The 56,877-nt window shown below is 66.5% G+C and carries 50 protein-coding genes, 1 pseudogene and 1 riboswitch (1 of these 52 only partly in view); of the genes and pseudogenes, 22 read left to right on the top strand and 29 right to left on the bottom strand.

Going from position 1 to position 56,877, the window contains the following annotated elements; genetic code table 11:
* The 6 genes from V5F77_RS14825 to V5F77_RS14800 all read right to left on the bottom strand — a co-directional run.
* Positions 1-105 carry the 5' portion of a XapX domain-containing protein gene (locus tag V5F77_RS14825; protein WP_429006128.1) on the bottom strand. Its footprint begins 174 nt before the window's first position, so 105 of the gene's 279 nt are visible here — the first part of the coding sequence; the start codon lies at positions 103-105; the stop codon falls past the left edge of the window.
* 286 nt (positions 106-391) lie between these two features.
* Positions 392-1,228 (bottom strand): alpha/beta fold hydrolase, encoded by an 837-nt coding sequence (locus V5F77_RS14820; RefSeq protein ID WP_429006127.1) that lies wholly within the window; start codon positions 1,226-1,228, stop codon positions 392-394.
* 197 nt (positions 1,229-1,425) lie between these two features.
* On the bottom strand, positions 1,426-2,079 hold the full coding sequence (locus tag V5F77_RS14815) for a hydrolase (protein ID WP_429006126.1): 654 nt from the start codon (positions 2,077-2,079) through the stop codon (positions 1,426-1,428).
* Between the two features lie 135 nt (positions 2,080-2,214).
* Positions 2,215-2,580, bottom strand: coding sequence for a response regulator (locus V5F77_RS14810; RefSeq protein ID WP_429006125.1), 366 nt, complete (start codon positions 2,578-2,580; stop codon positions 2,215-2,217).
* Between the two features lie 101 nt (positions 2,581-2,681).
* On the bottom strand, positions 2,682-3,305 hold the full coding sequence (locus V5F77_RS14805; RefSeq protein WP_429006124.1) for a response regulator transcription factor: 624 nt from the start codon (positions 3,303-3,305) through the stop codon (positions 2,682-2,684).
* Positions 3,302-4,855 (bottom strand): ATP-binding protein, encoded by a 1,554-nt coding sequence (locus V5F77_RS14800; RefSeq protein WP_429006123.1) that lies wholly within the window; start codon positions 4,853-4,855, stop codon positions 3,302-3,304. Before V5F77_RS14800 ends, V5F77_RS14805 begins: the two co-directional genes overlap by 4 nt.
* Before the next feature lie 238 nt (positions 4,856-5,093).
* On the opposite strand from V5F77_RS14800, the gene V5F77_RS14795 reads away from it, so the two are divergent.
* Positions 5,094-5,495 (top strand): VOC family protein, encoded by a 402-nt coding sequence (locus V5F77_RS14795; protein WP_429006122.1) that lies wholly within the window; start codon positions 5,094-5,096, stop codon positions 5,493-5,495.
* A gap of 75 nt (positions 5,496-5,570) precedes the next feature.
* Here the strand turns inward: V5F77_RS14795 and V5F77_RS14790 are convergent, their stop codons facing one another.
* The 8 genes from V5F77_RS14790 to V5F77_RS14755 form a co-directional block, all read right to left on the bottom strand.
* The gene (locus tag V5F77_RS14790; RefSeq protein ID WP_429006121.1) at positions 5,571-6,299 is read right to left on the bottom strand and encodes a DUF6925 family protein; all 729 of its coding nucleotides are present in this window, start codon (positions 6,297-6,299) and stop codon (positions 5,571-5,573) included.
* Positions 6,296-7,081 (bottom strand): ABC transporter ATP-binding protein, encoded by a 786-nt coding sequence (locus V5F77_RS14785; RefSeq protein ID WP_429006120.1) that lies wholly within the window; start codon positions 7,079-7,081, stop codon positions 6,296-6,298. Before V5F77_RS14785 ends, V5F77_RS14790 begins: the two co-directional genes overlap by 4 nt.
* Positions 7,078-8,085, bottom strand: coding sequence for a FecCD family ABC transporter permease (locus V5F77_RS14780; RefSeq protein WP_429006119.1), 1,008 nt, complete (start codon positions 8,083-8,085; stop codon positions 7,078-7,080). Before V5F77_RS14780 ends, V5F77_RS14785 begins: the two co-directional genes overlap by 4 nt.
* On the bottom strand, positions 8,082-8,927 hold the full coding sequence (locus tag V5F77_RS14775; protein WP_429006118.1) for an ABC transporter substrate-binding protein: 846 nt from the start codon (positions 8,925-8,927) through the stop codon (positions 8,082-8,084). Before V5F77_RS14775 ends, V5F77_RS14780 begins: the two co-directional genes overlap by 4 nt.
* A 10-nt stretch (positions 8,928-8,937) precedes the next feature.
* Positions 8,938-10,941, bottom strand: a complete 2,004-nt coding sequence (locus tag V5F77_RS14770) for a TonB-dependent receptor plug domain-containing protein (RefSeq protein WP_429006117.1) — start codon at positions 10,939-10,941, stop codon at positions 8,938-8,940.
* Positions 10,942-11,048: 107 nt separating this feature from the next.
* Positions 11,049-11,256, bottom strand: a riboswitch (cobalamin riboswitch).
* 180 nt (positions 11,257-11,436) lie between these two features.
* The gene (gene cydB / locus V5F77_RS14765) at positions 11,437-12,486 is read right to left on the bottom strand and encodes a cytochrome d ubiquinol oxidase subunit II (RefSeq protein ID WP_429006116.1); all 1,050 of its coding nucleotides are present in this window, start codon (positions 12,484-12,486) and stop codon (positions 11,437-11,439) included.
* A 4-nt stretch (positions 12,487-12,490) separates the two neighbouring features.
* Positions 12,491-13,930, bottom strand: a complete 1,440-nt coding sequence (locus V5F77_RS14760; protein WP_429006115.1) for a cytochrome ubiquinol oxidase subunit I — start codon at positions 13,928-13,930, stop codon at positions 12,491-12,493.
* A gap of 2 nt (positions 13,931-13,932) precedes the next feature.
* Complete coding sequence (locus V5F77_RS14755) at positions 13,933-16,233, bottom strand: FdhF/YdeP family oxidoreductase (protein ID WP_429006114.1); 2,301 nt, start codon at positions 16,231-16,233, stop codon at positions 13,933-13,935.
* 231 nt (positions 16,234-16,464) lie between these two features.
* Between V5F77_RS14755 and V5F77_RS14750 the strand changes: the two genes are divergently transcribed.
* Positions 16,465-16,683, top strand: coding sequence for a hypothetical protein (locus V5F77_RS14750; protein ID WP_429006113.1), 219 nt, complete (start codon positions 16,465-16,467; stop codon positions 16,681-16,683).
* A gap of 34 nt (positions 16,684-16,717) precedes the next feature.
* Here the strand turns inward: V5F77_RS14750 and V5F77_RS14745 are convergent, their stop codons facing one another.
* A complete protein-coding gene (locus V5F77_RS14745) occupies positions 16,718-17,506 on the bottom strand; it encodes an IclR family transcriptional regulator (protein WP_429006112.1) in 789 nt (262 codons plus the stop codon).
* A 211-nt stretch (positions 17,507-17,717) separates the two neighbouring features.
* Here V5F77_RS14745 and V5F77_RS14740 point away from each other — a divergent pair, with 211 nt between their 5' ends.
* From V5F77_RS14740 to pta, 4 genes are all read left to right on the top strand, one after another.
* Positions 17,718-19,424 (top strand): GMC family oxidoreductase, encoded by a 1,707-nt coding sequence (locus V5F77_RS14740; protein WP_429006111.1) that lies wholly within the window; start codon positions 17,718-17,720, stop codon positions 19,422-19,424.
* On the top strand, positions 19,388-20,716 hold the full coding sequence (locus V5F77_RS14735) for an MFS transporter (RefSeq protein ID WP_429006110.1): 1,329 nt from the start codon (positions 19,388-19,390) through the stop codon (positions 20,714-20,716). The genes V5F77_RS14740 and V5F77_RS14735 overlap by 37 nt, the downstream gene beginning before the upstream one ends.
* A 67-nt stretch (positions 20,717-20,783) precedes the next feature.
* Positions 20,784-22,559 (top strand): sulfoacetaldehyde acetyltransferase, encoded by a 1,776-nt coding sequence (gene xsc / locus V5F77_RS14730; RefSeq protein ID WP_429006109.1) that lies wholly within the window; start codon positions 20,784-20,786, stop codon positions 22,557-22,559.
* A 70-nt stretch (positions 22,560-22,629) separates the two neighbouring features.
* Entirely contained in the window at positions 22,630-23,688 is a 1,059-nt protein-coding gene (gene pta, locus V5F77_RS14725; protein WP_429006108.1) for a phosphate acetyltransferase, read from the top strand.
* On the opposite strand, the gene V5F77_RS14720 is transcribed toward pta, so the two are convergent.
* Positions 23,676-24,350: a DUF2161 domain-containing phosphodiesterase gene (locus tag V5F77_RS14720; protein WP_429006175.1), complete on the bottom strand. Its 675-nt coding sequence runs from the start codon at positions 24,348-24,350 to the stop codon at positions 23,676-23,678. The two genes, pta and V5F77_RS14720, sit on opposite strands and share 13 nt — an antisense overlap.
* Positions 24,351-24,920: 570 nt before the next feature.
* Between V5F77_RS14720 and V5F77_RS14715 the strand changes: the two genes are divergently transcribed.
* Positions 24,921-25,940 carry a TRAP transporter substrate-binding protein gene (locus tag V5F77_RS14715; protein WP_429006107.1) on the top strand — a complete coding sequence of 340 codons (1,020 nt, stop codon included), beginning with the start codon at positions 24,921-24,923 and terminating at the stop codon, positions 25,938-25,940.
* A gap of 5 nt (positions 25,941-25,945) precedes the next feature.
* Complete coding sequence (locus V5F77_RS14710) at positions 25,946-27,841, top strand: TRAP transporter large permease (protein ID WP_429006106.1); 1,896 nt, start codon at positions 25,946-25,948, stop codon at positions 27,839-27,841.
* A 28-nt stretch (positions 27,842-27,869) separates the two neighbouring features.
* Here V5F77_RS14710 and V5F77_RS14705 read toward each other — a convergent pair whose 3' ends face one another.
* From V5F77_RS14705 to V5F77_RS14695, 3 genes are all read right to left on the bottom strand, one after another.
* On the bottom strand, positions 27,870-28,430 hold the full coding sequence (locus V5F77_RS14705) for a GNAT family N-acetyltransferase (RefSeq protein ID WP_429006105.1): 561 nt from the start codon (positions 28,428-28,430) through the stop codon (positions 27,870-27,872).
* A 24-nt stretch (positions 28,431-28,454) separates the two neighbouring features.
* On the bottom strand, positions 28,455-30,812 hold the full coding sequence (locus tag V5F77_RS14700; protein WP_429006104.1) for an Orn/Lys/Arg family decarboxylase: 2,358 nt from the start codon (positions 30,810-30,812) through the stop codon (positions 28,455-28,457).
* Positions 30,813-30,887: 75 nt separating this feature from the next.
* Complete coding sequence (locus tag V5F77_RS14695) at positions 30,888-31,784, bottom strand: LysR family transcriptional regulator (protein WP_429006103.1); 897 nt, start codon at positions 31,782-31,784, stop codon at positions 30,888-30,890.
* An 82-nt stretch (positions 31,785-31,866) separates the two neighbouring features.
* Here V5F77_RS14695 and V5F77_RS14690 point away from each other — a divergent pair, with 82 nt between their 5' ends.
* A complete protein-coding gene (locus V5F77_RS14690) occupies positions 31,867-32,850 on the top strand; it encodes an NAD-dependent epimerase/dehydratase family protein (RefSeq protein ID WP_429006102.1) in 984 nt (327 codons plus the stop codon).
* A gap of 114 nt (positions 32,851-32,964) precedes the next feature.
* Positions 32,965-34,854, top strand: coding sequence for a molecular chaperone HtpG (gene htpG / locus V5F77_RS14685; protein ID WP_429006101.1), 1,890 nt, complete (start codon positions 32,965-32,967; stop codon positions 34,852-34,854).
* A gap of 87 nt (positions 34,855-34,941) precedes the next feature.
* Here htpG and V5F77_RS14680 read toward each other — a convergent pair whose 3' ends face one another.
* The 6 genes from V5F77_RS14680 to V5F77_RS14655 are packed head-to-tail and all read right to left on the bottom strand — an operon-like array spanning position 34,942 to position 40,347.
* The gene (locus V5F77_RS14680) at positions 34,942-36,186 is read right to left on the bottom strand and encodes a M20/M25/M40 family metallo-hydrolase (protein WP_429006100.1); all 1,245 of its coding nucleotides are present in this window, start codon (positions 36,184-36,186) and stop codon (positions 34,942-34,944) included.
* Entirely contained in the window at positions 36,183-37,442 is a 1,260-nt protein-coding gene (locus V5F77_RS14675; protein WP_429006099.1) for an allantoate amidohydrolase, read from the bottom strand. Before V5F77_RS14675 ends, V5F77_RS14680 begins: the two co-directional genes overlap by 4 nt.
* Positions 37,443-37,486: 44 nt before the next feature.
* Positions 37,487-38,215 (bottom strand): amino acid ABC transporter ATP-binding protein, encoded by a 729-nt coding sequence (locus V5F77_RS14670; protein WP_429006098.1) that lies wholly within the window; start codon positions 38,213-38,215, stop codon positions 37,487-37,489.
* Positions 38,202-38,852 (bottom strand): amino acid ABC transporter permease, encoded by a 651-nt coding sequence (locus V5F77_RS14665; protein WP_429006097.1) that lies wholly within the window; start codon positions 38,850-38,852, stop codon positions 38,202-38,204. Before V5F77_RS14665 ends, V5F77_RS14670 begins: the two co-directional genes overlap by 14 nt.
* Positions 38,853-38,855: 3 nt before the next feature.
* On the bottom strand, positions 38,856-39,518 hold the full coding sequence (locus V5F77_RS14660) for an amino acid ABC transporter permease (RefSeq protein WP_429006096.1): 663 nt from the start codon (positions 39,516-39,518) through the stop codon (positions 38,856-38,858).
* Between the two features lie 37 nt (positions 39,519-39,555).
* Positions 39,556-40,347 carry a transporter substrate-binding domain-containing protein gene (locus tag V5F77_RS14655; RefSeq protein ID WP_429006174.1) on the bottom strand — a complete coding sequence of 264 codons (792 nt, stop codon included), beginning with the start codon at positions 40,345-40,347 and terminating at the stop codon, positions 39,556-39,558.
* A 138-nt stretch (positions 40,348-40,485) separates the two neighbouring features.
* Between V5F77_RS14655 and V5F77_RS14650 the strand changes: the two genes are divergently transcribed.
* Entirely contained in the window at positions 40,486-41,376 is an 891-nt protein-coding gene (locus V5F77_RS14650; RefSeq protein ID WP_429006173.1) for a LysR substrate-binding domain-containing protein, read from the top strand.
* 29 nt (positions 41,377-41,405) lie between these two features.
* On the opposite strand, the gene glk is transcribed toward V5F77_RS14650, so the two are convergent.
* The 4 genes from glk to V5F77_RS14630 form a co-directional block, all read right to left on the bottom strand.
* Positions 41,406-42,356: a glucokinase gene (glk, locus tag V5F77_RS14645; RefSeq protein WP_429006095.1), complete on the bottom strand. Its 951-nt coding sequence runs from the start codon at positions 42,354-42,356 to the stop codon at positions 41,406-41,408.
* A 155-nt stretch (positions 42,357-42,511) separates the two neighbouring features.
* On the bottom strand, positions 42,512-44,008 hold the full coding sequence (locus V5F77_RS14640; protein WP_429006094.1) for a tripartite tricarboxylate transporter permease: 1,497 nt from the start codon (positions 44,006-44,008) through the stop codon (positions 42,512-42,514).
* A complete protein-coding gene (locus V5F77_RS14635; RefSeq protein WP_429006093.1) occupies positions 44,008-44,472 on the bottom strand; it encodes a tripartite tricarboxylate transporter TctB family protein in 465 nt (154 codons plus the stop codon). Before V5F77_RS14635 ends, V5F77_RS14640 begins: the two co-directional genes overlap by 1 nt.
* Before the next feature lie 250 nt (positions 44,473-44,722).
* A complete protein-coding gene (locus tag V5F77_RS14630) occupies positions 44,723-45,691 on the bottom strand; it encodes a Bug family tripartite tricarboxylate transporter substrate binding protein (protein WP_429006092.1) in 969 nt (322 codons plus the stop codon).
* 456 nt (positions 45,692-46,147) lie between these two features.
* Here V5F77_RS14630 and V5F77_RS14625 point away from each other — a divergent pair, with 456 nt between their 5' ends.
* From V5F77_RS14625 to V5F77_RS14575, 11 genes and pseudogenes are all read left to right on the top strand, one after another.
* Positions 46,148-46,858, top strand: a complete 711-nt coding sequence (locus V5F77_RS14625; RefSeq protein WP_429006091.1) for a Tim44/TimA family putative adaptor protein — start codon at positions 46,148-46,150, stop codon at positions 46,856-46,858.
* Between the two features lie 287 nt (positions 46,859-47,145).
* The gene (gene mltA, locus V5F77_RS14620; RefSeq protein WP_429006090.1) at positions 47,146-48,339 is read left to right on the top strand and encodes a murein transglycosylase A; all 1,194 of its coding nucleotides are present in this window, start codon (positions 47,146-47,148) and stop codon (positions 48,337-48,339) included.
* A complete protein-coding gene (locus tag V5F77_RS14615) occupies positions 48,336-48,968 on the top strand; it encodes a Smr/MutS family protein (RefSeq protein ID WP_429006089.1) in 633 nt (210 codons plus the stop codon). The genes mltA and V5F77_RS14615 overlap by 4 nt, the downstream gene beginning before the upstream one ends.
* A gap of 10 nt (positions 48,969-48,978) precedes the next feature.
* Positions 48,979-49,344, top strand: a complete 366-nt coding sequence (locus V5F77_RS14610; RefSeq protein ID WP_429006088.1) for a helix-turn-helix domain-containing protein — start codon at positions 48,979-48,981, stop codon at positions 49,342-49,344.
* Positions 49,345-49,542: 198 nt separating this feature from the next.
* Positions 49,543-50,781, top strand: a pseudogene (locus V5F77_RS14605) (imelysin family protein); the annotation flags it as partial.
* Positions 50,782-51,008: 227 nt separating this feature from the next.
* On the top strand, positions 51,009-52,238 hold the full coding sequence (locus V5F77_RS14600) for a multicopper oxidase family protein (protein ID WP_429006087.1): 1,230 nt from the start codon (positions 51,009-51,011) through the stop codon (positions 52,236-52,238).
* Positions 52,238-53,461 carry a di-heme oxidoredictase family protein gene (locus V5F77_RS14595; protein WP_429006086.1) on the top strand — a complete coding sequence of 408 codons (1,224 nt, stop codon included), beginning with the start codon at positions 52,238-52,240 and terminating at the stop codon, positions 53,459-53,461. Before V5F77_RS14600 ends, V5F77_RS14595 begins: the two co-directional genes overlap by 1 nt.
* Before the next feature lie 55 nt (positions 53,462-53,516).
* Complete coding sequence (locus V5F77_RS14590) at positions 53,517-54,593, top strand: imelysin family protein (protein WP_429006085.1); 1,077 nt, start codon at positions 53,517-53,519, stop codon at positions 54,591-54,593.
* 3 nt (positions 54,594-54,596) lie between these two features.
* Positions 54,597-55,703: a DUF1513 domain-containing protein gene (locus tag V5F77_RS14585; RefSeq protein WP_429006084.1), complete on the top strand. Its 1,107-nt coding sequence runs from the start codon at positions 54,597-54,599 to the stop codon at positions 55,701-55,703.
* A 92-nt stretch (positions 55,704-55,795) separates the two neighbouring features.
* On the top strand, positions 55,796-56,176 hold the full coding sequence (locus V5F77_RS14580; protein WP_429006083.1) for a PRC-barrel domain-containing protein: 381 nt from the start codon (positions 55,796-55,798) through the stop codon (positions 56,174-56,176).
* Between the two features lie 136 nt (positions 56,177-56,312).
* Positions 56,313-56,678 (top strand): PRC-barrel domain-containing protein, encoded by a 366-nt coding sequence (locus V5F77_RS14575; RefSeq protein ID WP_429006082.1) that lies wholly within the window; start codon positions 56,313-56,315, stop codon positions 56,676-56,678.
* Positions 56,679-56,877 lie beyond the last annotated feature (199 nt).

Raw genomic sequence — 56,877 nt, 5'->3', positions numbered from 1 at the left:
GCCCACCAGCGCAACCACCGGGGGCGCGGGAGAGCGCACATTGATGAGGCTGTAGACGATGCCCACCAGCAGGCCGGCCGCAAGCGAAACGAGATACAGCTTCATGCGGCAGGTCCTTTTCTCGGCAGGTCCTCGCGCAGGGGCGGGAGACGCGCCCGTCGCGCCTTAAGGGCGTGAGATTTCGGCTACGGCATCGCGGATGTCGGCCACGGCCCGTGGCTGGGAGAGCGGCGACATGTGGCTGGCGGCACGCTCGATGCTGACCGCCCGGTTCCGCCGTGACGGACCAGAGAACCGCATCCGATCAGTGCGGGGGACGCCTGTAATCGGCAAACCGGTATCCCTTCGGTCCGTGAGAAGCCCGGCGCGGAGAGCCGCGCCGGGCTGTCGCTCAGCCCTTGATGAAGGCGAGCAGGTCGGGATTGATCACGTCGGCATGGGTGGTCAGCATGCCGTGGGGATAGCCCTTATAGACCTTCAGCGTGCCGTTCTGGACCAGCTTCGCCGAAAGCTCGCCGGCATTGCCGATCGGCACGATCTGGTCGTCGTCGCCGTGCAGCACCAGCACCGGTACGGAGATCGCCTTCAGGTCGGCGGTCTGGTCGGTCTCGGAGAACGCCTTGATGCCCTCGTAATGGGCCTTGGCGCTACCGGCCATGCCCTGGCGCCACCAATTCTCGATCACGCCCTGCGAGACCTTCGCGCCCTCGCGGTTGAAGCCGTAGAATGGGCCGGCGGGCAGGTCGAGGAAGAACTGCGCGCGGTTCGCGGCGAGTGCGGCGCGCAGGCCGTCGAACACTTCGATCGGCAGGCCGCCGGGATAGGCGGCGGTCTTCACCATGATCGGCGGGACGGACGAAACCAGCACCGCCTTGGCGACGCGCCCAGCCGGCTCACCGTGCTTGGCCACATAGCGGGCAACCTCGCCGCCGCCGGTCGAGTGACCGATGTGCACGGCGTTCTTCAGGTCGAGATGCTCGAATACCGCGAAGGCATCGGCCGCGTAATGATCCATGTCATGGCCTTCGCTGACCTGGGCCGAGCGGCCGTGGCCGCGGCGGTCATGGGCGACGACGCGAAAACCCTTCTGCACGAAGTACAGCATCTGGGCATCCCAATCGTCCGAGGATAGCGGCCAGCCGTGATGGAACACGATGGGCTGAGCGTCCTTCGGGCCCCAATCCTTGTAGAAGATCTCAACGCCGTCTTTGGTTGTAACGAAGCCCATGGTCTCGATCCTTTTGGCAGGAGAGGGAGAATTAATCGCCGCCTGGGCGGAAGTGTTCGCTAGAACTGCCGGCAGCGCCGCGAGAATGACGCTGACGGCACCGAGCTTCAAGAGGCATCAGCAGCCGAAATACTCAACTGCACGGAGGGAAATCATTCATATTTTCAATCCGCACGGATCACACGCGCCTTGCCGGTTCAGTGCGCCTCTGAGGCACCGAACATGGACTTCGCGTAGATGATGCCGAGGCCGTAGGCGCCGCCGTATTTCTTGGCGATTCCCGTGGTCAATTCGTAGGTCTCGGTCCGCGCCCAGTCGCGCTGCAGTTCCAGCAAATATTGCAGCGAGGTCATCGGCCGCACGCCGGCCTGAATCATCCGCTGCATCGCGCGCTCATGCGCTTCGTCGGAAACATCGCCGCAGGCATCGGCGATGGCATAGACCTCAAAACCCTGGTGCAGGGCGGAGAGGGCGGGCCCGACGATGCATACGCCGGTCCACAGGCCGGCGAGGACGATGCGATCGCGGCCGATCCGGTTCACTTCGTCGATGACGGCGGCATCCTCCCAGGTATTCATCGAGGTGCGGTCCAGCAGCTTCTGGCCGGGGAAGGCGTCGGTGATCTCGGTGAACATCGGGCCGGAGAAGCTCTTCTCCGCCACCGTGGTGAGGATGGTCGGGACCTTGAATCCGGCGGCCGCATTGGAGATCAACGCGGCGTTGTTGCGCAGCGTGACGGCGTCGATCGACTTGGTCGCGAACGACATCTGCGATTGGAAGTCGATCAGGATCAGGGCGTGATTGGTGGGATCGATCAGGGCCTTGCCGGGGGTCGGAGTCGCGGTCGCCATGGTGCATCCCTTTGGGTGTATCGGTGCGCGAACATTAGGAAGGCGGCCGGCATCGGGGCAATTGTGCGCAGGTGTCGGTTCCCTTGTGCTCGCGGGTAGGTCGGCAGGGCGCGAGGCACACAGGCTTCGATGGCGCTAGCGCGCCAGATCCCGCAGCAGGGCAAGCAATTCGTCGGGAATCACCGGCTTCGGAAGATAGGCGGCGATGCCGGCTTCGAGTGCGCTGGCGCGGCTCGCCTCGGCCGGATAGGCGGTGACCAGAATGGTCGGCGGATCGAGACCGGCCATCTGCAACTCCCGGCGCAGTGCCGCCGCGCTCATTCCAGGCATCCGGACGTCGATGATCAGGCACGTGGCCTCGCGCGCGGCGGGGGAGGCGAGAAAGTCGCGCGGGTCGCGAAAGCCGCGTGCGGAAAAGCCGAAGGCATCGACCAGGCTGACCAGGGCCGCGAGCGAGGAGCCGTCGTCATCGATGATCGCGACCACCCTCTGCGGCGCCATGGGCAGCGGTTCCGTCCTGCAGCGCTCCGGCACGGTCCGTGCGCCGGGGAAGGATCGGCGATCGGAGAGGATGGCTTCAATTATACCTGCGCCCAGGTGGCCTACGCCTTGGGGTCCTCGCCGGCCAGCCGGTCGGCGATCCGCACCAGATCGGCCAGCGAACGCGCCAGCAGCTTCTGCATGATCTGCGCACGATGCACCTTCACGGTGACCTCGCTGAGCTGGAGGTTCGCTGCGATCTGCTTGTTCATCAGCCCGCTGGCGACGAGCGGCAGGATCTCGCGCTCGCGTGGGGTGAGGGTAGCGAAGCGCTCGTGCAACTCTGCCATCTGCCCCGCCTGCGCGCGGCGGCGGCGGTCCCGCGCGATGCCGGCATTGACCGCGTCGAGCAGGTCCTGGTCGCGGAACGGCTTCATCAGGAACTCGATGGCACCCGCCTTCATGGCCGCGACCGACATGGGCACATCGCCATGCCCGGTGATGAAGACGATCGGGATCATATCCCCCTGCCGCACCAGTTCGCGCTGGAATTCGAGCCCGCTCGATCCGCGCAGGCGCACGTCGAGCACCAGGCAGGCGGGCAGGTCCGGGCGGGCCGCGTGCAGGAAGGAGGCGCAGGACTCAAAGGTCTGGATGAGATGGCCCTCCGACGCGAGAAGGCTTTCCAGCGATGCCAGGATCGAGGGGTCGTCGTCGACCACGAAGACGGCGGAGGTCTCGGTCATTGGTCACCTTCTGCGGTGCTGGGATCGAACGCGTCAGACGGCAGGGAGAAATGGAAGATGGCGCCCCGCGGATGATTTGGCGAGGTCCACAGGCGTCCGCCATGCGCTTCGACGATGGACCGGCAGAACATCAGCCCCATGCCCATGCCGCCGGGCTTGGTGGAGACGAACGGGTCGAAGATGCGCTCTTCCACCTCGGCGGCGATGCCGGTGCCGCTGTCCGCCACAGATACCTCAACGTCACCCGACGCCAGCCGCCCGGTGCGCAGCAGCAGGCGGCGGGGCGGATCGCCGGCCGCCTTGATGGCGTCGATGCCGTTCTCGATGAGGTTGCACAGCACCTGGTGGAGCTGGACCGAATTCCCGATCACGGGCGACAAAGCCGGCTCCAGCTCGGTCTCGATCAGAATTCCCTCGTATCGCGCTTCAGCCGAGGCGGTACGCACGGCGTTCTGGACCAAGGCGTTCACGTCGAGCGCGGCGCGTTCCTGCGCACCCTTCATGAACATGGTCCGAATTCCGGCGACCACCTTGTTGGCGCGATGGCCATCGTCGACGATGCGAAGCAGGGCGGCATCGACCTTGTCGATCCTGGGCTCGTCCTTGGAGAGCCAGCGCAGGGCGGCATCGGCATTTGTGATCATGCTGGCGAGCGGCTGGTTGATCTCATGGGCGATCGAGGCCGACAAGGCCTCCATCGCGATGAGCCGGTTCTGCCGGGCGCGCCGTTCGGCGGCCATGACGCCGGCCAACCGGGTATAGACGGCCGTGGTCTCGGACAGCAGGACCACCAGCACGATGCTAGCGGCCGTAAGCCCGTAAAGCCGGCCGGCCCACCAGCCGATACCGAGGCGCACCGCGCCGCCGAGATAGGAGATCAGCAGCAATTCGATGATGAGCGAGAACAGAACCAGGCAAACCCAAATATCAAGAGAATTCCGACGTCGAGCTAAAAGTATTCCCATGTCGATGACATAAAGGGCGAGGGCGATTCGCGGGACGTTGCGCCAGAGCTCGTTCACGTTGCGATCGTCGCGCATGAAATTGGGCTGCATCTGGCTGTGGTCGAGGATCAGCCACACGCAGAGAGCGGCTGCGGCGCAGACCGCGACCACGCTCTTCGCGATCGCCCCCGGAGCCGGGCGTCCGGAGGCACCGATGGTCGGTGCGAGCGCGTAGCCGAGGACGAAGAGCGGAAAGCTGAGCCGCCGGACCGCTGCGATGGCCGCCGTGGCCTGCAGGCCGAAATCGAGGCCGAGCGTCGTGAACACGCCGGGAAACGTCAGCGCCCAGGCCGGGACCAGGAGCGCCGAGAACAGATAGCCGGAAGCGAGAATGACCAGGGCCGGCGAGCGCTGGACATTGTAAAGCGCGAGCAGAAGCGTGCAGGTCATGATTTCCATCACGGCCATGGCGGCGGCATAGGCGGGAAGGATGACCTCCGTGTTCCTGGTGGGTTCGCTTGCGAACGGCGTCGTCACCGCCAAGGCCCCCAGCAGCGACGTCGACACCACCGCCACCACGATGAGCTGCCGTTGGGAAATCGCCACCGAGGTACTTGGTTGAGTTGGCCTCACAGACATTGGACCGCCACCCTGGGACACGATTGCCTCCGAGTGTGTTCCTATCAGGAAATCCGATCTCCTTCCTCGACGCGCGTGCATGCCACCCCTGCGGAGCCCCTGTATGGTTCACGAGGGGCTTGTCGCGTCACGGCGGATGCGGGATGGCTTGATGTCGCGCGGCGGACCCGCGCCGGCGATCGGAGCAGCAAGCGAGGACGAGGGTATGTTCAGCTATATGATGATCGGCACCAATGATCTCGCGCGGGCGATCTCATTCTATGGTGCCGTGATGCCGGTGCTCGGCCATGCGCGCATCGAGGATGGGGATCCCCTGTGGGCGAGCTGGGGCCTGCCCGATCCCGGGCCGCACATTACGGTCGGCACGCCGTTCGACGGGGGCCCGGCGCGCCCCGGCAACGGCATGATGATCTCGTTCCTCGTTGCCAGCCGCGATCTGGTGGATCGCTTCCACGCGGCAGCGCTGGCCCACGGCGGAAGCGACGAGGGCGCGCCGGCGCTGCGCCCGCATTACGGACCGAACTTCTATGCCGGCTATGTGCGCGATCCCGATGGCAACAAGCTCAACGCCGTGTGCTACGCGCCGCAGGACGCGAGCCCATCGTGATGGGCCGCACATAGGGAAAAGGCCTGGATACGCACGGGTGGGACGTCTTGCCCATGGGCGGGTGCGGCCGATGGATCACGCGCGCCCGACGCCCAGTCCCTGCGGCGGGTGAATCGAGAGGCAGGGCATCAGGCCCTGCGGAATCGGCACGCTTGCCGCATGGGTGCGCCGGTGCGCCAGGAGTTTCGGCAGCACATGGGTATGGGGTCCATCGGGGCTGCGGCCATCGGCTTGCGGGATGGCCTGGAACACCTCAATGCGCCCCAGCGCCGAGACGAACACCCGGTGCGGGCCGTGCGCCAGAATGGCGCTGATCGGCCCATCCGGCGCGAACACATCCCGCCCCTCGACGGCGCGCAGGGCTGCGATCAGCGCCGGGTCGGCGGTGCGCACGCAGGCCTCCACGTTGGCGAGGCCGATGCCGAGATCGAACAATATGGACGCGCGATCCTCCGCGCGCAGGGCGTGCGCATCCGGGCCGATTTCGCTCACCACCGTGCGGCCGGCGCGCGCCGCCTGCGATTCTGGAAGGCAGGCGCTGAGCGCGCGCACGCGGCGTTCCGCGTGGCGCGAGGGCATCTCATAATCGATGATGACGGTCGCGCCATGCGGCACCACCCGCAGGCCGCCCCGCGCGGTCACGATCTCGATCGCTTCCGCGCTGGTGGAGACTGCCGCCGTCTCCTGCGGCATGCGGATGAATTCAGCGATGGCCCCGAAGATTCCAAGGCTCCAGCCGGTGTGCTCGTCCAGGGCATACTGCGTGAGGCGGGCGAACGGGTCTTCGGTCCGTGAGGGGATCATCGCGGCGGCTCCGAATCGTCGGGCCCGACACTTTGTCGGCGCCAGGGAAGGATGAAGGGTTCGCCATCGCGCATGCCGATCTCGATGGTGACGCCATAGGCTTCGCCGACCCGTTCGGGAACCAGCACGTCGCAAGGCGGGCCTTCCGCCAGCACCGCCCCGTTCGTCATGAGAACGAGCCGATTGCAGAAGCGGGCGGCGAGGGTGAGATCATGCAGCACCGCGATCACGGTGTTTCCCGCGCGGGCACAGGCGCGCAACGCCTCCATCACCTGGAGTTGGTGGTAGGGATCCAGCGCCGCCACCGGCTCGTCCACCAGCAGCACCGGCGCTTCCACCGCCAGTGCGCGCGCCAGCAGCACCCGGGCGCGTTCGCCGCCGGAGAGGGTGCCGGTGGTGCGATCCTTGAGATGGGCGACGTCCGCCGCCGCCATGGCGCGCTCGGCGGCGGAATCGAGCGCGGCGAGGCCATGGGGCAGGCGGCCGAGCGCGACCACATCCGCCACCCGCATGGGCCAATGGATCCGCCCGCCTTGCGCGAGATAGGCGATGGTGCGGCCGAACGCGCGGCGCCCAAGGGCGGCGGCGGTGCGCCCGTCATAGGTGACGCAGCCCGATGCCAGCGGGTCGAGCTCGCACAGGGCGCGCAGCACCGTGGTCTTGCCCGCGCCGTTGGGGCCGATGAGGCCGAGCAGTTCGCCGGGGCGCGCGGTGAGCGAAACGTCCTTCACCACCAGGGCGGACCCGCGCCGGACGCCGATGGCCTGCGCGTCGAGGATCATTCGCCCTCCACCTTCAGCCGGCGCAGCATGGCGAGGAAGAAGGGTGCACCGATCAAGGCGGTGACCACGCCGAGCTTCAGTTCCGGCCGGGTTGGAATGAGGCGCACGGCAATATCGGCACCGAGGGTCAGCGCCGCACCGGCAAGGCCGCTCACCAGAAGAAGGCGTCCCGGCCTGTGGCCCACCAGCGGCCGCATGAGGTGCGGCACCACGAGCCCGACGAAGCCGATGGCGCCCGCCACCGCCACGCTCGCCCCCACCGCCGCCGCCGTCCCGCCGATCACCAGCAGCCGGGTGCGGCGGAGCGAGAAGCCAAGACTTGCCGCCGTGTCCTCGCCGAGCGTCAGCGCGTCGAGGGCACGGCCGGTGGAAAGCACCAGCATCCAACCCACCGCCATGAAGGGCAGGGTGAGAGACACATGGACCAGGCTGCGGTCCGAGAGCGAGCCCATGAGCCAGAACACCACTTCGAGCGCCGCATAGGGGCTGGGCGCGAGATTGAGGGCAAGAGCGGTGAGCGCGCCGGTCAGGCTGTTGAGAGCGACGCCCGCAAGGATCAGCGTTGCCGTTCCGGCGCCCTGTCGCGCCAGCGTCAGGAGGAAGGCGGTGGCGATTCCCGCGCCCACCAGGCCGCCGAGCGGCAGGGCCAAAGCAAACACGGCCGAGGCGCCGAAATAAAACGCCACCACCGCCCCGAGCGCCGCCGCGCCCGAGACGCCCACCACCCCCGGATCGGCGAGCGGATTGCGCATCAGCCCCTGCAGCGCGGCGCCGGTGACGCCGAGGCTGAACCCCACGGTGGCGCCGAGGATCGCGCGCGGCAACCGCAGTTCCGACAGCACCAGCGCCGGCAGGCTCGGCCGTCCGGCCATCAGGTCGGCAAAGGCAGCGGAGATGTCGAGCGGCGCATAGCCGATCGCCGCCGAGCCCAAGAACAGGGCCAGGACGAGGACGCCGAGGGCGGCCACAAGCGCAGCGTGGCTGGGATGCGCGCGCCCCGTCATCGCGCCATGCCGATGCGCGTGCCCGCCAGGCGATTGGCTGCCAGACGTTTGGCGGCCTCCGCGAGTTCGGGGCCCATGCAGGTCCACAGGCGGGTGGGCAGGGACAGCGTGCGGCCCTGCGCCGCGAACGGCGCGAGGGCCGGATGGTGCAACAGATCGTCGGCCAGCGAGGGCGGGGCATCTGCGCCGCCGTTGATGACGAGCAGATCCGGCTGGGCCTCGACGATTTCCTCCAGATTGAGCTGTCCCAGGCGGTCGGTGGAGAGTTGCGCGGCGAGATTCTCGTAGCCCGCGCGGGCGAGGATTTCATCCACGATCGAGCCGCGCCCGGCGGTGAAGCCGTTGGGCCGCAGCACGATGGCCGAGGCGCGGTGCGCGGGCGCCGGCGGCAGGTGCGCGAACTCCTGCTGCATGGACGCGATCATGGCTTCCCCCCGCGCCGGCTCGCCGATGCGGTCCGCGACGGCGCGGATCTGGGCATAGGCCTCTTCCAGGCTGTTCGGCACCCCGAGTTCCAGCACCGAAAGGCCGAGATGCCGCAGCATGGCGGTGGTGGTGCGGGTGGTGAAGGCGCCGACAATGACGAGATCCGGCGCCAGCGGCACGATTTCTTCCGCGAGGCCCCGATTGACCGGCACGTCCTTGGCCAGAGCGGCGACGTTGGAGCTGCGTGGATCGCGCGCGAGATAGGTCACGGAGGCGACAGCGCCGCGATCCGCAAGGCGCAGCAAAAGCTCGTCGGCGCACAGATTGAGCGAGACGATGCGCGCCGGCTTCTGCGCCGCCGCGGCGGCCGGGGTACAGAGCAGCAGGCATGCAAGCAGGCGCGCAGCGCGTTTCATTCCGGCCGCCTTAATAGGTGAACTTCACCCCGCCATAGGCGCCGAAGCCTGGGGCGAGGAAGCCGTTGGGGTTCTGGTAGGTCTGGTCGAACAGATTGTCGATGCGTCCGAACAGGGTCGCCTGCGAGCTCAGGGCATAATTGGCCGCCACGTTCACCACGGTATAGCCCGGCTGGTCGATGTAATCGCTGGTCAGCCGCACGATGTCCCACCAGGCCGACGCATAGATCAGGCTTGCCGAGAGATTGAGCTTGTCGATGGGGTTCCAGTCCGCGCTCACGCTGATCTTGTTGTTGGGCCGCCGCAGCGGCGTGCACGAGGTGTCGGTGAGCGGCGCGCACGATGCGCCAAAGGGGCTGCCCGCCGGCATGTAACCGACGACATGGGTGTAGGTATAGTCCACCCGCAGCTTCAGCCGTTCGGTCACTGTGAAGGAGATGAACGTCTCGGCGCCCTGCGTCGTCGCGTCGGAGATATTGACGTTCTGATAGGTCACCGGGTCGTAGCTGATGAGATTGGTGATGTCGTTGTGGAAATAGGTGGCGCCGAAGGTCACCCGGCCGCCGAACACCTCTTGCTCGAAGCCGATGTCATAGCCCGTGCTCTCCTCTGGCTTCAGCGCCGCATTGCCGTAATAGGGGGCATAGAGCTGGTACAGCGAGGGCGCCTTGAAGCCGGTGCCATAGCTGCCCTTCAGCGTGGTGCCGGTCTCGGGAATGAGGAAGCCGGGTGCGAGGCGGAAGGTGGAATGGTCGCCGAACGTATCGTCGCTGTCGAAGCGGATGTTGGCGGCGCCGAAGAAGCGATCGCCGAGCTTGCCCTGAAGTTCCGCATAGGCGCCAGTATCGCCGGTATTGGCGGAGAGATCGGTATATTGCGTGGAGGACGTCATGGCCTCGTTGCGCCGCTCGACGCCCACCAGCAAATTCTGCCCCGGCGCGAAGGCGAGGTTCGAGCGTAGATAATAGGTTTGCCGGTCGCCGTCATATTGGCCGTTCACCGAGGTGTTCGGTCCCGTGGTGGGGTTGGACGAGGTCATGGCGCTGACCCCGAACGTGGTGTTCAGCGCGCCGTCCAGCGTGGTCCACACACCTTCGCCCTTGGTGAAGAACATGCTCGCGAGGCTGGTGGAGCGCTCGGCGGCGGGAAGTCCCTCATAGAGCGGCGGGGGATAGACATCCGGGGAATAGGCGAGCTGGCTGTCGATGTAGCGGGCGACGAAATTGACCGCGAGCGCATCGCTCAACTGAAAATCGAGACGGGTCGAATAGGTCCAATTGTCATAGGCATTGGGGTTGATGGGATAGCCGGGCGGCACGAGGCCGGGCGGCGTCACCGCGATGTCGGTCGAGGAGAAATGGGTGACGTTGAACGAATAGGCGACCTTCTCCGTCGACCCGCTCAACGCCGCCGCCTGGTTGAACGTGCCGAGCGCGCCGCCTTCCACATAGCCGAAGACTTTCGGCGGCCCTTCGCCCTTCTTGGTGGTGATGGAGATCACGCCGCCGATGGCGTCCGAACCATAGAGGCCGCTCTGTGGGCCGCGCAGCACCTCGATGCGGGCAAGGTCGGTGGCGAGCAATTGGCCGAAGTCGAAGGCGCCGTTCGGGGTGGAGGGATTGCCGGCATCGATGCCGTCCACCAGCACCTTCACATGGTTGGAATTGGTGCCGCGGATGAATACCGAGGTCTGCCCGCCAGGCCCGCCGGTCTGCACCACATTGAGGCCGGGCAGCGATTGCAGCACCTGCGGCACGGTGCGCAATTGCTGGCGCTCGATGTCCTCGGACGTGACGACGCTGACGGACGAGGCGATCTGATTGGCCGGGGTCGGGATGCCGGTGGCGCTGACCACGACCTCGGGCAGGTCGATGGATTGCGACGCGCCATCGGCGGGGGCCGCCGACTGGGCATGGGCCACCCCGGAGGCGGACGAAAGCAGCAAAGCTGCGAATACGGATCTGCCGACGGCGCGCGCGGCGCCGCGAGAGGGAAAAGCGGGGACGGAAAGCATAAATGCCTCAGCGGGACGAGTGGTCCGTCACCGCGAACGAGGCCTCCCCACGGCCCGGGAGCCGCCTGGATCAACCACCATCAGGACACCCCGCCCAATGTGCTCGCGCGTGACCACGGCTGACGGCAGGTCTCCTGGCTCGCGGGTCAGTGTTCAACTCGTCGCCTTCCCAGGCCGAAGCCCAGTGGCTGATGACGAAGAACTCGCCGCTTACAGTTGCGGGGGCAGCCGCGGCATCGCCGGGCTCCCTTTCAGGCGCCCGTCTCACCGCGTTCCCTTTTGATCCCGTTGGGGAACCGTCACCGTAACGCTAGAGGGCAGGCTGCGGGCCGTCAACCGCCGCTGTCGGGGATGATCCGCAAAAAGGGTCGTTCCGCACTAAATGTTGATACGCTACCAACATCCATGGCCATATTTTGTGCCGGGGTCTATTTTCACTGTGATTTGGTTGCCCCCTAGGTCCGGCGCGACTCCCTAGGGGAAGCATCGCAAGGGCTATCTGGGGCTCGGGCCGGCGTTGCTGCCCAAGGCTGCGCCATATCCGCCGACATGGCGGACCTTGCCCCGGAACACCCAATAGGCATGCGCCTGATAGGCGAGGACGATGGGCAGGACGATGACCACCCCGGTGGCGGCGAAGATCACGGTGGAGGTGTCCGCGATGCCGTCCCAGATGGTCACGTGCCGCGGCACCACATAGGGGAAGAGGCTGACCACGAGCCCTGCGAAGCCCAGGAGAAACACGAGGATCGCCAGCACGAAGGTCTCGGCGTCGCGCCCGGTCCACAGCCGCCGCCAGATGGTGAACAGCACCGCGGCGGTGACGACAGGCACCGGCGCGAGGAAGGCGATGCCGGGCCAGGCGAACCAGCGCATCGCCACTTCGGGCACGCTCCAAGCGCTCCAGGCACTGACCAGTAGCATCATGGCGCCGGTGAGGATGAGCGCGGCATGGGCGACCTCGCGGGCGAACACCTGCGTCGGGCCGTCGGTTTTCCAGATCAACCATCCGGCGCCGAGGAGCGCGTAGCCGCCGGCAAGGCCGATGCCGCAGATCAGGCCGAGCATGCTGAGAAAATCGAACGTGCCACCGGCGAACATGCCGTCGCTCATGGTCACCCCACTGATCAGGCCGCCGAGGATGAAGCCCTGACAGAGCGTCGCCAGCAGCGAGCCGCCGGCGAAGGCGAGATCCCACACCCAGCGGAAGCGCACCGTCTGCAGGCGGAATTCGAATGCGATGCCGCGGAAGATCAGGGCGAACAGCATGAACATGACCGGCAGATAGAAGGCCGGAAGCAGCACGTAATAGCCGGCCGGGAAGGTGGCGAGCAGCAGCGTGCCGCCCATCACCAACCAGGTCTCGTTGCCGTCCCACACCGGCTCGACGCTGCTCATCATCAGGTCGCGGTCGGCTTCGCGCGGCGCCAGCAGGAACAGGATGCCGACACCGAGGTCGAACCCGTCCGCGAGGACGTAGACGACCACGCAGAAGGCGACGAGGGCGGCGATCAGGACCGGAAGGTCGGGCAGATGCGAGATCATGGCGTCAGGCTCCCCGCTTGGGTTCGAGGGTGAGCGTGGCGGAGGCCGCCACGGCGGGTTCGACGGGCGCCGCGCCGGCAAGCGTGGGGCTTGCGCGATCGAGTCCGGGATGCATTCGCTTCAGGTCGTCCTGGCCCTGCGTATCCGGCCCGCGCAGGGCAATCCGGCCGGCGAACCACAGGAAGATCACCAGCAGCGCGTTGTAGATGACGAAGAAGAGGGCAAGGCTCAGCGCCATGGCGTGGGGCGCCACGGGGGCCACCGCGTCGGCGGTGCGCAGCAGGCCGTAGATCACCCAGGGCTGGCGCCCGGCCTCGGTCGTGGTCCAGCCGGCGAGCACGGCGAGGAAGCCGAGCGGCGCTGTTCCCATGGTCAGGATCAGGAACCAGGGGGTGTCGTAGAGCCGCCGCCGGGCCCGCAGCACCGCTCCGGTGATGGCGGTCGCGAGCAGCGCGACACCGATCCCGACCATGATGCGGAAGGCGAAGAACACCACCGGGACATAGGGGCGGTCCTGCGGGGGGACCTCCTTCAGGCCCTGGACCTCGCCGTTCCAGGAATGGGTGAGATAGAGGCTCGCCACATGCGGTACGTCGATGGCGAACAGGTTGCGTTCCTGCGCCATGTCGGGCCATGCGAGAACGGTCATGGGCGCCCCCCGGGTGGTGTCCCAGAGCCCTTCCATGGCGGCAAGCTTGGTCGGCTGATGGACCAGGGTGTTGCGGCCGTGAAGGTCGCCCAGCACGATCTGGGTCGGGGTCAGGATCAGCGCCATCCACATGGACAAGGAGAAGGCGACCCGGCTCGCCGCGACATGCTGCCCCCGCCACAGGTGGAACGCCGAGACCCCTGCCACGACGAACGAGCCGGTGACGAAGCTCGCGCACACCATGTGGCCGAGGCGATAGGGGAAGGACGGGTTGAAGATGATCTTCACCCAGTCGACGGGATGATAGATGCCCATGGCATCCGCCACCGCGCCTGCGGGCGTCTGCATCCAGCTGTTGGCGGCGATGATCCAGGTGGCGGAGAGCAGCGTGCCGCCGGCCACCATGCAGCAGGCGAAAAAATGCAGGCCCTTGCTGACCCGGCCCTCGCCGAACAGCACGATACCGATGAAGCCGGCCTCCAGGAAGAAGGCCGTCAGCGCCTCGTACATGAACAGCGGGCCGAGCACATTGGCCACCGAGCGCGAGAAGCCGGCCCAATTGGTGCCGATCTCATAGCTCAGCACCACGCCGGTAATCACGCCCATACCGAAGGCGAGGGCGAAGATGCGCATCCAGAAGCGCATGAGGTCGCGATACACGGTGCGCCCGGTGCGCCACCACAAGCCGTTCAGCAGGGCGACGAAGCAGGCGAGGCCGATGGTGAAGGTCGGCCACAGGATGTGAAAGCCGATGGTGAAGGCGAACTGGAGTCGGGCGAGGAGAACGGCATCCATGATCAGGCCGCCTTCTCTTGCGCGCCGGACAGCACGATGCGGATGGGAATGCCCTTGTAGGACGGGGTGAAGCTCATCGGATCGTGCGCATGGAGCGGCACGAGCGGATTGACCTCCGGGTAATAGGCGGCGCAGCTTCCCGCTGGAAAAGCATGGGCGACCAGCTCGAAATTGCGCACCACGCGCGTCACGCCATCTCGCGAGGCGGACACCAGATCCACCCGGTCGCCCGGCTTGAGGCCGCGCTTCGCAATCTCCTCCGTGTCGATGAACAGCACGTCGCGCCGGCCGAAGATGCCGCGATAGCGGTCGGAGAGGGAGTAGAGCGTGGTGTTGTACTGGTCGTGGCTGCGCACGCTGGTGAGCCACAATACGTCGGGATCATGCTGCTCGGGGTCCTCGCCGAGTCCCTGGTAGACCAGGAAATTCGCCTTTCCAGATGGCGTCGCCCAGATCCGCTCGCGGGCGGTGGAGGTGAGGTGGAAACCGCCGGGAATGCGGACGCGGGCGTTGTAGCCCTGAAAGATCGGGAACACCGCCTCGATGGCGTCGCGGATCGTATCGTACGCGGCGACGAAGGCCTCCCAGTCGACCACCGAGCGTTCCCCGAGGGTGGCGCGCGCCATGCCCGCGACGATCGCCGGCTCGCTCATGAGATGCGGGGAGGCCGGTGCGTTGCGGCCCGCCGAGGCGTGGACCATCGACATGGAATCCTCCACCGTGATGGATTGCGGCCCGCCCGCCTGTAGGTCGATTTCGGTGCGGCCGAGGCAGGGCAGGATCAGCGCCTCCCGGCCGTGGACGAGATGGCTGCGGTTGAGCTTGGTGGAGACGTGGACCGTCAGGTCCAGCCGGCGAAAGGCGGCGTGGGTGGCCTGCCAGTCGGGAATGGCGGCGACGATGTTCCCGCCCATGCCGATGAACACGCGCGCTTCGCCCTTCACCATCGCCTCGAGCGCGGTGACTACGTTGTGGCCGTGCGCCGCCGGCGGCTTGAAGCCGAACCGGCTCTCCAGCCGGGCAAGGAATTCGGCGGTCGGCACCTCGGTGATGCCCACCGTGCGATCGCCCTGGACATTGGAATGGCCGCGCACCGGGCACAGGCCCGCGCCTTCCTTGCCCATGTTGCCCTTCATCAGGCACAGATTGGCGAGCTGCTGGACCGCCGCCGCACCGTGCCGGTGCTGGGTGATGCCCATGCCGAACACCACGATCGCGCGCTCGGCCCGCATATAGGCGTGCGCGGCCTCCTCGATCGCCGCGCGCGACAGGCCGGAGCGGCGCTCGATGTCGGTCCAGGGCGTCGCCTTCGCGTCGGCAGCGACCGCATCGAAGCCAACCGTGTGGCCGCGGATAAAGTCCCAGTCCAGGATCTCGATCTGGTCCTGCGCGCGGGCCCGCTCATCCTCCTCCACCAGGACCTTCATCAGCCCCTTGATGACCGCCACGTCGCCGCCGACGCGCACCTGGTTGAGGCGGGAACTGATCGGCGTGGAGGTCAGGGTTGCCATCTCCACCGGATTCTGCGGCGCCTGGAAGCGCTCCAGGGCCCGTTCGCGGAACGGATTGAAGGAGATGATGGTGGCGCCGCGCCGCGAGGCGTCGCGCAGGCTGGTCATCATGCGCGGACTGTTGGTGCCGGGATTCTGGCCGAAGATGAGGATGCAGTCGGTCTTGTCGAAGTCTTCCAGCAGCACCGTGCCCTTGCCGACGCCCAGCGATAGGGGCAGGCCGACGCTGGTGGCCTCGTGGCACATGTTGGAGCAGTCGGGGAAATTGTTGGTGCCGTATTCGCGCACGAACAGCTGGTAGAGGAACGCCGCCTCGTTCGAGGTGCGGCCGGAGGTGTAGAACTCCGCCATGTTGGGATCGGGCAGCGCCCGCAGATGCCGGCCGATGGTGGCGAAGGCCTCCTCCCAGCTCACAGGACGGTAACGGTCGCTCGCCGCGTCATAGGCCATGGGGTGGGTGAGGCGGCCGGTCATTTCGAGCTCGTAATCGCCCCAGCTCGCAAGCTCGCTGACCGTGTGGTCGGCGAAGAAATCGGGCGTGCAGCGCTTGGCAGTCGCCTCCCAGGCCACCGCCTTGCCGCCGTTCTCGCAGAATTCGAAGGAGGAGGTGTGCTTGGGGTCGGGCCAGGCGCAGCCGGGGCAGTCGAAGCCTTGAGGCTGGTTCATCCGCAGCAAGGTGGTCGCGCCCTTGACGGCGATGTCCTGTTCGATCAGGTGCGCCCCGAGCGCCTTCAGGGCCCCCCAACCGCCGGCGGGCTCGTCATAGCGCCGGATGCCTTTCTGGCTGGACATCTGCTTCCCTCACGTTCGAAACGGTGACGGGCAGATGGTGACAAGGTCGCATCCGGTCTTCTTCCGGAAGGGCGCGCCGTTTTTCCAAAGCGCACCCAGTTCGGGGCACCGTCCCGGCACGGGAGCATTGCTGCCATGCAGCAATTTCGCAGTCGTGATTTTGCAGTGCGATAGACGCTGTGTTATTTTGGAGCCGCTTCAATCTGGCTTCGAACCCCGTCCGCACCTGCAATGAACCATCTTCAGCGTCTTCAGAACGTCGTGCTTCTCGCCGCCACGCTATGCTTCGTCGCGGCAGTGGCGCAGACTCAAACGGCGCTGTCCGCGTCCCGGTCCGCCCCTGAGCTTGAGGTCGCCGTCGCCCGCGCGGTCTCGAACATTTCATGGCATGTGGAGCAGGCTGCACGCATGGAAAGCGCGGATCCGCTGGCGACCTATATCGTCAATTGACCCTGTGATGCGGCTGACCGTGTGAGGCGGCCGGTCAGTCCGGCAGCGTCGCGGCGAGCTTGTCGGCCGCGCTCATCAGGTGCGGCAGGAGCGATACAGCCTTGTCGAGGGAGAAGCGCGGCACCGGGCCGTGGCAGGCCACCGCCCCGACAACTTCGCCGCGCGCATCCTTCACCGGCACAGCGATGGCGCACAACCCCTCCAGAAACTCCTGATCGTCGGTGCTGTAGCCGCGCGCGGTGATCCGCTCCAGTTCCTCTTCCAACGCCGCGATGCTGGTGAAGGTGTTCGGCGTCTGCGCCTTCAGGTGGAGGGTCTGCAGAATGCGCCGACGCTGCGAGGGCCGCATGGCTGAGAGGAACAATTTGCCGCTCGCGGTGCAATGCATCGGCACGCGCGAGCCGACCTCCAGATGCATGCGCAGCGGCCAACTGGCTTCCACGCGGTCGAGATAGACCGCCTCGTTGCCCACCCGCGTGACGAAGTTGCAAGTCTCGCCCGCCACTTCCACCAATTCTTCGAGAATTCCCCGGCGCTCCGCGCTGACCGAATTGCGCAGCATGTCGAAGCCCATGCGCAGGAATCGCGGCCCGGCGGCGAAGCGGCGCCCGTCGGGGTCGCGCAGCAAATAGGATTCGGCTTCCAGCTTCTGGCACAGGCGGTGAACCGTCGGCTTGGGCAGCGCAAGCCGCACGCACAGTTCCGGCACGCCGAGCGGCACATGCGAACGGGCGACCTCGCCGAGCAGATCGAGCGCGCGCAGCATCGCCGATGCGCCGTCCCGTTCCTCTGTTTTCTCAGGCTTTTTAATGACTTCCGCCATTTCCATCGTCTCGCCCGCTGCACAGAGGAGCGAACCATAATGGTTGGCGCGCGCAAGTCCAAGGGACTGCGCATCTTTGCTGCGACTGCCCAACAGGTCCTTCGCAGTGCACAACAAAAATCTCACTAAATGAGACGTTTTGGTTCAATTATTGGATTGACTCGTATCAGACCTTCGTCGCATCGTTGGTGCCGCAGAGAGGAAACTGCCAATGCAAGGCGAGGAATACTTCGACTTCGTGGTCGTCGGCGCGGGGTCGTCCGGATGTGTACTGGCCAATCGCCTCAGCGAAGACGGCAAAAGCCGCGTAGCGCTGGTAGAGGCGGGCCCGAAGGACACGAATCCGTGGATTCATGTGCCGATCGGCTACGGCAAGACCATGTGGAACGACCGGCTCAACTGGCGCTTCCATACGGAACCTGAGCCCACCATGGACGGGCGCAGCATTTATTGGCCGCGCGGCCGCGTGCTTGGGGGATGCTCGTCGATCAACGGGCTGGTCGTGATCCGCGGACAGCGCGAGGATTATGACGGCTGGGTGGCGCGCGGCGCGGAAGGCTGGAGCTGGCCGGATGTGCTGCCCTATTTCAAGAAGCTGGAGAACAACCCGCGTTTCTCCAACGATCCGCTGCATGGCACCGGCGGTCCCCTCACCATCAGCTCCATTCCCCGCAAGCACCCGCTGATCGAGGCGGCCAAGGCTGCCGGGCGTGCCCTCGGGGTTCCGGAAACGGAAGACTTCAACGGCGCGACCCAGGAGGGCGTCGGCTATTTCCAGCTCACGACCCGCAAGGGCATGCGGGTGAGCGCGGCCAAGGCCTATCTTTCCCCGGCGCGGGACCGATCCAACCTGACCATCTTCACGGAGGCGCAGGCCCGCCGCGTGTTGTTCGACGGCGTGCGGGCGACCGGTGTCGAGCTGAGCGTCGCCGGCGGCATCAAGACGCTCAAGGCCCGGCGCGGCGTCATTCTTTCGGCGGGTGCGGTCCAGTCGCCGCAATTGCTGATGCTTTCCGGCATCGGTCCCGCGGAGCACCTTAAGGCCAATGGCATAGAGGTGAAGGTCGACAGCCCCGGCGTCGGCGGGAATTTGCAGGATCATCTGCAATTGCGCCTGCTCTACCGCTGCACCAAACCCATCACCACCAACGACGCGCTGAACTCCCTCACCGGGCGGCTGCGCATGGGCCTCGAATATCTGCTGTTCCGCGGCGGGCCGCTGGCCATCGGCATCAACCAGGGTGGGTTGTTCACGCGGGTGCTGCCGGAATCCAAGACGCCGGATATTCAGTTCCACATCGGCACGCTTTCGGCCGACATGGCCGGCGGCAAGGTGCATGCCCATTCCGGCTTCACGCTCTCGGTGTGCCAGTTGCGGCCCGAGAGCACCGGCACGGTGCGCCTTGGTTCGCCCGATCCGCTCGCGCCGCCGAAGATCAACGCCAATTATCTCGCCACCGAGACCGATCGGCGCTGTGCCGTGGCCAGCCTCAAGTTCGCCCGCAAGCTCGCCGCCACCGAGCCGCTGCGCAGTTATGTGGCCGAGGAGAAGCTGCCCGGCCCCGGCGTCACCGACGACGCGGGTTTGCTCGCTTTTGCCCGGGAATATGGCGCCACCATCTTCCACCCCGCCGGCACCTGCCGCATGGGCGCCGATGACGACCGGGACGCGGTGCTCGATCCCCGCCTGCGGGTGCGCGGGGTCGACGGCCTGTGGGTGGTCGACTGTTCCGTGATGCCGGCGGTCACCTCCGGCAACACCAATATTCCCGCGATCATGATCGGAGAAAAAGCCGCCGACATGATCCGCGAGGACACGCTGAACAACAGCACAGGGCGAGACAACGCCCCTGAACAAACCAAGGACGGGAGGAAAACACCATGGCAGGACACGCAGCAGCTTCAAGCCGCGAGTTAAGGCGGGTTGTCGGCGCCAGCCTTATCGGCGCAACCATCGAATGGTATGATTTCTTTCTTTACGGCATCGCCGCGGGCATCGTCTTCAACAAGCTGTTCTTTCCCGGCGACGATCCGGTGGTCTCGATCCTGCTGGCCTATACCACGTTCGCCGTCGGCTTCGTGGCGCGGCCCATCGGCGGGCTGATCTTCGGCCATTTCGGCGACAAGCTGGGCCGCAAGACCATGCTCATCATGACCTTGATGATCATGGGCGTCGCCACGGTGGCGATCGGCCTTCTGCCCACCTATGCGCAGATCGGCGTCGCCGCGCCCATCCTACTGCTGCTTCTGCGCATCGCGCAGGGCATCGGCATCGGCGGCGAATGGGGCGGCGCGGTCCTGATGGCGTATGAATATGCGCCGGAGAACAAGCGCGGCCTCTATGCCTCGATCCCGCAGATCGGGCTTGCACTGGGCCTGTGCCTTGCCTCGGGCGTCACCGCCCTTATGTCCATGCTGCCGGACGAGCAATTCATGTCCTGGGGTTGGCGCATCGGCTTCGTCGGCTCCGTCGTGCTCATCGTGGTCGGAATGTATATCCGCCTCAAGGTGCACGAGACGCCCGAATTCGAACAGGTGAAGGCCAACAACCAGGAAGCCAGCATCCCGTTCTTCACCCTGCTGCGCGAGTATCCTCGCAATGTCATCCTGGGCATGGGCGTGCGCTATATCGACGGCGTGTTCTTCAACGTCTTCGCCGTGTTCTCCATCGTCTATCTGGCGAACTATGTGAAGGTGCCGCGCACGTCGACCTTGTGGCTGGTCACGGTGGCCGCCTTCGTCATGGTGTTCACCATCCCGATGTTCGGCAAGCTCTCCGACCGCTGGGGGCGTCCGCGCACCTATGCCGTCGGCTCGCTGCTGCTGGCGCTCTCGGTCTATCCCGCCTTCTGGCTGATGTCCTCGGGCTCCATGCCGCTGATCGCGCTCGGCATCATCTTCCCGTTCGGGGTGCTCTACGCCATGTGCTACGGGCCGGAAGCCGCTTTGTTCTCGGACCTGTTCGATGCGCGGGTGCGCTATACCGGCATCTCGTTCGTCTACCAGTTCTCTGGAATCGTCGCGAGCGGCATCACCCCGATCATCGCCACTTACCTGCTCGCCCATGGCAACGGACTGCCCTGGTACGTGTGCGCCTACGTGGTGTTCGCGGCCGTGATCAGCATGCTCTCCGCCATGGCGATCCGCGTTCCCGCGCCGGGCACGCACGCATCCGCAATCGCTCAGCGCTCGCCCGAGGGCGCGCGCTGACGGACCGGACCGGAAGGCGGCGCAGCCGCCGCCTTCCTTCCCTTTCCAACAGAGGACTGATCTTCCCATGAAGATGACCACCGAAGAGGCGTTCATCAAGGTCGTGCAGGCGCACGGGATCGACGAAGCCTTCGGCATCATCGGCTCGGCCATGATGCCGGTGTCCGACCTGTTCCCCACGGCGGGCATCCGCTTCTGGGACTGCGCCCACGAGACCAACGCCGGCCTGATCTGCGACGGCTATACCCGCGCCACCGGCCGCATGGCCATGGCCATCGCCCAGAACGGCCCGGGCGTGACCGGCTTCGTCACCGCGATGAAGACCGCCTATTGGAACCACACCCCGATGCTGCTGGTGACGCCGCAGGCGGCCAACCGGACCATCGGCCAGGGCGGGTTCCAGGAAGTCTCGCAGATGGCCATGTTCTCCGACATGGTCTGCTACCAGGAAGAGGTTCGCGACCCGACGCGCGTCGCCGAGGTGCTGAACCGCGTGATCGAGAAGGCCTGGCGCGCCTCTGCCCCGGCGCAGATCAACATTCCGCGCGATTTCTGGACTCAGGTGGTCGATATCGAGCTGCCGCAGATCGTGCGCCTGGAACGTCCCACGGGCGGCAAGAATGCCATCGACGAGGCGGCCAAGCTCTTGTCAGAAGCAAAGTTTCCGGTGGTGCTCAACGGCGCCGGCGTGGTCATCGGCAATGCCATTCCTGAGGCCATGGCCCTCGCCGAGACGCTCGGCGCCCCGGTCTGCGCCGGCTATCAGCACAATGACGCCGCCCCCGGCAGCCATCCCCTCACCGTCGGTCCGCTCGGCTACAATGGCTCGAAGGCGGCCATGGAGCTGATCGCCCAGGCCGACGTGGTGCTGGCGCTCGGCACCCGCCTCAATCCCTTCTCCACCTTGCCCGGCTACGGCATGGAGTATTGGCCGCGCGAGGCCAAGATCATCCAAGTGGACATCAATCCGGACCGCATCGGCCTCACCAAGAAGATCTCGGTCGGCATCTGCGGCGACGCGCGCGAAGTGGCGAGCCAGCTCCTGGCGCAGCTCGCGCCCGGGGCCGGTGATGCCGGACGCGAGGAGCGGCGCGCGCTGATCCACCAGACCCGGTCGCGCTGGCTCCAGCAGCTCGCCTCCATGGACCACGAGGACGACGATCCCGGCACTTCCTGGAACCAGGATGCCCGCGTGCGCGATGCCGAACGCATGTCGCCGCGCCAAGCCTGGCGCGCCATCCAGGCCGCCCTGCCGAAGGAGGTGATCGTCTCCACCGACATCGGCAACAATTGCGCCATCGGCAACGCCTATCCCACCTTCGAGATGGGGCGCAAATATCTCGCCCCCGGCATGTTCGGCCCGTGCGGCTATGCCTTTCCCGCCATCATCGGCGCGAAGATCGGCTGTCCCGACGTGCCGGTGTTCGGCTTCGCGGGCGACGGCGCCTTCGGCATCTCCATCAATGAGATGACCTCCATCGGCCGCGAGGAATGGCCGGCGGTGACCATGGTGGTGTTCCGCAATTTCCAGTGGGGCGCGGAAAAGCGCAACACCACGCTCTGGTACGCCAATAATTTCGTCGGCACCGAGCTGGATCCCAAGCTGTCCTACGCCAAGATCGCGGAAGGCTGCGGCTTCAAGGGGGTGCGGGTCGATACGGCGGCGGCGCTCACCGACGCCATCGCCGCCGCTGCCGTCGACCAGAAGGCCGGCATCACCACCTTTATCGAGGTGGTGCTGAACCAGGAACTCGGCGAACCCTTCCGCCGCGATGCCATGAAGAAGCCCGTCAAGGTGGCCGGTATCGAGCGAGCCGATATGCGCGAGCAAATGGCCCGCTGACCTGCGGCGGGAGGCGTTCCCTGACCCGCCTCCCGCCGCCCTTCCCTTGCTCCCCGCCATGAGGCCCGACATGCTCGCCCTCGACCGGATCATCGACGCCGCCCGCGCGGCCCCCCGCAGCATCGTCCTGCCTGAGGGCGCCGATCCGCGCATCGCGTCCGCCGCTCGCAGGGCGGTGCGCGAAGGCATTGCCCGCCCCATCCTCCTCGGTGCGCCGCAGGAGGTCCTGGCGGCCCTCGATGGCGATGCGCGGGGCATCGTCATCGAGGATCCCGCCGCCTCCCTGCACCACGAGGCTTATGCGGGCGAACTGCATGCGCTGCGCCGGGCCAAGGGCATGGACCTTGCCGCCGCCCGGCACCGCATGCTCGAACCGCTCGCCTTCGCCGCCATGATGGTGCGTATGGGGGACGCGGACGGCACGGTGGGCGGAGCGGTCGCCACCACCGCCGAGACCGTGCGCGCCGCGCTCCAGATCATCGGCCTCGCGCCGGGCGCGAAGCTGGTGTCGAGCTTCTTCCTGATGATCCTGTGCGAGGATTACCACGTCCAGAAGGGGGCCTATGTGTTCGCCGACTGTGGGCTGGTGATCGACCCGGACGCAGCGGAGCTCGCCGACATCGCCATCGCCTCCGCGCACTCCTATACCGCTATGACGGGCGCGCCGGCGAAGGTGGCCATGCTCTCCTTCTCCACCGCCGGCAGCGCGCGGCATGAGCGGGTGGACAAAGTGGTGGAGGCCGTGAACATCGCCAGAACTTTGGATTCATCCTTGATCATTGAGGGAGAACTTCAGTTTGACGCGGCGTTCGTCGCCGCCGTCGGTGCCGCCAAGGCGCCCGGTGGGGCCATCTGCGGCGACGCCAATGTGTTCGTCTTCCCCAATCTCGACGCCGCCAACATCGGCTACAAGATCGCCCAGCGCATCGGTGGGGCAAAGGCGATCGGCCCGGTATTGCAAGGACTTGCGCGCCCGGCCAACGATCTGTCGCGCGGCTGCTCGGAGGACGACGTGTTTCACATGATCGCCCTCACCTGCGCCCAGGCCGGGCAGGGGCTTGTACCCGGCGCGGCACCGGCATGGCATGGCGCAGCTTTAGGGGGCGTCGGAATTTCTCAAGTGCGATAAGCACTTATCGCTTCAGTCTGCGGCCAGCGCACCAATGCGTCCCGCCCTTTGTCGGTGAGGACATAGACCCCCCGCTCGGCCCGCATGAACCAGCCATAGACGTTATCGATCAGGATCTTACCGGCATCCGGCGCGACCGGGCGCAGGTCGCGGGGACGCATCGGTCCCTGGGCCATGGCGGCGGCGCAGGCCAGCGCCTGTTGGCGATAGGCGGTCATGATCGGCGCCCGCGATCCCCCGCCCACCGCCGGATCTCCCTGCCGCCGCCGATGCTCGCGAACGAGCCGGGAGCGGCGCTTCGGATCCTTGCGGGGCATGGGTGCTTCGGGGCTGACGATGATGGTCACCTCGCCCTCCGGCGACACGCCGAGCATGCCGAAACCGAGCCGCCGGCACAGATTGCGAAACCGCGAATCGCTTTCGCGACCCTTGCCGCGCGCCGATGTGCGCGCGGCAATCCACACCTCGTCACAGGCGCAGGCGCGATCGACCGCCTGGAGCACGAGTTCAAGAGTGAAGCTCATCTTCAGCTCGCCGATCACCACCAGCGGCGGCTCGTCGCCGGACAGTGCGAGCAGATCGCAGCCGCCGACCTCGCCCTTCACGGCAAAGCCGAGGCCTTCCAGGAAGTGTTTGATCGGCAGGTACAGCGAGGTTTCCAGGACAGACCTCTTCGGCGACTCAGTTCTTACCTTTCATAGGCCAAAACGGGCATGACCAACCATTCCCCGCGGTTCCAGCACAGGCCCGCACGGGTTGCCAGAGGTGACGCAGCGTCGCTGACATGCGCGCTGGAACAGCCGTTCCCGGCTCGATATGATGGCCGCGCAACACCCCGTCCCGGTCGAGAAGCCCTGCGCGCCCGAGCGTTAGCAGGGCCCGCCGGACGGTGGTTCTGGGAGGATGGATGTTGCGGGAGGTTTGGATCAGCGCGTGCCCGTCCGGGGCAAAGCGCAAGAGCGACGCGCGCTTAACCGCGCCCCGCATGGTCCATGCGGATCTTGGCCTTAATCTTACGTTGCGGCATAGTCATCGGCCGGGCTTGGCCCAAGACCCATGAAATTTTGATTTTTCAAGTCTTTTTTCCGCCTCCTCTCGCCGGGCGGTTGGGAATGGCAGTTCTGTCGCCATTATCAAGAGTGAATAGAGTCAAAACTTAAGTGAAAGAATGGGTTCACGTGGACCCGCAAAGGAACGAGCCCGTAACGGGCCGCACAAGGAGGAAAGCGTTCATGTCCCTGTCCCGTCGCGCCCTGCTGAAGGCCACGGCCGCCACCGTCGTGACCGGCGCCGTCTTCGCGCCATTCCTTGCCCGCGCCCAGCAGGCGGAGTTCAGCTATAAATACGCCAATAACCTGCCCGACACCCATCCCATGAACGTACGCGCTCGCGAAATGGCGGTCGCGATCAAGCAGGAGACGGGCGGGCGGTTCGACCTCCAGGTGTTCCCAAATAATCAACTCGGGTCCGATACGGACGTGCTGAGCCAGTTGCGTTCCGGCGGCGTTGAATTCTTCACGCTCTCGCCGCTGATCCTCGCGACATTGGTGCCCAATGCCTCGGTGAGCGGCCTCGGCTTCGCCTTCCCGGACTATGCCACGGTGTGGAAGGCGATGGATGGGGAGCTTGGCGCCTATGTGCGCGGGCAGATCTCCAAGGCGGGCCTCGTCGCCATGGACAAGATCTGGGACAATGGCTTCCGCCAGACCACGTCGTCCACACGCGCGATCAAGACTCCGGCGGACTTTGAAGGCTTCAAGATCCGCGTGCCGGTTTCGCCGCTTTGGACCTCCCTGTTCAAGGCGTTTGGAGCGGCTCCGGCCTCGATCAATTTCGCCGAGGTCTATTCCGCGCTGCAGACCAAGATTGTCGAGGGGCAGGAAAATCCGCTCGCCATCATCGCCACGGCGAAGCTCTACGAAGTCCAGAAATACTGCTCGCTCACCAACCATATGTGGGACGGATTCTGGTTCCTGGCCAATCGCCGCGCCTGGCAGGCGATCCCCGAGGACCTGCGCACCATCGTCGCGCGGAATATCAATGCCGCCGGCGAAAAGGAGCGCGCCGACGTCGCCAAGCTGAACGCCACGCTGCAGGAGGATCTCGCCGCCAAGGGGTTGATCTTCAACGCGCCGGAAACCGCCCCCTTCCGGGAAAAGCTGCGCACCGCCGGCTTCTATGCGGAGTGGAAGGGCAAATACGGCGAGGAGGCCTGGGCGATCCTGGAGACTGCGGTCGGCAAGCTGTCGTGACCGGGATGGCCGACAGTCCCCCGCTCCATGGGACGGGAGGGGCACCGGCGACGGTGTCCGCTCCCGTTTCGCGCCTCGCCAGCGCTGCCCGCCTCGCCGACCGGGTGCTGGGTGCCACGGTGGAAATCCCGGTGGCGCTGCTGGTGGCGGTGGAAATCTGCATCCTGTTCGCCGGCGTGATCGCCCGCTACGTATTCCACCAGCCGCTGATCTGGTCGGATGAGCTGGCCTCGATGCTGTTTCTATGGCTCGCCATGCTGGGCGCCGCCGTGGCGTTCCGGCGCGGCGAGCATATGCGCATGGCCGCCATCGCCAGCCAGGTTAGCCCGGGGCTGCGCGCGTTCCTGGACATGTTCGCCATCACCGCCGCGCTGGCGTTCCTGCTGCTCATTTTTCCCCATGCCTTGAGCTATGCGGAAGAGGAATCCTTCATCCTCACCCCGGCTCTTGAGATTCCCAATTCCTTCCGCGCCGCCGCCCTGCCGGTGGGCCTGGGGCTGATGGCGGTTTTCGCCTTCCTGCGCCTCGCCCAGGCGGCGCATATGAAACTGGTGCTCGCGGCACTGATCGCGACGGCCGGGATCGTCGCCGCCTTCTGGCTGATCGGGCCGTTCCTTCGGCCGCTCGGCAACCTCAATCTGCTGATCTTCTTCGTCGGCGTGGTCGCTGCAGGCGTGTTTGCGGGGGTGCCCATCGCCTTCGCCTTCGGCCTTGCCACCTTCGGCTATCTGGCTCTGACCACCGGCACCCCCATGATGGTGCTGGTGGGGCGGATGGACGAGGGCATGAGCCATCTGATCCTGCTTTCGGTGCCGCTGTTCGTCTTCCTCGGCCAGTTGATCGAGATGACCGGCATGGCCAGGGCGATGGTGCAGTTCCTGGCCAGCCTGCTCGGCCATGTCAGGGGCGGGCTGCATTATGTGCTGGTGGGCGCGATGTACCTGGTCTCCGGCATCTCGGGGGCGAAGGCGGCCGACATGGCGGCGGTGGCGCCGGTGCTGTTTCCGGAAATGAAGGCGCGAGGGGCCAAGGACGGCGATCTTGTCGCCTTGCTCTCTGCCACCGGCGCGCAGACCGAGACCATTCCGCCGAGCCTCGTCCTCATCACCATTGGCTCGGTCACCGGCGTCTCCATTTCTGCCCTGTTCACCGGCGGGTTGCTGCCGGGCGTGGTGCTGGCGGTGACGCTGTGCATGGTCGTGTGGTGGCGCTATCGCGGCGAGGATCTGAGCGCCGTTTCGCGCGTGCCGTGGTCCGCGATCGGCCGCAGCTTCCTCATCGCCTTTCCCGCCATCGCCCTGCCGTTCGTCATCCGCGCGGCGGTGATCGAGGGCGTGGCGACGGCCACCGAGGTTTCCACCATCGGCATCGTCTATGCCATCGTCGCCGGCCTGTTCATCTACCGCCGGTTCGACGTTCGGCGCCTCAGGCCCATGCTGGTGGATACCGCCTGCCTCTCCGGTGCCATCCTGCTCATCATCGGCACCGCCACCGGCATGGCGTGGGGGCTGACCCAATCGGGCTTTTCACGCTCCCTGGCACAGGCCATGACAGGCATGCCGGGTGGGGCCGGCACCTTCATGGCGGTGTCGGTCGTCGCCTTCATCATCCTCGGCAGCGTGCTGGAGGGAATCCCGGCCATCGTGCTGTTCGGCCCGCTGCTGTTCCCGATCGCGCGGGCGGTGGGCATCCATGAGGTGCATTATGCCATGGTGGTGATCCTCGCCATGGGCATCGGCCTGTTCGCGCCGCCGTTCGGGGTCGGCTATTACGCCGCCTGCGCCATCGGCCGGGTCGATCCGGTGGCGGGAATGAAGCCGATCCTCGGCTATCTCGTCGCCTTGTTCATCGGCCTCGTGGTGGTGGCGCTGGTGCCCTGGTTCTCGATCGGCTTCCTGTAGGCGCGGGACGCGACGCGAAGGCCGGCATTCACCGCGTGGAGAGCGGCAAGGGTGGCGGCGGGGCGGTGGTTCCGGCGCCCAGCGAGCGCTGCACCATGACGCTGTCCGACCAGCGGCCATAGCGGTAGGCCACACCCGGCAGGAGGCCGACGCGCACGAAGCCGAACTTCTCGTGCAACGTCAGCGATGCCGTATTGTCGGCATCGATATAGCCGATCATCTGGCGGAAGCCTGCGGCGGCGCAGGCATCGATCAGACCGCGCATGAGCACGCGGCCGATGCCTTGGCCAAGATGCTCGTGGTGGACATAAATCGAGTGCTTGACCGTGTAGCGATAGGCCGGTCGTTTGCGGAACAGCACCACATAGGCATAGCCCACTACGACCCCGCCCCGGATCGCGACAATGTGCGGGAAGCGCCGACTTTTCAGGTTTTTCCGGCGCTCGCGCAGATCGTCCGGCTGCGGCATCTCGCCGTCGTCGACCCCTTCCTCGACGCCGCGGCGGATGTGACGGCGATAGATCGCCAGCATGCTATCCACATCCGAATCCCGTGACGGTCGCACGACGACGTCTTGCTCTTGCTCCATGGGCGAACCTGAAACTCCTCTGGCCTATTCGGCGACCACATAGGTGTGGAGCCGCACGCGGCCCGATGCATCCGTTTCGCGATAGACGCCCTGGATCTCCACGTCAAAGCCGGGGAAGGTGTTGAAGCAGGCTTCGAACATCTTGAGATAGTCGATCATGGGCTGCGCCCGCTCGGTGAGCCGCTCGCCCGGCACGATGGTGGCGATGCCAGGGGGATAGACGACAAAGGGCGTCGTCGCGACGCGCCCGAAAATGGCATCGATGGGGAGATAGTCCACATCGTTGCGCACCAGGCTGCGGGCCGCATCGTGGGGCGAAATGGCAATGTCCGGCAGGTGCGCGGCGGAAAACTGCAGCGCCTGGAGGGCGCTCACATTGGCGGCACGGAAGAAGCGGTGCATCTCCCCGCACAGATCGCGCAGCCGTACCCCGGCATAGCGTGCCGGCCGGCGGCGGTAGAATTCCGGGATCGCCTCTTCCAGCAGGGCGTTGTCGTCGTGCAGCTTCTTGAAGGCGACGAGCCCGCTGATGAGCGTGCCGGCCTTGCTGGCCTCGACGCCTGGCGTGAGCAGGAACAGCAGGGAATTGAGGTCGTTCTTCTCGGCGACGATGCGGTTCTCGCGCAGATATTGCGCCACCACCGGCGCCGGGATGCCGTGCTCGGCATAGGCGCCGGTGGCGCGGTCGAAGCCTGGGGTCAGCAAGGTGAGCTTGTTGGGGTCGGTCATGGCGAAGCCCGGCTCCATGCCGGAAAAGCCGTGCCAGGATGCGCCGGGAGAAAGGTGCCAGAAGGCCGGGTTGGTGGCGAGCTGGTCGGTGGCGACGCTCTCCCACGGCACGTCATGCACCGCGCCGGGGCTCGACACATCCGGGATCGCCACCCGGTCGGGGACGAATGGCTCGAAGAACCAGCGCCGTTCGGGGCGCTGCTCCTTCTCTTCGAACTCGCGGCGCACCGCGCGGATCTTCTTGCGCAGCTCGATGCCGAGCCGGATCGTATCGTCCCACAGCACTTCGCCCGAACGGCCCTTCATCATCTGCGCGCCCACGTCGAGCGAGGCAAACAGGGGGTAGAAGGGCGAGGTGGAGGCGTGCTGCATGAAGCTTTCGTTGAAGCGCCGATGCTCCACGCGCCGCTTCTGGCCGGTGATGTGCCGGTCCTTCATGTGGATCTGGGAGGCCTGCGAGAAGCTCGCGAGCTGCTTGTGGGTGGATTGGGTGGCGATGATGCCGGGGGCGTCGGCGCCAAGGTCCTTCAGGCCCATGGCGAAGCGCCCGGCATAGAGCGGATGGAACTTCATGAAGCCGGCCCAGGCCTCATCGAACAATATATAATCGCAAAGATGCCCGATCTTCTTCAGGATCATCTCGGCATTATGGATCGTCCCGTCATAGGTGCATTGCTCCACCACCGCGACGCGGAACGGACGCGGCTTCTGCCAGGCGTCGGGATCGGCCACCAGGGGATGGGTGCGGATGCGCTCGCGCAAAGCGGTTTCGTCCAGCGCGGCGAAGTCCATGGGGCCGATCAGGCCGTGGGCGTTGCGCACGGTGGGCACATAGACCGGGATGCCGCCGGAAATCATCAGCGCGCCGTGATGGGCGGCCTTGTGATTGTTGCGGTCGAACAGCACCAGGTCGCCGTCGGTGACGAGCGCCGCAAGTGCCACCTTGTTCGAGGTGGAGGTCCCGTTCAGCACGAAATAGGTCTTCTCGGCGCCGAAGATCTTGGCGGCTTCCTTCTGCGCCTGCAGTGCCGGACCCTCGTGGGTCAGGAGATCACCGAGGTCGAGGACGGAATTGTCGAGGTCGTCGCGGAACACCGCTTCGCCCAGATGTTCCATGAACACCCGGCCGATGGGGCTGCGGGAATAGAACACGCCGCCATTGTGTCCCGGACAGGTCCAGAGCTGGTTGCCTTCCTCCGCATAATCCACCAGCGCGCCGAAGAACGGGGTCTTCAGCGTATCGGCATATTGCTTCAGCCGGCTGATGAGATTCTTGGCGATGAAGGCGGGTGTCTCCTCGGAGAGGAAGACATAGCCGTCGATGAAGTCCAGCACCTCCACCGGCACGTCCTCGAAGCGCTTGCGGCGGATCAGGAGGATGATCGGGAAATCGAGGCCGCGCCGGCGCATGAGGTTGATGAGCGAGGCGGTCTTGCCCTCCAGGCCCTTCTTGCCCCAGTCCACCAGCATGCAGCCGATGGCGGCATCGGTCTGCACGGCGATCTCGGCATCTTCCAGATTGCGCGCCTTCACCACCTCAAAGCCGGAGCGCTCGATCTCGGCGACGATCTGGTTGTAGCGGGCGCCCTCCAGATCCTCAGCGTCGAAGGCCGGGGTTGCGAACAGGAAGGTGAATCGTCTGAAATATTCCATGGGGGCACCCGATCTGATCCGGACCGGAGGTGTCAACGGGTTTCATGACAGTGCCGTGACGATATGAGGCGCGTGTCACGCGCTCGCGCAATAGGCGGAGAGGGCGCGCACCAAATGATCGAAGGTGACGCGCACGCGACGCACCTGCCGCAAATCCTCGTGCATCGCCACGAAGGTTTCCAGCGACATGTCGAACGATTCGGCGAGCACCCGTGTCAGCACCGGCGCGCGTGCCGCCAGCGCGACCTGACAGAAGCCGATTCCAGCCCCCGCGCGGATCGCCTCCAATTGGGCAAGGTGGCTATCGGTGCGATAGGCGAGCGTCTGCGCCGGCGGCGCGCCCTTGAGGGCAGCGAGGGTGCGCAAATCGTCCACGTCCCGGTCCGGCCCGATGATCGCGAAGCGGGAAAGATCGGCAAGGTCGCGCGGCACGCCGGCGCGTTCGAGATAGGCGGGCGCCGCGAACATACCGAGCTTGACCGCACCCACATGCTTCACCACCAGCGCCCCTTGTCCCGGCCGCACCATGCGCACCGCAATGTCTGCCTCCTGGTGCAGGAGGTCCTGGTTGCGGTTGCTGAGATGGGTCTCGATGCGCAGGCGCGGATGGTGCGCCAGCAGATCGGCGAGGATCGCCGGCAGCACCTGCGCGCCCACCATGTCGCTGGCGGTGATGCGCACCGTGCCGGCAAGGGCGCCCGCATCGGCGGAGGCTGTGCGCGTGAAGGCTTCCGCCGCAATGGCCATGGCCCGCGCATGGGGGCCGAGCGCACGGGCGCTCTCGGTGGGCAGGAGGCCGGACGGCGAACGGGTGAAGAGCGTCTGGCCGATGCTGCGTTCCAGTGCCTCCAGGCGGCGGCGCACCGTCGGCTGCGCCACGCCAAGCGCCCGTGCCGCAGCGGAGAGGCTGCCATGCTCCAGCACCGCCAGGAAGGCGCGTTGGTTCTCCCAATCGGCAACGCTCAGGCTCATACATTATAGACTAGTCATTCGTTCAGCTTTGACAATTCCATACGAGGAGGAAAAAGCCGCATATGGTCTTCAACGACGGGAGATGGCCATGGCTGAAACAGGAAAACACACCGCGCTGGTGCTCGGCGCTACGGGCGGTATCGGTGGCGAGGTCGCCGCGACGCTGCTGCGCCGGGGGTGGCAGGTCACGGCTTTGGCGCGCGATCCGCAGGGGGCTGGCGCGCCATGGACGCGCGAGGGGGCAGGCCCCGATTGGATCAAGGGCGATGCCATGGATGCGGCGTCCGTGCGTGCGGCGGCGGCCGGCGCAGCGCTCATCGTCCATGCGGTGAACCCGCCGGGCTATCGCGATTGGGACAAGCTGGTGCTGCCCATGCTGGACAACACAATCGCTGCGGCGCGGGCGAGCGGCGCGCGCATTCTGCTGCCGGGTACGGTCTATAATTTCGGCCCCGACGCCTTCGCCGATCCGAGCGAGGATGCGCCGCAGAACCCGCGGACCCGTAAGGGCGCGATCCGCGTGGCCATGGAAGCGCGCTTGCGCGCCGCATCGGCGGACGGCGTGCCGGCCTTGATCGTGCGCGCCGGCGATTTCTTCGGCCCTCACGCCGCCAACAATTGGTTTTCGCAAGGTCTGGTGCGGCCCGGTCGTCCGGTGGAAGCCATCAGCTATCCCGGCCGGCGCGGCGTCGGCCATCAATGGGCCTATCTGCCCGACGTGGCGGAGACCATGGTACGGCTCGCAGAGCGCGGCGAAGCGCTCGGCCGGTTCGAGACCTTCCACATGGAGGGCCATTGGGACGGAGACGGAACGGCGATGATCGCGGCGATCCGCACGGCCGTCGGGCGGGAGATCAAGGCCAAGGCGTTCCCCTGGTGGCTGGTCACGCTCGCCTCGCCTTTTGTCCCCACCTTCCGGGAGCTTGGCGAGATGCGTTATCTCTGGAACGTGCCGTTGCACATGGGCAATCGCAAGCTTGTGGCCTGCCTCGGGGAGGAACCCCACACACCACTCCCCCGCGCGGTGCGCGATACGCTTTCCGGCCTCGGCTGCCTGCGCGGATAGAGGCGCTCGTGGGGGTGGTCGCAGGCGAACCCCCCAGCTCTGTCGCCCACGCCCCTTGAAATCCGTCATGGCTTCCGCCATCTGGTCGTCGCCTTCAACCGGAGAGCATCCGCCATGACAACCGAAAGTGTCGCCGCGCCCGAGACTCACGCCTTCGAGGCCGATGTCGCCAAGCTGCTGCACCTCATGGTGCACGCGGTTTATTCCGATAAGGACGTGTTCCTGCGCGAGCTGATTTCCAACGCCGCCGATGCCTGCGAAAAGCTGCGCTATGAAGCAATCAGCGATCCGGCGCTGCTCGGCGACGACGCGAAATTGCGGATCACCCTGCATCCCGATGCCGAGAACCGCCGCCTGACCATTGAGGATAACGGCATAGGCATGAGCGCGCTCGACATGGCCGAGGCGCTGGGCACCATTGCCCGTTCCGGCACCAAGGCGTTCATGGACCGCATCGCCGCCAATGCGGGCGGGGAGGGCACCCAGCTCATCGGCCAGTTCGGCGTCGGCTTCTATTCGGCCTTCATGGTGGCCGAGAAGGTGGATGTGATTTCGCGCCGCGCCGGAACCGATCAGGCCTCGATCTGGTCCTCGGATGGACAGGGCACGTACACCATCGCCCCGGCGGACCTTGCGGATGCTCCCGCGCGCGGCACCCGCGTGGTGCTGCACCTGATGGAGGACGCAACCGCCTATTGCGAGCGCTACAACCTGGAGCGGATCGTCAAGGCGCAGTCCGGCCACGTGCCGGTGCCGATCGTGCTCGTGGGCACCGGCGAAGACGAGACCGCGGAGATCGCTGACGGCGCGGCGCTCTGGACCAAGCCCAAGTCCGAGATCAGCGAAGACGAATATGCCGATTTCTATCGCAGCGTCGCCGGCCAGTTCGACCGGCCGGCCCTGACGATCCATTATCGCGCCGAGGGGCGGCATGAATATTCGGTGCTGGCCTTTGTGCCGGGCTCAAAGCCGTTCGATTTGTTCGACCCCGACCGCAGCGGGCGCATGAAGCTTTATGTGAAGCGGGTGTTCATCACCGATGAGGCCGAGCTTCTGCCGCGCTATCTGCGGTTCGTGCGCGGGCTGGTGGATTCCGCCGATCTGCCGCTGAACATGTCGCGCGAGATGATCCAGGAAAGCCCGATCCTCGCCGCCATCAAGAAGGGCGTGTCCAATCGCATCCTTGGCGAGCTGGAAAAGCTCTCCGCCAATGATGCCGAAACCTATGAGTCCATCTGGGAAAATTTTGGCCCGGTGCTCAAGGAAGGGCTTTATGAGGATTACGAGCGCCGCCCGGCCCTGCTGAGCCTCGCCCGCTTCAAGACCACCGCTTCTGGGGGCGCATGGCGTTCGCTGAAGGATTATGTTGCGGGACTGAAGGAAAACCAGACGGCGATCTATTATTCCACCGGCAGCGATCTGGAGCGGATTTCCGCATCCCCGCAGCTGGAAGGATTCCGTGCGCGCGGCATCGAGGTGCTTCTGCTGCCGGACCAGGTGGACAATTTCTGGGTGACCGCCGGGCTCGATTATGAGGGCAAGCCGTTCAAATCGGTCACGCAGGGTTCGGCCGACCTCAAGCTGATCTCGCTGCTGGAGGGAGATGAGCCGCCGACAGCCGAGGCAAGCGAGGACGTGGCGGGCTTCATCGCCTTCCTCAAGTCCGCACTCGCCGATGCCGTCTCGGATGTGCGCGCGTCCGACCGCCTCACGGAAAGTGCGGTGTGTCTCGTCGCCTCCGAGCAGGGCATGGACCGCGAACTGGAGCGGCTGCTGGCGAATGCCGGGCGGGGCGGGGGAAGCGCCAAGCCGGTTCTTGAGGTCAATCCGCGCCATGAGCTGGTTCAGAAACTTGCCACTTTGGGCGAAGACGAGGCCAGCTTCCGCGCAGACGCCGCCCATCTGTTGCTTGACGAAGCTCAGATCGCCGATGGCGAGCGGCCGAGCGATCCGCGCGCATTCTCCGCGCGGCTTGGCCGGCTGATCGCCCGCGCCCTGCGCTGAGGCGGGGGCGGGGCACGCAGATGGGGCCAGGGGCGGGGCATGCTCCTCGTAGAGCGCTTCCCCGCCCGTTCTCGGTCACGGCCGGGTTCAGCCGCCGGAAAGCAGGTCGGCCAGGGCCAGGGCGACCACATGGCTCGCGCTTTCCAGATCGGCGAGCGCGAGCTTCTCGTCGGCGCGGTGGCCGTTGGCCTCCAGGATTGTGCGCGGCCCGGCGCCATAGAGCACGGTGGGGATGCCGGCCGCCGCGTAAAGCCGCGCGTCGGTATAGATCGGCACGCCCTTGGTGCCGACAGGGTCCTTCATGATCCCGACGGCCGCGCGCTGGATCGCCGAGACGAGGAACTCCTGTCCCAGCATGGGCACGAACGGGTCGGCGAGCAGAATGCGCTTGAGGTGGCACGTGATGCCGGGGAAGCCGTGCGCCGCGTGTTCGATCAAGGCCTTCAGGTCGGCTTCCGCCTGCGCGGCATCCTCCTGCGGCGTGATGCGGCGATCGATGCGCAGCGTCACCTTGTCGGGCACCACATTGGTGTTGATGCCGCCGGAGATCAGCCCAACCGTCAGTCCCGGCGCGCCGATGCCGGGCAGGGGAGAGACGTGTTCCCGCAGTTCCGCCCGCAGGCGGTAGAGCGCGGCGAGGACGCCGGTGGCCGCCTCCAGCGCGTCCAATCCGGTTTCCGGCATGGCGGCATGGGCGGAGCGTCCCAGGATCTCGGCTTCCAGATGCAGGCAGCCGTTATGGGCGGTGACGATGTCATAGGCGAAGCCCGCCGACAGCGCGTAATCGGGCTTCGAGATGCCCTGCGCCAGCAGCCAGCCGGGGCCGAGCAGGCCGCCCATCTCCTCGTCATAGGTGAAATGCAGTTCCACCGTGCCTGCAAAGGTGGCGCCGGCCCGGGCGGCATCGCGCACGGCGAGCAGCGCGAAGGCATAGGTGGCGAAATCCGACTTCGAAACCGCGACCCCGCGCCCATACATGAAGCCGTCGGCGATCTCCGCCCCGTAGGGATCGAAAGTCCAGCCGAGGCCCGGCGGCACCACATCGCCATGGGCGTTCAGCGCAATGATCGGCCCCTCCCCGAAGCGCTCGCGCACCACGAGATTGGTGACGCTCACCATGCCGCCGTCGCGCACGGTCGCCTCGGGCACCGCATGGCGCTCCACGGCGAAGCCCAGTTCCTCCAGCAGCCGTGCGGCCAGCGCCGCATGGGGCGCGCAATCACCCGGCGGATTGTCGGACGGCATGCGCACCAGCTCGGCCAGGAATTGGATCTCGGCCTCCCTGCGGGCGGCAAGGCTTTCGACAATCGCGGTCTTGAATTGGTCGGTCATGACGCCCTTGGGGTGAAGTGTTCCATAGCGTGCAGCAGCACCTTGGCGCTTGCGGCGACGTCGGCGGCCGCCACATGCTCGCTCGGATGATGGCTCACGCCGCCGCGGCAACGCACGAACAACATGGCGATGTCGGTGATGTCGATCATCGCCATCCCATCATGCCCGGCCCCGCTCGGCAACTCGTGGACGCGGTAGCCCGACGCCGCGATGGCGTCGCCGAGCTGCGCGCACAGCCAGGGCGCGCATTGCGCCGTTGAATTGTCGTGGGTCTTGGTGATGCGCGCCTTGAGTTGGCGCCGCGCGGCGATTTCGTCAATGGCTTCGACCACGGAGGAGACGGTCTCGCGCCGCTGCGCGTCGGAGGCAGCGCGCAGGTCGATGGTGAAGCGCACATCGCCGGGAATAACGTTTGTTGCACCCGGCGCGGCCTGGATCTGGCCCACGGTCCCCACCACGCCCGCGCCGGCTTCACGGCATAAGGTCTCGACGGCGAGGATGCATTCGGCGGCGCCAGTGAGCGCATCGCGCCGCAGGCCCATGGGCACGGTACCGGCGTGGCCCGCCATGCCCGTCAGATCGATGGCGAAACGACTGGCGCCGCTGATGGCGGTGACCACGCCCACCGGCAAATCCTGCGCCTCCAGCACCGGACCTTGCTCGATATGCAGTTCCAGATAGGCCAGGATATCGGCGCGGCGCCGGGCGGCGCGGCGGATGCGCGCGGGGTCGAGCCCGAAGGCCGCGATGGCGTCGCGGGCCTTCACGCCGTCGGCGTCGCGCGTTTCCAGCACGCCCTCGTCAAACGTTCCGGCCACCGCGCGGCTGCCGAGCAAGGTGGAGGAGAAGCGCACGCCCTCTTCGTCCGCGAAGCCGATCACCTCCAGCGCGTAGGGCAGGGGCGTTCCCGCCTGCGCGATGCGGGCTACGCATTCGATCGCGGTGATGAGGCCGAGCGGCCCGTCCCAGCGCCCGGCATCGCGCACCGTGTCGTAGTGCGAGCCCACCATCAGGCAGGGCAATCCCTGCGACGTGCCCTCATAGCGGCCGACCACATTGCCGATCTCGTCCATGCGGGCGGTCATGCCGGCCTCCCGCATCCAGCCGATGATCAGATCGGCGGCGCGCCGATGCTCGGGCGAGAAGCACACGCGGGTTATCGCGCCGGCATCCTGCGAGATGGCGGCAAGCTCATCGATCCGCGCGACGATGCGTGTTGCCATGGCTTCGGGCAGGGCCTCGCGCGCAGGCTCCATGATTGCGGCCTCTTCTTCTGCAAACCGGTGCGAACGCATATTCTTCAGTGCGAGCCGGTGACGAATTGCGCGAGTTCCGGCGTTTGCGGATTCGCGAACAATGCCTTCGGCGCGCCCTCTTCATGGACGCGGCCCTGGTGCATGAAGATGAGCTTGGTGCCGACATCGCGGGCAAAGCGCATTTCGTGCGTCACCAGGATCAACGTCATGCCCTCGCTTGCGAGTTGCTCCACCACGCGGAGCACCTCGTTCACCAGCTCCGGGTCGAGCGCCGAGGTGATCTCGTCGCACAGCAGAACGGTCGGCTGCATGGCGAGCGCGCGGGCGATGGCGACGCGCTGCTGCTGGCCACCCGAGAGCTGGCTCGGATAGGCATCGAACTTGCCAGCGAGGCCGACTTTTTCGAGCAGGGCGGCGGCCATGTCGCGCGCCTCGCCCTTCTGCAGCTTCACCACCACGGTGGGCGCCAGCATCACATTTTCGCCCGCCGTGAGGTGGGGAAATAAGTTGAACTGCTGGAACACCATGCCGACATGGCGGCGCAGGGTGCGCAGGTCGGTCTTGCCGGGACCAACCTCCATGCCATCCACCGTGATCGCCCCGGCCTGGAATTCCTCCAGCCCGTTGATGCAGCGCAGGAGCGTGCTCTTGCCGCTGCCGGACCGGCCGATGATGGCGGCAACGTCGCCGCGGCCGATCTGGATCGATACGCCTTTCAAGACTTCGAGCGGCCCGAAGTTCTTGCGCACATCTTGGATATTAACGAGCGACATTGAGACGAGCCTCCAGGCGCTTGGAACACCAGGACAAGGGGAAGCAAAGGCAGAAGTAGATCAGCGCCACCAGGGAATAGACCAGGAACGGGCGGAAGGTGGCGTTGTTGAGCATGGTGCCGGCCTTGGTCAGTTCGACGAAGCCGATGATCGAGGCGAGCGCCGTGCCCTTGATGACCTGCACCGAGAAGCCGACGGTGGGCGCCACCGCGATCCGCATGGCCTGAGGCAGAATGACGTAGCGCATCTGCTCCATGAAGGTCATGGCGAGTGTGCCGGAGGCCTCCCATTGGCCGCGCGGAACCGATTCCACGCAGCCGCGCCAGATTTCCGAAAGGAACGCGCTGGTCCAGAAGGTCAGCGCCAGCCATGCGGCGATCCAGGGGCTGACCTCGACGCCGAACAAGGCGATGCCGAAGAACAGCAGGAAGAGTTGCATCAAAAGCGGCGTGCCCTGGAAGAATTCGATGTACCCCGCCGTGAGAAGGCGCAGCACTTCGTGCTTGGAGACGCGGCCGAACAGGACAAGCAGTCCCACCAGGCCGCCGCTGACGAAGGCGATGAGCGACAGGAGGATGGTCCAGCGCGTCGCCAGCAGCAGGTTTTCAAGGATGATCGCGAAGGAAAATTCGATCATGGCTCAGGCCTTCGGGAACAGGGCCCGGCCGATGCCACGCAATATTGCGCGCATGGCGATGGCCAGGAGCAAGTAGAGAAGAGCAGCGACGAGATAGACTTCGAAGGCCCGGAAATTTCGCGACTGGACGAAATTCGCCGCATAGGTCAGGTCTTCGGCCGAAATCTGCGACACCACCGCCGACCCCAGCATGACGATGACGATCTGCGAGGACAGCGCCGGGTAGACCTTCATGAAGGCCTGTTTCAGCACCACGTAGCGGAACGTCTCCAGCCGGCTCATGGCGAGCGAGGCCGCCGCCTCCAGATGGCCCTTCGGCACCGCCTGGATACCGGCGCGGATGATCTCGGTGGAATAGGCGCCGAGATTGATCACCATGGCCAGGAACGCGGCTTCTGTTTCCGTCATCTTCACGCCGATCGCCGGCAGGCCGAAGAAAACGAAGAACAGTTGCACGATGAAGGGCGTGTTGCGGATCAGCTCCACATAAGCGCCGACGGCATAACCCGCCCATTTCGGCCCGAAGCTCCGGGCCCAGGCGCCCGCCGTTCCCACGGCGAGGCCGGTGACGGTCGAAACGACCGTGAGGATGATGGTGTAGAGCAATCCGCGCGCCAGCACGTCCCAATAGGGCAGCAGGTCGCCGAAGCTCATGTGATAGGTCATGCGACCGCCCCCGCTGGCTGTTGAGGATGCAGCGGGATCAGAACTCAGCCGGCAGCGGCGCCTTCAGCCATTTTTCGGAAAATTTGGCGAGCGTGCCGTCGGCCTTGGCCTTGGTGATGATCTCGTTGACCTTGGCGAGCAGGGCCGGTTCATCCTTGTTCAGCCCGACGTAGCAGGGGCTGTTCTTGATGATGAACTTCAGGTCCGGCTTGCGGGCCGAGCTTTTCTCGGCGATCGCGGCGGCGACGGTGTTGCCGGTGGCGATCAGGTCCACCTGGCCGGAGATGAAGGCGGATATGGTGGCGTTATTGTCCTCGTAGCGCTTCACGGTTGCCGAGGCCGGGGCGCTCTTGGTCAATTCCTGCTCCTCGATGGAGCCGCGCGTCGCGCCCACGGTCTTGCCGGCGAGATCGTCGAACTTCGCGGAGCTCTCGGCCTTGAGGCCATAGACGCCGGAGAAGAAGGGCGCATAGGCGGTGGAAAAGTCGATCACCTTCTCGCGCTCGGGATTCTTGCCGAGGCTGGAGATGACGAGATCCACCTTCTTGGTCTGGAGATAGGCGATGCGGTTGGCGCTGGTGACGGGGACGATCTCCACCTTCACGCCGAGCTGCTGACCGATGTAATTGGCCATGTCGATGTCATAGCCCACCGGCTTCAGATCGAGGCCCGCCGATCCGAAGGGCGCGAAATCCTGCGGCACGGCGATCTTGATGACCTTGGCCTTTTCGATATCGGCCAAGGTATCGGCCGCTGCGGGACTGGCAGCGCCGGTCGCGATCGTCCCCACGAGCGCCGCCACGGCGCACGCGATGGAAAAGCTCTTCATACGTGTCATCTGGAAGGTCCTGTTTGCGAGTATTCCCCACCGGTGCTTTGGGCTGCGCAAGGCCAGCCAGTGCCCGGTTATTAAACGCAGTGTTGCGCCGCAACAGGCATAGGTCCAATATATCGTTGGACTTAATCGATATGTTTTGAATATGGATCTGCGCCAGCTTCGCTATTTTCTCGCGGTCGCCGAGGAGCTGTCCTTACCCGGGCGGCGGCGCGGCTGAACATTTCCCAGCCCCCGCTCTCCCAGCAGATCGCCCAATTGGAGGCGGAGCTGGACACGCGGCTGTTCACCCGCACCAGCCGACGGGTGGAACTGACCGCCGCCGGGCAGGAACTGGAGGCGCAGGCCCGCGCCTTGCTGGAACAGGCGGCTCGCACGCGGCTGCACGTGAAGGCCATTGGTGCCGGGCGCAGCGGCACCATCGCCATCGGGGCGACCGGGACCATCCTGCGCGGGGGGCTCGCCCAATGGCTCTCGGCCTATCGGCGCCATGCGCCCGACGTGCGCACGGTGATTTATGAGCAGGCCCCGGCCCTACAGGTGAAAGCTGTGCTGGAGCTGCGTACCGATATCAGCTTCAACCGCTCCGTTGCCGACAGCGAAGAACTCGCCAGCACATTGGCGTGGCCCGAATCCATTTCGGTGATCCTGCCGCGCGGCCATCGCCTTGCCGGCCGGGTTCAGGTCGGCCTCGCGGAATTAAGCGCGGACGAGCATGTGATGCTGCATCCCGACTCCTCGGAATTCGCGCGCTATCTCCAGCGCTGCTGCGTCGATGCGGGATTTCTGCCGAGAATTTCTCAGCAGGTGGTGGATTCCCAGTCGATCCCAAGTCTGATCGCGGCCGGCTTCGGAGTGTCTCTCGTGCCCGCCTCCACGGCCGCCTTCACGAGCGACGACGTGGTGTTCGTGCCCATCGCGCCGGCGCTGGTGGCCGATGTCTATATGATCTACCGGCGACGGGAGCAGTCGCCCACCGTGCATGAATTCCTGCGCTGGCGGCAGATGGCGCTGCGCGCCTGAAAGGGCCCGCCCGCTTGGATGCATGGTGCTCAGGCGGTGACCAGGCTGGCCAGCAAGCGCCGGGCAACTTCCGCCGCGCCGGCAAGGCCGGGGGTCGGGTGCACCACGACCCGCACCGGAATGGCGGCGAGGCGCGCCTGATAGGGCGGATGATCCTCAAACGCTGCGCGGAACGGGGACTCGGCGAACAGCGGCGCCATCGCCGCGCCGACACCGCCGGAAATGTAGACGCCGCCGCGCGCCATGGTGAGCAAGGTGAAATCCCCCACCACCCGACCCAGCAGGCGCAGGAACACGTGGCAGGTCTCGCGCTCATTGCGCTGGCCGGACAAAGCGGCATCGATGATGGCGTGGGAGGTCGCGATCTCACCGGCGAGGATGCGGTGCAGCCGCACCAGGCCGGCACCGGACAGCACATGTTCCACGCTCACCGGCCCGAGATCCTGCACCAGATGGGCGAGCACCCGCGCCTCTTCGGAGGTGACGGCGCCGAACCGGACATGGCCGCCTTCGCCGGGCAAAACCTCATAACTCTCGCCGCGCGGCAGGACGAGCGCAGTGCCGAGCCCGGTGCCGGGGCCGCAGACCAGGATCGGCGCACCCGCCACGGCCTTGCCTGTCCCGACGGTGACGAGGCTGTCCGCGCCGAGGCCGACCACCCCATGGGCCAGGGCGGCGAAATCGTTCAGCACTGCAAGGGCGTCAAGCCCAAGGGTGCGGGCGAGGGCGGGACGCGAGAACCGCCAATCGCGATTGGTAAGCTTCACCTCGTCGCCGTCCACCGGTCCGGCGACGGCAAACACGCCGACGCGCGGGCGCGGGCCGCCGATGTTGGCGAGGTAGACGCCGAACAGATCCTCCAGGCTGGCGTAGGAATCGTTCGCCTCCACCCGCACGTCGAACAGCGTGCCGTCGGTGCCGGCGCGGGCGATGCGCGTGGAGGTGCCGCCGATGTCGGCGAGGAGCAGCGTCTCAGGCATCAAGCATCCATCGCTAGGGAAGGGCGAAGTGCCTACGAGTGAGGGGCGTTTCCGGTCTAATCAAGGCAATGGATCAAGGCGAAGCTTAAATTCTCCCCGCGCCACAGGGGTGCGGGGAGGAGCGCGGACAATGCGGGTCAGGCGTCCGCCCGGCCTCACGCCGCGCGCGCTGCGCTCAGTCGGCGGCTCAGCACGCCCCAAAGCGGCAGCAGGAGCACCAGGATGGTGACGATTCCCAGCCCGGCCGAGATGGGTCGGTAGAAGAAAGCCAGCAGGTCGCCGTCGGCCTTGATCATGGAGGTCACGAAACTGTCCTCGAGCATCTTGCCGAGCACGATGCCGAGCACGCAGGGCGCGATCGGCACGTCGTGCTCCTCCATGAAAAAGCCGAGCACGCCGAACAACAGCATCAGCACGACGCCATAGATGGAATTATTCACGGCGAACGCGCCCACCACGCAGAACAGCAGGATCACCGGCATCAGGATGCGGCGCGGCACTTTCAGCAGTGCCGTGCCCGCCTTCAGCGCCGCCAGCCCGAGCGGGATCATGGCGAGGTTGGCGATGATGAAGATGAAGAACACCGCATAGATGGATTCTGGATTGTTAAGGAACAGCGTCGGGCCGGGATTGAGGCCCTTCAGATACAGCACGCCGATGACGATGGCGGTGATGCTGTCGCCGGGAATGCCGAACACCAGCGCCGGCACCCAAGCGCCCGCGAGCGCGGCATTGTTGGAGGACGTGCTCTCGATGATGCCCTCCACGTGTCCCGTGCCGAATTTCTCCGGGGTCTTGGAGAATTTGCGGCTCATGGCATAGGAGACCCAGGCCGCGATGTCGGCCCCCGCGCCGGGCAGGATGCCGATGGCGGTACCGGTGATGTTGCCGCGGATCTGTTGCGGCCAGTATTTGACGAACATGGCCCCCCAGCCGCGCAGCGGATTGCCGAGCGAGGTCTGCTTCACCTCCCAGTCCTTGGCGCCCAAGGCCATGGCGCGGATCACCTCGGACACTGCGAACAGGCCGATCATGGCGGGGATGAAGTCCACCCCGCTCATCAGATCGGTATTGCCCATGGTGAAGCGCGGGATGCCGGCGGGATTGTCGAGGCCGATGCAAGCGACGAACAGGCCGATGAACAGGGAGATCAGCCCCTTCACCGGCGAGCCCGAGCCGATGAAGATGGCGCAGGTGAGCCCGAGCAGCGCCAGCCAGAAATATTCGAACGAGGAAAAGCCCAGCGCCACCTCCGCCAGCAGCGGGGCGGACACGATCAGTACCGCCGTGCCGAACAGACCGCCGAGGGCGGAGAACAGCACGTTCGCTCCGAGCGCGACTTCTGCCTGCCCCTTGCGCGTCATGGCATAGCATTCGTCGGTATAGGCGGCCGAAGCCGGCGTGCCCGGCATGCGCATGAGGGTGCTTGGGATATCGCCCGCAAAGATCGCCATGGCCGAGCAGGAGATCATGGCGCCGACGGCGGAGATGGGGTCCATGAAGAAGGTAATGGGCACCAGCAGTGCGATGGCCATGGTGGCGGTGAGGCCGGGAATTGCCCCGACGACCAAGCCGAACGCCGCCGCGATGAAGATGGTGAGGATGACGTGCCAATGCAGCACGAGGCCGATGCCGGCTTCGATGGCGGCCATCACAGCATGCCCTCGATGAGGCCGCGCGGCAGCGGGACGCGCAGGCCGTGGGCGAAGGAATAATAGACGCAAAGCGTCGCGATGATCGCCACTGGGGCGGCCACCACCGGCCGCACCTTCAGCATCAGGAACAGGGTGAGCAGCATGAGGGTGGCGGCGACGATGAAGCCTGTCAGCGGCGCGAGCACCATATAGAGCGCTACCGTCGCCAGCGTGCCGCAGGCCCGCAGCAGCGTCGACGCCTCGCGTGCCCAGCCGAGGGCAAATGCCGCCCCGGCTCCGGCGCGCAGACTCTGCACCGCCAGCACGAGGCCGCACAGGAACAGACCGCCCGAGATGGCCGTTGGAAATACATCGGCGCCGAACTTCTGGCCCGGTATCGGCGGCAAGGTGGAAGCCGCAGCCGCCAACGCGGCCGCTCCAACCATCACCAGGATGGCGAGGATCAAATCATTGACGCGCATGATGCAGTCCTTAGGTGCGCTCAAGTCGGTTGGGGTGCGTTCGCGCGCTTTGGGGCGAGGCTGTTCCGCATTTGCCGGCGGCCGGTGTGCCCCTCACCCGTCCGCTGTGCGGCCGACCTCTCCCCGGCGGGGAGAGGTGAATCCGGCGCCACGGCCGGCGCGGAAAAAAGCCCTTGAGCCCCCTCTCCCCACTGGGGAGAGGGTTGGGGTGAGAGGGGAGGAAAGGACCTCGCCGCTCAGGAACAGGACGCTATTTCGCCAGTCCCACTTCCTTCATCACCGCGCCTAGGGCGGTGTCGCTCTGCGCCATGAAGGTGCCGAACGCAGGCCCTTCGGCCCATTTTCCGCCAAATCCGCGATTGGTGAGGAATTCCTGGTATTCCTTGCTCTCATAGGCTTTCTTCACCGAGGCGATGAGCCGGTCGGAGACCTCCTTGGGCAGGCCCTTGGGGCCGGCGATGCCGCGCCAGGCGCCGATGGTCCAATCGCTGCCGGTGGCTTCCTTCAAGGTCGGGATGTTGGGCATGAGCTTCGAGCGCTCCTTGGCCATGACGGCGAGGCTCTTCACCCGCCCGGCGTCGATCAGCGAGCGGGCCTCGGGCAACGAGCAGGTGACGATCTGGACGCCTCCGGCCATGAGATCCTGCAGGCCCGGCGCCGCACCTGCGCTCGGCACCCAGGGAACGCTTGCCGGGTCGGTCTTCAGCGAGGACAGCATGCCGGCCAGGGCCAGATGCCAGATGCCGCCTTGTCCGGTGCCGGAGGCCTTGAACTTGCCGGGATTCTTCTTGATGTCGTCGATCACCTCCTGCGCGGTCTTGTAGGGCGCGTCGGCGCGCACCTGCAGGCCGGCTGCGTCCTCGTTCACGAGGGCGATGGGGGTATAGGAGCCGGGGTCGAGCTTGGTCAGGCCGGCCCAGTGCATCATGGCGATTTCCACCGTCAGCAAGCCGATGGTGTAACCGTCCGCAGGCGCATCGGCGATTGCCTGATGGCCGACGACGCCTTGCCCGCCGGTGCGGTTTACCACCGCCACCGGCTGGCCGAGGTCGCGCTCCATCAGCGAGCCGATGATGCGCGCGACCGCGTCCGTGCCGCCGCCCGCGCCCCAGGGCACGATCAGGGTGATGGGCCGTTCGGGATAGGCCGCCCTAGCGGCGGAGAGCGGGAGCATGGCGGACAGCGCGAGGCTGAGCCCGGCGATGAGCAGGCGTTTCATAGGTCTCCTCCCTGTATGGGGCGTTGGGCCCCTTTTTGCGGCGTCCCCGGCCTTGATTGGCGTGGCCTTTGGGGGCGCCCGTAAGTCTTTTAATCGTTTGAAACAGCTTAAGTGACGTTCCGACACCGGTCAACGGAATGTGCGACGCGGTGGCACGGGTAGCGTTGCGGCAAGTGCTGCCCTAAGGTGAATCGTATCCTGTGCCGCCGTGGGGGGTGGCGGTGGCGTCGGGACGACGTACATATAGAAAAGACGGGAAACGTGGCCTGCGTCTTGCGGCGTGGGCGACGAGCGGGTTTCGGAACGCGCCCGGTTGGGATATCCATTCAAGCCGAGGATGGGTCGCGTCCAAGGGTTGGGCCGCTCGTCATCCCCCCGGGATGGCGTGGGGCCTGAAGCGGCGGCAATCGAGGCGGTGGCGGTTTGTCCGCGCCTCCGGAGGCATGGCGAAGCGCAGTGCTCGACATTTACACGATCATCTTCCTGGCCCTCGCGGTCTTCATCTTCTTCCGCCTGCGCTCCGTGCTCGGACAGCGCACCGGCAAGGAACGGCCACCCTACGACCCCTATTCGCGGGATGCGCGCCCGACGCCGGCAGCGCCGGACAATGTCGTGTCCCTGCCGGAGCGAACCGGCGACTTGCCGGCGCGCGCGCCGGTGAATGACGACACCCCGCCCGGCTTTCGCTGGCAGGGCGTCACCACCGAGGGGTCGCCGGTCGCGACTGCGCTCGACCAGATCGTCGCCATCGAGCCGGACTTTGACGCCAAGCAATTCCTCTCCGGCGCCAAGGGCGCCTATGAGATGATCGTGCTCGCCTTCGCCAACGGCGACCGCCGCCAGTTGAAGGACCTGCTCGCCAAGGACGTCTATGATGGCTTCATCGCCGCCATAACCGACCGGGAGAGCCGGGGCGAAACCATGGAATCGCGCTTCGTTTCGATTGATTCGGCGGATCTCCTGGACGCCAACGTGCGCGGCCGCACCGCGCAGGTGACGGTACGCTTCGTGTCGAAATTGATTTCGGTGACCCGTGCCAAGGACGGATCGGTTGCCGACGGCAGCGCGGACACCGTATCCGACGTGACCGACGTGTGGACCTTCGCGCGCGACCTGGGCGCCCGTGATCCCAACTGGAAACTGGTCGCCACCGAAGCGGCGCAGTAATTTCGCCCATGGCGTCCCGGCGGCCCTCGTTCCGCAGCTTCTCCGGCCCGAGTAGCGAGGGTTTGGCCGGTGAAGATTTGGCCGGGGCCTGCGAGGGCGGGACCATCGCGGGCATCGGTAAGCCGGCCCTCGGGCAAATGGGTCCCGAGGAAAGCTCTACGGGCGCCCCGGTCGTGCATCCTCCCTTCAAATTTCCGTCGCGCACAGTTCCCTCTCACGCGGAGCCGGTCGCTGCGGCCTGCAAACTCCTGCCTCGGGCGCTGCGCGCTGCGCTGGTCCTTGCCGCCATGCTGGGCGCCACGCCGGCTCCGGCGGCCGGCGTCCCCGGTGGCTTGCCGGCTTTCGTGCCGGTTTCGCCTCCGGATGTTTCCGGCGCGCGTCTGGAGAACATCGCCTATGCCCGTATTCCCGGCTGGGCCGTGGACGACCAGGCGAGGGCCTTCTCCACCTTCCTTATGAGCTGCGGCGCGCTGCGCGCGCGTCCGGTCGAGGTCGGCCCGCCTGACAATCCGGCGTTGGTGCCGGGCCTGAGGGTCGCCTGCGACAATGCCCGCCGCCTGGTGCGCACGCTGGCGCCGGAAGCGCCGCGCGCGGACGTGGCCCGGCTGTTCTTCGAGGCCAATTTCCGCGCCTTCACCCTTGTCCCCGCTCAGAATCCGCCCGGCTTCCTCACCGGCTATTACGAGCCGGAGGTGGATGGCGCCCTCTCTCCCACCGATGTGTTCAAGGTGCCCATCTACGGCCGCCCCGGCGATCTGATCCCCACCGGGCCGGCCGGCAGCAATAAGGGTGGCGCGGTGCGGCGCGCGGGCGAACAGCTCGTGCCTTATTACGACCGCGCGGCCATCGACGACGGCGCGCTGGCCGGTCGCGGTCTGGAGATTGCCTATATCGCCCATCCGGTGGACCTGTTCTTCATGCAGATCCAAGGGTCGGCCCGCATCCGCCTGCCGGACGGCAAGGCGCTGCGGCTCAATTATGACGGTCACAACGGCTATCCCTATACGCCCGTCGGCCGGTTGCTGATTCAGCGCGGCCTGGTGTCGCGCGAGGCCATGTCCATGGCTGCCATCCGAAGCTTCATCGAGCGCGATCCCGAAGCCGGCGCGGCGCTGATGCGGGAAAATCGCTCGTTCGTGTTTTTCCGCGCCGTGCCGCTTGCCGGCGATGCCGGGGCGCTGGGTGCGCAGGGCGTGCCGCTGACGGCAGGCCGCTCCATCGCCGTCGACCGCGCGCTACACGCCTACGGCACCCCTTTCTTCATTGATGCCACGCTGCCGCTCACCGGTGCGGCGCGGAAGGATCCGTTCCGCCGGCTGATGATCGCGCAGGATACGGGATCTGCGATCGTCGGCCCGGCGCGGGCGGACATCTTCTTTGGCGCCGGCGATGCGGCAGCGGCGGTGGCGGGGCGTCTGCGCCATCCCGGCGCGTTCACGCTTTTGGTGCCGCGCCTCCAGCCGGTGCGAGCCACGCCATGAGCCGGCGCGGACGCAGACGGTTGCTGAACGAGGAGGAGCGCACCCTTTGGCAGCATGTGGTGCGTTCGGTCGCGCCCCTTCGCCCGGCGCCGCGCCCCCATGTGCCGCCGCCTCCGATTGTTGAGCCACCCCTGGCCCTTGTCGCGGTCGAGATGGTGCCTGTGGCCGAACCTGCCGCTGCCCGTCCCCGCAAGGCGCGCATCCTCAAGCCCACCGGCCGGGTGGGTGCGCGCCCCGCGTTGGAGGCGCCTGCCCCGCCGCCGCTCTCTGTGCTTGAACCCAAGGTGCGGCGCCGTCTCACGCGGGGCGGCGAGGTGGATGCCCGGCTGGACCTGCACGGGCTGACCCAGGCCGCCGCCCACCGCCGTCTGCTGATGTTCGTCGTCGAGGCGCAGGCCGCCGGTCATTCCCTGATTTTAGTCATCACCGGCAAGGGCGATCCGGAAAGCGCGTTCCTCACCGGCGCGCCGGAACGCGGCGTGCTGCGTCGCGCGGTGCCGCAATGGCTCGCCGACGCGGCCATGCGGCCCTATGTGGTGGGCTTCGAGGCTGCGGCCCGGCGTCACGGGGGCGATGGCGCGCTTTATATCCGCATCCGCCGCCGCCGCGCGCGGGAGGAAACCCCATGAGCGCATCCGCATGACCCCGTTCGGCCGTCGGGTTCGCGAATTGCGCGCCAGCAAAGGCGTGACTCTGAGCGAGATGGCCCATGCCGTGGGCGTGACGCCGACCTATCTTTCGGCGCTGGAGAACGGCAAGCGCGGCCGGCCGACCTGGCCGCTGGTGCAGCGCGTGATCGCTTATTTCAACGTGATCTGGGACGAGGCCGAGGATTTGCAGCGCCTTGCCGAGGTCTCCCACCCGCGCGTGACGGTGGACACCGCCGGCCTGACGCCGGAAGCCACGGAATTGGCCAACCTGCTGTCGAAGGAAATCGCGCTCCTGCCGCCGGAGGCAGTCGCCGAATTGCTCGGCCGACTGAAGATCCTGCGCCGCCGGGCCTGACCCGGCATCTGCGGCATCGCTGTGCTGATTGCGCAGTCCGCAAGCATCCAGACTGTAGTAATTCCAACTTTGACGCCTCAACTTGCGGGAAACCTCCCCCTCGGTTATGCGTGATGTTGGGTGCGGCGGCGATTTCTGCCGAGTGAGGCGGGAGCATTTATTGTGAAACGCGCAAAGACTTTAATCTTTACTCTTGGCCTGGCAGTTTTGTCGGCCGTCACCTTTGCGCGCGCGGAAAACGCACCGGCACCGAAGGTTAAGGACGTTCTTTCCACTTACGCCAATCTTGCTGAAGCCATGTATGGCGACAGCCTGACGGCAGCAAAAAGCCTTCAGGGTGCCGTGAACGACTTCCTCGCCGCCCCCACCGATGCAACGCTCGCCAAGGCCCGCGACGCCTGGAAGGCCGCGCGCGTGCCCTACCAGCAGACCGAGGGCTTCCGCTTCGGCAACCCGGTGGTGGATGCCTGGGAAGGCAAGGTCAACGCCTGGCCGCTCGACGAGGGCCTGATCGACTATGTGGCGCCGTCCTATGGCGACACGTCGGACGAGAACCCGCTCTACAAGGCGAACATCATCGCCAACAAGAAGATCCGCGTCGGCAAGAAGATGGTCGACACCTCGGCCATCACGCCCCAGCTCATCGCCTCGCTTGCCGAGGCGGCGGGCGTGGAGGCCAACGTGACCACCGGCTATCACGCCATCGAATTCCTGCTGTGGGGCCAGGACCTCAACGGCACCAAGGCCGGCGCCGGCAATCGCCCGGCCACCGACTATGACCTGAAGGCCTGCACCAACGGCAATTGCGATCGCCGCGCCGCTTATCTCAAGGCCGCAACCGATCTGCTGGTCACCGATTTGCAGGAGATGGTTTCGGACTGGGGCGCCAAGGGCAAGGCCCGCGCGTTCGTGCAGAAGAAGTCCGACAAGGCGGGCCTCGGCGTCATCCTCACCGGGCTCGGTTCGCTCTCCTACGGCGAGCTGGCGGGTGAGCGCATGAAGCTCGGCCTGATCCTGCATGATCCCGAGGAGGAGCATGATTGCTTCTCCGACAATACCCACAATTCGCACTATTACGACGAGGTGGGAATCGTCGCGATCTACACCGCCCGCTACACCCGGCTCGACGGCAGCGTGGTTCAGGGTCCCTCGGTGGCCGACCTCGTCGCCGCCAAGGATCCCAAGGTTGCCGCCACGGCGAAGGAGCGCATGGACGCCGCGCTCGCTGCCCTGAAGGAGATCAAGGACACCGCCGACAGCGGCAAGGAATCCTATGACCAGATGATCGGCGAGGGGAATACCGAGGGCAACGCCCGCATCCAGCGCGGCATCGATGCCCTGGTGGCCCAGACCCGTGCCCTGGAGCAGGCGGTCGGCGCACTCGGCGTGAAGGTCAAGGTGGAAGGCTCCGAGAGCCTGGACGCGCCCTCGAAGGTGAAAGTCCACTGGGCGAAATGGTCTCCCGCCGCACCCTTCTCACCGGCTTCGCGGCGGGCGCCCTCACCGGTCTCCTGCCCCAGCGCCTGGGGCAGGCTGCGGCGGGCACCGATCCGCACGCCCCGATCAAGCCGCTGTCCCTTTCGCCCGGCATCGCCGCGCGGCACCTCTTGGGACCGGGGGCGCAGGCACAGGAACTTTATCTCTTCAACGATACCGTCTTTCCCGTGGTGCGGGCGCGCCGTGGCACCCGCCTGAAGGTCCAGGTGGATAATCGCCTGCCCGTGGGCACCACGGTCCATTGGCACGGCATCCGCCTGCCCAACCCCCAGGACGGGGTGCCCGGCCTGACGCAGGATCTCATTCCGGCGGACGGCGGCCGCTTCATCTATGAGGTGCCTTTGCCCGATGCCGGCACCTTCTTCTTCCATCCCCATTGCGACGAGACCGGGCAGGTGGGGCGCGGCCTTGCCGGCGTGCTGATCGTCGAGGAAGAGGAAAAGCTGCCCTTCCAGGCCGAGCATATTCTCGTCATCAAGGATTGGCGGCTGGCACCCGACGGCAGCTTCCTGCCCTTCCTCACCGAGGAGGGCGCCTCCAAGGCGGGCACATTCGGCACCGTGCGTGGGGTCAACGGTGTCGGCGCCGCCGAACTGACCGCGCCCGCCCATGCGGATCTGCGCCTGCGCGTCCTCAATCTCGATTCCACGCGCACGGTGCAGGTGGGCACCGGCGAGACCGAGGGCTACATCATCGCCTTCGACGGTCATGCCATTGCGCCGGTGGATTTCGACACCTGCGATCTCGGTTCCTCCCAGCGCATGGACCTGCACTTGCGCATGCCGGCCGAGGGGCAGAGCGCCTTCCTCTATGATTATCGCACCGGCGGCGAGCCGTTCCTGCTCGCCCGCATCACGGCGACCCCTTCGCGCTTGCGCAAGCGCCCGTTCAAGCCCATCGCCCTGCCGCCGCCGGACGTGCCGAAGGCCGATTTGCGCAAGGCCGAGCGGCTCACGCTGAGCCTGCAACAGGCCACCGACGATGCCGTCAATGTGGCGGCGGGCCTGCCACCGGACGATCCGCTGGCCAAGGCCCTGGTGGATCAATATTGCACCGGCCCGCGCACCTTCTGGGCCATCAGCCAGAATTCCTGGCCCACCGGGGGCACCAAGCCCATGCCGCTGCCGCTGGCGCGCCTGGTCGCCGGCCGCTCCTATGTGATCACCTTGACCAATCCCACCCAGCACCTGCATCCCGTGCACCTGCACGGCCATGTGTTCGATGTGATGTCCGCCAGCAAGGCGAAGCGGCCGCGCCATTTCGCCGACACGGTCCTGCTCTCGGCGCGCGAAAGCGCGGAGATCGCGTTCGTGGCGGCGCCGGGCAATTGGGTGCTCCATTGCCACATTCTCGACCATATGGAGACGGGGATGATGGGCTATCTGAGCATTGCCTGATGGCCGGTCTTTCGCCTCGCGCGCTCATCGCGGCCCTGCTGGTGTTCGCACTTCCCGGAGCCGGGGCCGCCGATGGGCTCGAATTTGCGGTCGGCAAGGCGGTGTTCGACCGGCCCTGGGTGCCGGCCCCCTCATCCACGCGCGGCAATGACGGGCTCGGCCCGCTGTTCGATGCCCGCTCCTGCAGTGCCTGCCATCCCCGCGACGGGCGCGGCATGGCGCGCCTTGATGCCGATGGATCCCCCCTGGGCCACGGTCTGGTGGTGGCCCTGGCGCGGCCGGGCGGCGGCCCCGATCCGGTCTATGGGGCGCGGCTCCAAACCGAGGCCGTCCAGGGGCACGATGCAGAAGCCATCGTGCGCATCCGCGAAACGCGGGACCGGCAAGGCCGCATCGCCCGCATCCCGGTTTTGAGTGCGCTCGCTTATGGCCCGCTGGCGCCAGATACGGTGCCGCGCCTGCGCCTCGCGCCGGACCTGCGCGGACGCGGCTTGCTGGCGCAGGTGCCGCAAGCGGCCATCCTGGCCCTTGAAGATCGTGATGACCGCGATGGCGATGGCGTGCGCGGTCGCGCCCATCATATGGTCGGCGCCGACGGCCGGGAGACCATCGGCCGGTTCGGATGGAAGGCGCAGCAGCCGACCCTGCAGGGCCAGGTCGCCGAGGCGTTCCACCTCGACTTCGGCCTGTCAACGCCCCTCCTGCCCGAGCCGTGGGGTGATTGCACACCGGCGCAGACGCTGTGCCGCAACGCCCCCCATGGCGTCGCGCACGAGGGCGAGACGGAGATTTCCGGCGCGCTGTTCGATGCCCTGGTGGTCTATGTGGCCGGCCTGCCTGTTCCTCCCGCGCAGGCGCATGCGGCCGGCGCCCGGCTGTTCGCCGCGACCGGCTGCGCGGCCTGCCATCGCCCCGCCCTGCCGCTGGAGGGCGGCGGCACGGCGCCCCTGTTCACCGATCTGTTGCTGCACGATCTCGGCCCCGGCCTGGACGACGGCCTCGACCTGCCGGGTGTCGCGGGAGCCGAATGGCGCACCGCGCCCCTGGCGGGAATTTCCGAGGCGCTCGCGCGCGGCACGGGCTTGCTGCACGATGGCCGCGCCACGGATGTGGCGGCGGCGGTGGCCTGGCATAGCGGGGAGGCCGCATCCGCCCTCGCCCGCTATGGCCGTCTGTCCGCCCCCGACCGCGCGGCGCTGATCCGCTATGTTTCCGGCCTTTAATCTCCCGCCAACCCGCGACACGACCCTCGCCCCGAAGGTGCGTCCGATGCTCCGAATGTCCCTGCCTGAACCTGTCCGCACCCTGGTGCTCGCCACCGTCCTCGCCGCCGGTGCGTTGCTTTCCGGAGCCGCCCGCGCGGCGCCCGATGCGGTGCCGCTGCTGGAAACCTGGCTGCTGCCCCGCTATGACGCGCTCACGGCCACCACGGCGCGGCAGGAGCAGGCTTGGCGCACCTTCTGCGCCAAGCCGGGCCCCGAGGGCATCGGCACCCTTTCCGCAGATTTCCGTGCGGTCGCCGATGCGTGGGCGCAGGTGAGCTTCGTCACCTTCGGCCCGGTGATCCTGGCGCTGCGCGCCGACCGCTTCAACATGTTCCCCGACAAGCGCAACGCGGTCTCCCGCTCGATCCCGGAACTGCTGGCCGATCCCGACGAAACGCGGCTTCAGCCCGATCGCTTCGGCCGCCTCAGCGCTGCCGTGCAGGGTCTGCCAGCCCTGGAGCGGGTGCTGTTCGAGCCGGATGCGGCGCCCAAGTTGGTGGCCGGCGATGATGCGGCGCGCCGCTGCGCCCTTGGAACCGCCATCGCGCTGAACCTTGCCACGATCGCCAAGGACATCCGCGCCGGCTGGGGCGATAAGACCACCGGCCTGCTCGCGGAGGTGAAGAGCGGCAAGGGCGACAAGGTGTTCCTGCCCGATCCCGCGCAGGTGCCGAGCCTTGTCGTCACCGACCTTGCCGGTGCCTACCAGCGGGTGGTGGACCTGGGGCTGATCGCCGTGCTCGGCAAGTCGGTGGAGGAGGCAAAGCCGCTCGCCGGCGAAGGGCGTCGCTCGGGGCGCGAGGCCGAGATTCTGCGGCAGATGGTGCGCAGCGCGAATGCTCTCGGTTCCAGCCTTGCCGCCGGCCTGCCGGAGCCGGCCCGGGGGCAGGTGCTGGCCCGCTTCGCCGCTGCCCAGAAGGCGGTGGACGCGCTGCCCGCCGATCTCGGCGCCGCCGCCGCCGATCCCAAGCGGCGCAAGCTCTTGGAAACCGCCGTCACCGAGGTGAAAGCCGCCCAGAAGGCGGTGGTGGACCCGCTTGCCGCCAAGCTCGGCGTGCCGCTCGGCTTCAACGCGCTGGATGGGGACTGAGCCATGATCTCCCGTCGCTCCCTGCTGCTCGGCGCGGGCGCGCTCGCCGCCGCCTCGCGGCTGGACCTCGCCCGCGCACACGAACTGTCGCACCAGCTCGCGCCTGAAACCCTCGCGCGGGGCTGGCTTGCCACAGGGCAGGTGGAGGGGGGCTTTGCCCCGCTGGCCCTCGACGGCGGTTTCGATGCCGACCCCCTGGCGGTGAGCGCGACGCGCCTGCATGCGATCGAGCCCAGCGCCCATGGCCCACTGGCGGTAGCCGTCGGCCGGCGACCGGGCAAGGTGGCCCTGGTGTTGGACCGCGTGGCCGGCAAGGAAGTGGCGCGCTTTGCCCCCGGCGCGAACCGGGTGTTCTCCGGCCATGGCCGCTTCACACCCGACGGTACCGGGTTTCTCACCGTGGAGATCGATCCTTCGAGCGATGCCGGAACGGTGGCGCTGCGCAGTATCGCGGGTGGGTTCGAGATCATCGCGGAATGGCCGAGCCAGGGCACGGGTCCGCACGACATGCTGCACATGGGGGATAGCCTGATTATCGCTAATGGCGGCGTCGAGCCGGGCACGCCGGAGGCTGTGGGGTGCGAGGAGACCGGGGCGAGCCTTGCCATCCTCGGCGCTGACGGCAGCGCGCGCGCGGTGTTCCCGGCCGGCGGGGACCTCGCCTCGCTCTCGCTGCGCCATCTCGCGCGCGATGCGGCGGGAGCGGTGATCGCGGCGCAGGAAATTTCCCTCGTCCCCTCCAGCAAGCCGCTCCTGTTCGCCATCCATGAAACGCTCGGCCTCACCCCTTATGAGGCGCCGGACGAGGCCTGGATGGGGCTGCGCGGCTATATCGGCTCGGTGGCGCTCGATGCCTCGGGGCAATTGGCGGCGGCGGCAAGTCCGCGCGGCGGACGAGTGGCGGTGTGGGAACGTTCGGGGCGCTATCTTGGCTTCGTCCCGTTTCCGGACGGCTGCGGGCTTGCGCCGATCAACGCGGCGGGGCGCTTCCTCGCCACCAATGGCTATGGCGAGGTGATCGTGATCGCGGTGGAAGAGCGTGTGCCGCGCATCATCGCGCGTCATGGCGGCGGCCCGCGCTTCGACAACCACATCGCGCGCATCGTCTGAAGGTCCGCTTCCCCCTGCGGCGCGGCACCGCGTGGAACCGGGCCGGTCGCCGAAGTGTTCCTTCTGGGAGAAACGCACAGAGGAGCCAACCCATGGGCGCACGTCACGACTTTCAGGACGAAACCACGGACCTGATCTCCACCGGCAAAGTGAGCGGTACCGACGTTTACAATACCGAGGGCGAACACATCGGGTTTATCAGCGATGTGATGATCGACAAGCAGACCGGCAAGATCGCGTATGCCGTGCTCACCTTCGGCGCGGTGCTGGGCCTCGGCGGGGATCATCATCCGGTGCCGTGGGCGGCGTTGAAATACGATACCCGCCAGGGCGGATATGTGACCGGCGTGACGATCCAGCAATTGGAGGACGCCCCGCCGTGGCCCGACGAGCAGATGGCGTTCGAGCCGCGCCGCGCCGCCGAGCAGAGGCTTCACGGCCATTATGGACTGCAAGGGTATTGGGCGGTCTGATCCCGCGTCTGTTGTGAAGAATAAAAACCCGGCTCCCACAGGGCCGGGTTTTTGCTTGTCTAGACGTGCCTCCATCAACGGAACATTGGGGATGATCGAGCGTTTTATATTTACAAAGCTCTTCAAGGAAAATGTCATGGACATTCGTAATGAAACCACCTCGCTCATCTCGGGCGAAAAAGTCTCCGGAACGGAAGTCTATAATCCCGCTGGCGAATCTCTCGGTTCGATCCATGATCTGATGATCGACAAACGCTCCGGCAAAGTGGCCTATGCGGTGATGTCGTTCGGCGGCTTTCTCGGCATTGGCGAGAAGTACCATCCCTTGCCGTGGTCGACGCTGGACTATGATCCCGCCCAGGGCGGCTATGTGGTGAATCTCACCCGCGAGCAGATGGAAGGCGCCCCAACCTATGGTGTCGAGGACCAGCCGACCTGGGACCGTAATTATGAAACCCGGGTGCACGATTATTATCGCGCACCCTATTATTGGGGGATGTGACATGCATCCCCCACCTGACGCGCCTGCCTTCGCCCATCCCCGCTTTCGCCAGGGGGCGGGCGGTCAGGCGGGATGGTGGATCGTGTCCGGCGCTGGCGTCCCGCTAAACGGCCCGTTCGACAGCCGGCCGCAAGCGATCCGCCGCATCCTCTCGGATTCTTCCGTCCCGTGTGGGCCGGGGGGCCGTGGAGGGCGCTAG

It is taken from the genome of Roseixanthobacter psychrophilus, from assembly GCF_043195195.1.
Classification (GTDB): domain Bacteria; phylum Pseudomonadota; class Alphaproteobacteria; order Rhizobiales; family Xanthobacteraceae; genus NCEH01.
Note: the sequence above shows the minus strand (reverse complement) of the source record. Positions and strands in the feature narration are given on the sequence as shown.

Bases quoted from the DNA above. Each gene is read 5' to 3' on its own strand.
- V5F77_RS14820 (WP_429006127.1), bottom strand. From the start codon at position 1,228: ATGGGCTTCGTTACAACCAAAGACGGCGTTGAGATCTTCTACAAGGAT.
- V5F77_RS14815 (WP_429006126.1), bottom strand. From the start codon at position 2,079: ATGGCGACCGCGACTCCGACCCCCGGCAAGGCCCTGATCGATCCCACC.
- V5F77_RS14810 (WP_429006125.1), bottom strand. From the start codon at position 2,580: ATGGCGCCGCAGAGGGTGGTCGCGATCATCGATGACGACGGCTCCTCG.
- V5F77_RS14805 (WP_429006124.1), bottom strand. From the start codon at position 3,305: ATGACCGAGACCTCCGCCGTCTTCGTGGTCGACGACGACCCCTCGATC.
- V5F77_RS14795 (WP_429006122.1), top strand. From the start codon at position 5,094: ATGTTCAGCTATATGATGATCGGCACCAATGATCTCGCGCGGGCGATC.
- V5F77_RS14790 (WP_429006121.1), bottom strand. From the start codon at position 6,299: ATGATCCCCTCACGGACCGAAGACCCGTTCGCCCGCCTCACGCAGTAT.
- V5F77_RS14785 (WP_429006120.1), bottom strand. From the start codon at position 7,081: ATGATCCTCGACGCGCAGGCCATCGGCGTCCGGCGCGGGTCCGCCCTG.
- V5F77_RS14780 (WP_429006119.1), bottom strand. From the start codon at position 8,085: ATGACGGGGCGCGCGCATCCCAGCCACGCTGCGCTTGTGGCCGCCCTC.
- V5F77_RS14775 (WP_429006118.1), bottom strand. From the start codon at position 8,927: ATGAAACGCGCTGCGCGCCTGCTTGCATGCCTGCTGCTCTGTACCCCG.
- V5F77_RS14770 (WP_429006117.1), bottom strand. From the start codon at position 10,941: ATGCTTTCCGTCCCCGCTTTTCCCTCTCGCGGCGCCGCGCGCGCCGTC.
- cydB (WP_429006116.1), bottom strand. From the start codon at position 12,486: ATGATCTCGCATCTGCCCGACCTTCCGGTCCTGATCGCCGCCCTCGTC.
- V5F77_RS14760 (WP_429006115.1), bottom strand. From the start codon at position 13,930: ATGGATGCCGTTCTCCTCGCCCGACTCCAGTTCGCCTTCACCATCGGC.
- V5F77_RS14755 (WP_429006114.1), bottom strand. From the start codon at position 16,233: ATGTCCAGCCAGAAAGGCATCCGGCGCTATGACGAGCCCGCCGGCGGT.
- V5F77_RS14750 (WP_429006113.1), top strand. From the start codon at position 16,465: ATGAACCATCTTCAGCGTCTTCAGAACGTCGTGCTTCTCGCCGCCACG.
- V5F77_RS14745 (WP_429006112.1), bottom strand. From the start codon at position 17,506: ATGGCGGAAGTCATTAAAAAGCCTGAGAAAACAGAGGAACGGGACGGC.
- V5F77_RS14740 (WP_429006111.1), top strand. From the start codon at position 17,718: ATGCAAGGCGAGGAATACTTCGACTTCGTGGTCGTCGGCGCGGGGTCG.
- V5F77_RS14735 (WP_429006110.1), top strand. From the start codon at position 19,388: ATGGCAGGACACGCAGCAGCTTCAAGCCGCGAGTTAAGGCGGGTTGTC.
- xsc (WP_429006109.1), top strand. From the start codon at position 20,784: ATGAAGATGACCACCGAAGAGGCGTTCATCAAGGTCGTGCAGGCGCAC.
- pta (WP_429006108.1), top strand. From the start codon at position 22,630: ATGCTCGCCCTCGACCGGATCATCGACGCCGCCCGCGCGGCCCCCCGC.
- V5F77_RS14715 (WP_429006107.1), top strand. From the start codon at position 24,921: ATGTCCCTGTCCCGTCGCGCCCTGCTGAAGGCCACGGCCGCCACCGTC.
- V5F77_RS14710 (WP_429006106.1), top strand. From the start codon at position 25,946: ATGGCCGACAGTCCCCCGCTCCATGGGACGGGAGGGGCACCGGCGACG.
- V5F77_RS14705 (WP_429006105.1), bottom strand. From the start codon at position 28,430: ATGGAGCAAGAGCAAGACGTCGTCGTGCGACCGTCACGGGATTCGGAT.
- V5F77_RS14700 (WP_429006104.1), bottom strand. From the start codon at position 30,812: ATGGAATATTTCAGACGATTCACCTTCCTGTTCGCAACCCCGGCCTTC.
- V5F77_RS14695 (WP_429006103.1), bottom strand. From the start codon at position 31,784: ATGAGCCTGAGCGTTGCCGATTGGGAGAACCAACGCGCCTTCCTGGCG.
- V5F77_RS14690 (WP_429006102.1), top strand. From the start codon at position 31,867: ATGGCCATGGCTGAAACAGGAAAACACACCGCGCTGGTGCTCGGCGCT.
- htpG (WP_429006101.1), top strand. From the start codon at position 32,965: ATGACAACCGAAAGTGTCGCCGCGCCCGAGACTCACGCCTTCGAGGCC.
- V5F77_RS14680 (WP_429006100.1), bottom strand. From the start codon at position 36,186: ATGACCGACCAATTCAAGACCGCGATTGTCGAAAGCCTTGCCGCCCGC.
- V5F77_RS14675 (WP_429006099.1), bottom strand. From the start codon at position 37,442: ATGGAGCCTGCGCGCGAGGCCCTGCCCGAAGCCATGGCAACACGCATC.
- V5F77_RS14670 (WP_429006098.1), bottom strand. From the start codon at position 38,215: ATGTCGCTCGTTAATATCCAAGATGTGCGCAAGAACTTCGGGCCGCTC.
- V5F77_RS14665 (WP_429006097.1), bottom strand. From the start codon at position 38,852: ATGATCGAATTTTCCTTCGCGATCATCCTTGAAAACCTGCTGCTGGCG.
- V5F77_RS14660 (WP_429006096.1), bottom strand. From the start codon at position 39,518: ATGACCTATCACATGAGCTTCGGCGACCTGCTGCCCTATTGGGACGTG.
- V5F77_RS14655 (WP_429006174.1), bottom strand. From the start codon at position 40,347: ATGAAGAGCTTTTCCATCGCGTGCGCCGTGGCGGCGCTCGTGGGGACG.
- glk (WP_429006095.1), bottom strand. From the start codon at position 42,356: ATGCCTGAGACGCTGCTCCTCGCCGACATCGGCGGCACCTCCACGCGC.
- V5F77_RS14640 (WP_429006094.1), bottom strand. From the start codon at position 44,008: ATGGCCGCCATCGAAGCCGGCATCGGCCTCGTGCTGCATTGGCACGTC.
- V5F77_RS14635 (WP_429006093.1), bottom strand. From the start codon at position 44,472: ATGCGCGTCAATGATTTGATCCTCGCCATCCTGGTGATGGTTGGAGCG.
- V5F77_RS14630 (WP_429006092.1), bottom strand. From the start codon at position 45,691: ATGAAACGCCTGCTCATCGCCGGGCTCAGCCTCGCGCTGTCCGCCATG.
- mltA (WP_429006090.1), top strand. From the start codon at position 47,146: ATGCTGGGCGCCACGCCGGCTCCGGCGGCCGGCGTCCCCGGTGGCTTG.
- V5F77_RS14615 (WP_429006089.1), top strand. From the start codon at position 48,336: ATGAGCCGGCGCGGACGCAGACGGTTGCTGAACGAGGAGGAGCGCACC.
- V5F77_RS14610 (WP_429006088.1), top strand. From the start codon at position 48,979: ATGACCCCGTTCGGCCGTCGGGTTCGCGAATTGCGCGCCAGCAAAGGC.
- V5F77_RS14595 (WP_429006086.1), top strand. From the start codon at position 52,238: ATGGCCGGTCTTTCGCCTCGCGCGCTCATCGCGGCCCTGCTGGTGTTC.
- V5F77_RS14590 (WP_429006085.1), top strand. From the start codon at position 53,517: ATGTCCCTGCCTGAACCTGTCCGCACCCTGGTGCTCGCCACCGTCCTC.
- V5F77_RS14585 (WP_429006084.1), top strand. From the start codon at position 54,597: ATGATCTCCCGTCGCTCCCTGCTGCTCGGCGCGGGCGCGCTCGCCGCC.
- V5F77_RS14580 (WP_429006083.1), top strand. From the start codon at position 55,796: ATGGGCGCACGTCACGACTTTCAGGACGAAACCACGGACCTGATCTCC.
- V5F77_RS14575 (WP_429006082.1), top strand. From the start codon at position 56,313: ATGGACATTCGTAATGAAACCACCTCGCTCATCTCGGGCGAAAAAGTC.